General features: G+C 62.4%; 40 protein-coding genes (1 of these 40 running past the window's edge). 12 read left to right on the forward strand and 28 right to left on the reverse strand.

The annotated features are described in order from the left end of the window. From FJ887_RS09630 to FJ887_RS09700, 15 genes are all read right to left on the reverse strand, one after another. A protein-coding gene (locus FJ887_RS09630; RefSeq protein ID WP_101624437.1) for a hypothetical protein crosses the window boundary here: on the reverse strand, positions 1-42 show its 5' end (the start). The gene continues 795 nt to the left of window position 1, outside the view; 42 of the gene's 837 nt are visible here — the first part of the coding sequence; the start codon lies at positions 40-42; the stop codon falls past the left edge of the window. Then, positions 39-1,118, reverse strand: a complete 1,080-nt coding sequence (locus FJ887_RS09635; protein ID WP_140955259.1) for a glycosyltransferase family 2 protein — start codon at positions 1,116-1,118, stop codon at positions 39-41. The genes FJ887_RS09630 and FJ887_RS09635 overlap by 4 nt, the downstream gene beginning before the upstream one ends. A 113-nt stretch (positions 1,119-1,231) precedes the next feature. Further along, positions 1,232-2,173: a class C sortase gene (locus FJ887_RS09640; RefSeq protein WP_140955261.1), complete on the reverse strand. Its 942-nt coding sequence runs from the start codon at positions 2,171-2,173 to the stop codon at positions 1,232-1,234. A gap of 120 nt (positions 2,174-2,293) precedes the next feature. Then, the gene (locus FJ887_RS09645; RefSeq protein ID WP_140955263.1) at positions 2,294-3,682 is read right to left on the reverse strand and encodes a SpaH/EbpB family LPXTG-anchored major pilin; all 1,389 of its coding nucleotides are present in this window, start codon (positions 3,680-3,682) and stop codon (positions 2,294-2,296) included. A 78-nt stretch (positions 3,683-3,760) separates the two neighbouring features. Then, positions 3,761-6,736: a SpaA isopeptide-forming pilin-related protein gene (locus FJ887_RS09650; RefSeq protein WP_140955265.1), complete on the reverse strand. Its 2,976-nt coding sequence runs from the start codon at positions 6,734-6,736 to the stop codon at positions 3,761-3,763. Between the two features lie 361 nt (positions 6,737-7,097). After that, positions 7,098-8,489: a SpaH/EbpB family LPXTG-anchored major pilin gene (locus FJ887_RS09655; RefSeq protein WP_063250002.1), complete on the reverse strand. Its 1,392-nt coding sequence runs from the start codon at positions 8,487-8,489 to the stop codon at positions 7,098-7,100. Positions 8,490-8,599: 110 nt separating this feature from the next. Next, positions 8,600-11,482: a SpaA isopeptide-forming pilin-related protein gene (locus FJ887_RS09660; RefSeq protein WP_232254170.1), complete on the reverse strand. Its 2,883-nt coding sequence runs from the start codon at positions 11,480-11,482 to the stop codon at positions 8,600-8,602. A 659-nt stretch (positions 11,483-12,141) separates the two neighbouring features. Then, complete coding sequence (locus FJ887_RS09665; RefSeq protein ID WP_095375067.1) at positions 12,142-13,326, reverse strand: NAD(P)-dependent malic enzyme; 1,185 nt, start codon at positions 13,324-13,326, stop codon at positions 12,142-12,144. Positions 13,327-13,695: 369 nt separating this feature from the next. Further along, a complete protein-coding gene (locus tag FJ887_RS09670; RefSeq protein ID WP_095375068.1) occupies positions 13,696-14,721 on the reverse strand; it encodes a CNNM domain-containing protein in 1,026 nt (341 codons plus the stop codon). Beyond that, positions 14,718-16,166 (reverse strand): hemolysin family protein, encoded by a 1,449-nt coding sequence (locus FJ887_RS09675; RefSeq protein WP_140955267.1) that lies wholly within the window; start codon positions 16,164-16,166, stop codon positions 14,718-14,720. The genes FJ887_RS09670 and FJ887_RS09675 overlap by 4 nt, the downstream gene beginning before the upstream one ends. Before the next feature lie 202 nt (positions 16,167-16,368). Beyond that, entirely contained in the window at positions 16,369-17,130 is a 762-nt protein-coding gene (locus FJ887_RS09680) for a glycosyltransferase family 2 protein (protein WP_140955269.1), read from the reverse strand. Next, entirely contained in the window at positions 17,130-18,518 is a 1,389-nt protein-coding gene (locus FJ887_RS09685) for a PIG-L family deacetylase (protein WP_250786207.1), read from the reverse strand. The genes FJ887_RS09680 and FJ887_RS09685 overlap by 1 nt, the downstream gene beginning before the upstream one ends. Further along, the gene (locus FJ887_RS09690) at positions 18,515-19,567 is read right to left on the reverse strand and encodes an acyl-CoA dehydrogenase family protein (RefSeq protein WP_140955272.1); all 1,053 of its coding nucleotides are present in this window, start codon (positions 19,565-19,567) and stop codon (positions 18,515-18,517) included. The genes FJ887_RS09685 and FJ887_RS09690 overlap by 4 nt, the downstream gene beginning before the upstream one ends. A 161-nt stretch (positions 19,568-19,728) precedes the next feature. Further along, positions 19,729-20,397: a TetR/AcrR family transcriptional regulator gene (locus FJ887_RS09695; RefSeq protein WP_140955274.1), complete on the reverse strand. Its 669-nt coding sequence runs from the start codon at positions 20,395-20,397 to the stop codon at positions 19,729-19,731. A 189-nt stretch (positions 20,398-20,586) separates the two neighbouring features. Then, positions 20,587-20,859 carry a GlsB/YeaQ/YmgE family stress response membrane protein gene (locus FJ887_RS09700; protein WP_009380367.1) on the reverse strand — a complete coding sequence of 91 codons (273 nt, stop codon included), beginning with the start codon at positions 20,857-20,859 and terminating at the stop codon, positions 20,587-20,589. Between the two features lie 369 nt (positions 20,860-21,228). Here FJ887_RS09700 and FJ887_RS09705 point away from each other — a divergent pair, with 369 nt between their 5' ends. After that, on the forward strand, positions 21,229-22,635 hold the full coding sequence (locus FJ887_RS09705; protein WP_140955276.1) for an alpha,alpha-trehalose-phosphate synthase (UDP-forming): 1,407 nt from the start codon (positions 21,229-21,231) through the stop codon (positions 22,633-22,635). Positions 22,636-22,698: 63 nt separating this feature from the next. On the opposite strand, the gene FJ887_RS09710 is transcribed toward FJ887_RS09705, so the two are convergent. Both FJ887_RS09710 and FJ887_RS09715 read right to left on the reverse strand, forming a co-directional pair. Then, positions 22,699-23,403 (reverse strand): response regulator, encoded by a 705-nt coding sequence (locus tag FJ887_RS09710; RefSeq protein WP_140955277.1) that lies wholly within the window; start codon positions 23,401-23,403, stop codon positions 22,699-22,701. After that, a complete protein-coding gene (locus FJ887_RS09715) occupies positions 23,393-25,129 on the reverse strand; it encodes an ATP-binding protein (RefSeq protein WP_140955279.1) in 1,737 nt (578 codons plus the stop codon). Before FJ887_RS09715 ends, FJ887_RS09710 begins: the two co-directional genes overlap by 11 nt. A 140-nt stretch (positions 25,130-25,269) precedes the next feature. Between FJ887_RS09715 and FJ887_RS09720 the strand changes: the two genes are divergently transcribed. Together FJ887_RS09720 and FJ887_RS09725 are read left to right on the forward strand one after the other, a co-directional pair. Next, complete coding sequence (locus tag FJ887_RS09720) at positions 25,270-26,637, forward strand: cation:dicarboxylate symporter family transporter (protein WP_140955280.1); 1,368 nt, start codon at positions 25,270-25,272, stop codon at positions 26,635-26,637. 284 nt (positions 26,638-26,921) lie between these two features. Then, positions 26,922-27,863, forward strand: a complete 942-nt coding sequence (locus FJ887_RS09725; protein ID WP_140955282.1) for an LCP family protein — start codon at positions 26,922-26,924, stop codon at positions 27,861-27,863. A 27-nt stretch (positions 27,864-27,890) separates the two neighbouring features. On the opposite strand, the gene FJ887_RS09730 is transcribed toward FJ887_RS09725, so the two are convergent. The 8 genes from FJ887_RS09730 to FJ887_RS09765 all read right to left on the reverse strand — a co-directional run bounded on the left by FJ887_RS09730 (position 27,891) and on the right by FJ887_RS09765 (position 38,723). Continuing rightward, positions 27,891-29,327, reverse strand: a complete 1,437-nt coding sequence (locus tag FJ887_RS09730) for a hypothetical protein (protein ID WP_140955284.1) — start codon at positions 29,325-29,327, stop codon at positions 27,891-27,893. Positions 29,328-29,559: 232 nt separating this feature from the next. Continuing rightward, complete coding sequence (locus FJ887_RS09735) at positions 29,560-30,429, reverse strand: DUF6270 domain-containing protein (protein WP_350457224.1); 870 nt, start codon at positions 30,427-30,429, stop codon at positions 29,560-29,562. Further along, positions 30,426-31,814 carry an ABC transporter ATP-binding protein gene (locus FJ887_RS09740; protein ID WP_140955287.1) on the reverse strand — a complete coding sequence of 463 codons (1,389 nt, stop codon included), beginning with the start codon at positions 31,812-31,814 and terminating at the stop codon, positions 30,426-30,428. Before FJ887_RS09740 ends, FJ887_RS09735 begins: the two co-directional genes overlap by 4 nt. Next, on the reverse strand, positions 31,801-32,682 hold the full coding sequence (locus FJ887_RS09745) for an ABC transporter permease (protein WP_140955288.1): 882 nt from the start codon (positions 32,680-32,682) through the stop codon (positions 31,801-31,803). Before FJ887_RS09745 ends, FJ887_RS09740 begins: the two co-directional genes overlap by 14 nt. Beyond that, the gene (locus FJ887_RS09750; protein WP_140955290.1) at positions 32,679-34,421 is read right to left on the reverse strand and encodes a glycosyltransferase family 4 protein; all 1,743 of its coding nucleotides are present in this window, start codon (positions 34,419-34,421) and stop codon (positions 32,679-32,681) included. The genes FJ887_RS09745 and FJ887_RS09750 overlap by 4 nt, the downstream gene beginning before the upstream one ends. Continuing rightward, the gene (locus FJ887_RS09755; RefSeq protein WP_181365638.1) at positions 34,418-35,686 is read right to left on the reverse strand and encodes a glycosyltransferase family 4 protein; all 1,269 of its coding nucleotides are present in this window, start codon (positions 35,684-35,686) and stop codon (positions 34,418-34,420) included. Before FJ887_RS09755 ends, FJ887_RS09750 begins: the two co-directional genes overlap by 4 nt. After that, a complete protein-coding gene (locus tag FJ887_RS09760; RefSeq protein WP_140955293.1) occupies positions 35,683-36,720 on the reverse strand; it encodes an MraY family glycosyltransferase in 1,038 nt (345 codons plus the stop codon). Before FJ887_RS09760 ends, FJ887_RS09755 begins: the two co-directional genes overlap by 4 nt. Beyond that, positions 36,717-38,723, reverse strand: a complete 2,007-nt coding sequence (locus FJ887_RS09765; RefSeq protein ID WP_140955295.1) for a polysaccharide biosynthesis protein — start codon at positions 38,721-38,723, stop codon at positions 36,717-36,719. The genes FJ887_RS09760 and FJ887_RS09765 overlap by 4 nt, the downstream gene beginning before the upstream one ends. 491 nt (positions 38,724-39,214) lie before the next feature. Here FJ887_RS09765 and FJ887_RS09770 point away from each other — a divergent pair, with 491 nt between their 5' ends. Beyond that, positions 39,215-40,915: a glycosyltransferase family protein gene (locus FJ887_RS09770; RefSeq protein WP_250786208.1), complete on the forward strand. Its 1,701-nt coding sequence runs from the start codon at positions 39,215-39,217 to the stop codon at positions 40,913-40,915. A gap of 62 nt (positions 40,916-40,977) precedes the next feature. On the opposite strand, the gene wecB (FJ887_RS09775) is transcribed toward FJ887_RS09770, so the two are convergent. Continuing rightward, positions 40,978-42,081, reverse strand: a complete 1,104-nt coding sequence (wecB, locus tag FJ887_RS09775; RefSeq protein WP_140955451.1) for a non-hydrolyzing UDP-N-acetylglucosamine 2-epimerase — start codon at positions 42,079-42,081, stop codon at positions 40,978-40,980. Between the two features lie 405 nt (positions 42,082-42,486). Between wecB (FJ887_RS09775) and wecC the strand changes: the two genes are divergently transcribed. The 8 genes from wecC (at position 42,487) to wecB (FJ887_RS09815) (ending at position 53,630) form a co-directional block, all read left to right on the forward strand. Further along, positions 42,487-43,746 (forward strand): UDP-N-acetyl-D-mannosamine dehydrogenase, encoded by a 1,260-nt coding sequence (wecC, locus tag FJ887_RS09780; protein WP_140955452.1) that lies wholly within the window; start codon positions 42,487-42,489, stop codon positions 43,744-43,746. A gap of 206 nt (positions 43,747-43,952) precedes the next feature. Beyond that, positions 43,953-44,555: an acyltransferase gene (locus FJ887_RS09785; protein WP_140955297.1), complete on the forward strand. Its 603-nt coding sequence runs from the start codon at positions 43,953-43,955 to the stop codon at positions 44,553-44,555. Further along, positions 44,552-45,664: a DegT/DnrJ/EryC1/StrS family aminotransferase gene (locus FJ887_RS09790; protein ID WP_140955299.1), complete on the forward strand. Its 1,113-nt coding sequence runs from the start codon at positions 44,552-44,554 to the stop codon at positions 45,662-45,664. The genes FJ887_RS09785 and FJ887_RS09790 overlap by 4 nt, the downstream gene beginning before the upstream one ends. Before the next feature lies 1 nt (position 45,665). Continuing rightward, a complete protein-coding gene (locus FJ887_RS09795) occupies positions 45,666-46,685 on the forward strand; it encodes a Gfo/Idh/MocA family protein (RefSeq protein ID WP_140955301.1) in 1,020 nt (339 codons plus the stop codon). After that, positions 46,682-47,998 (forward strand): nucleotide sugar dehydrogenase, encoded by a 1,317-nt coding sequence (locus tag FJ887_RS09800; protein ID WP_140955303.1) that lies wholly within the window; start codon positions 46,682-46,684, stop codon positions 47,996-47,998. The genes FJ887_RS09795 and FJ887_RS09800 overlap by 4 nt, the downstream gene beginning before the upstream one ends. After that, positions 47,941-49,374, forward strand: coding sequence for a glycosyltransferase family 4 protein (locus FJ887_RS09805; RefSeq protein WP_140955305.1), 1,434 nt, complete (start codon positions 47,941-47,943; stop codon positions 49,372-49,374). The genes FJ887_RS09800 and FJ887_RS09805 overlap by 58 nt, the downstream gene beginning before the upstream one ends. A gap of 5 nt (positions 49,375-49,379) precedes the next feature. Beyond that, positions 49,380-51,581 (forward strand): hypothetical protein, encoded by a 2,202-nt coding sequence (locus FJ887_RS09810; protein WP_140955307.1) that lies wholly within the window; start codon positions 49,380-49,382, stop codon positions 51,579-51,581. A gap of 972 nt (positions 51,582-52,553) precedes the next feature. Beyond that, positions 52,554-53,630 carry a non-hydrolyzing UDP-N-acetylglucosamine 2-epimerase gene (gene wecB, locus FJ887_RS09815; RefSeq protein ID WP_350457225.1) on the forward strand — a complete coding sequence of 359 codons (1,077 nt, stop codon included), beginning with the start codon at positions 52,554-52,556 and terminating at the stop codon, positions 53,628-53,630. 25 nt (positions 53,631-53,655) lie between these two features. Here the strand turns inward: wecB (FJ887_RS09815) and FJ887_RS09820 are convergent, their stop codons facing one another. After that, on the reverse strand, positions 53,656-54,891 hold the full coding sequence (locus FJ887_RS09820; protein ID WP_181365639.1) for a glycosyltransferase family 4 protein: 1,236 nt from the start codon (positions 54,889-54,891) through the stop codon (positions 53,656-53,658). Positions 54,892-55,681: 790 nt separating this feature from the next. Beyond that, positions 55,682-56,590 carry a hypothetical protein gene (locus tag FJ887_RS09825; RefSeq protein ID WP_140955313.1) on the reverse strand — a complete coding sequence of 303 codons (909 nt, stop codon included), beginning with the start codon at positions 56,588-56,590 and terminating at the stop codon, positions 55,682-55,684. Positions 56,591-57,671: the final 1,081 nt, after the last annotated feature.

A 57,671-nucleotide genomic window follows, 5' to 3' on the forward strand; every position in this document is an offset into this window, starting at 1 on the left:
CGGCTCCGGCTGTTCGGGCATCGGGATGCGGTCCTCACTCATCGGCTGCCGTCCTTCGTCGATCCGGCGCCGGTGACGAGGCCGCGGAGGAAGCCCGCTCCCCAGCACAGGTGCATCGTCGGGAGGATGAGGCCGAACCAGAACCGTTCGCGGCGTCCGCAGTCCTTCGCGGTTCCCGCGGCGGCGACGATGCCGGCGATATACGTGAGACTGGGGACGTGGACGAGCGAGGTGAAGCGTCGGACGGGCTTCGGCCACCGCTTCGTGCGCCCGGTCAGTTGGAGGAGGGCCTCGATGACGCTCGCGGCCATGCCGAGGACGAGCAGCGGCGGCGCGAAGTACCGCAGGGAGTTCTTCGACCCGTACCGCCGGATGAGCTCGGCACGCCAGATGCCCGTCGCCCAGAACTGTCGGGCGATCTTCGACCACGTGCCCCGCGGCCAGTACGTGACCTCCATGTCCGGGTTGAACCAGATCCGTCCCCCGGCCGAGCGGATGCGCAGGTTGAGCTCCCAGTCCTGTCCGCGTCGGATGTCCTCATCGAACCCGCCGAGGTGGTCGAACACCTCCCGGCGGTAGACGCCGAGGTACGCCGACTCCGACTCCCCCGCCTCGTCGCCGGAGTGGTAGGCGGGTCCGCCGAGTCCGATCGGGGACATGTATGCGCGGGCGACGGCCTTCTGGAAGGCCGACTTCCCGCGGGCGCGCATGAGACCGCCGCAGTTGGCCGACTGCGTCTCCCGCAGAGTCTCGATGGCCTGGCGGGTGTAGTCGGGTTCGAGGCCCGAGTGGGCGTCGACGCGGATGACGATCGGGTGGCGGGTGTGCCGGATCGCGCGGTTGAGTCCGATCGGGGTGGCGCCCTCGGGATTGTCGACGGTCTGGATGCGCGGATCGGCCTGCGCCATGCGCGCGATGATCGCGTCCGTGTCGTCGGTCGAGGGGCCGAGGGCGAGGACGACCTCCTTCTCGCCGTCGTAGTCCTGGGAGAGGACGGTCGTGATCGCCTGCCTGATGTGCTCGGCTTCGTTGAGCACGGGCATGATGTAGGAGACTCCGGGCTTCTCCGCCAGCGGGGGAAGCCCTTCGGGGGTGAGGGGGGTGAGAACGTTCGGCACGCTCTCAATCCTCCCATACCCCCACCTCGGCGGGCGTGCAGGAGGCCCTCAGCCTCGGGGAGGGACTCACCGATTCGCCGAGGCGGTTCTCGCCGAGGCGGATGCCCGGCCGGTCAGTGCGCGGGCTTGCGGGCGGGGCGGGGCTTGGGCTTGACGGGACGGCCGGCGAACCACACGTAGCCGGCACCGGCCACGGCACCGCCTGCCATGATGACGATCCACCAGGGGAAGCCCGGGATGTCCGGCGGTTCGGTCGCGTCCTTGAGGGCGTCCGGCGGAGTGGGGATGACGCGTTCGCCGATGACGAGGATGCGCTGGGTGTTGATGCCCAGCGGGGTGCAGGTGACCAGGGTCGCGAGGTCCTTGCCGGCGACAGGGTCGAGCGTCTCGGTCTGGTCGGGGTCGACGATCTTCGTTTCGATGACCCGGTAGGTGACGACGCGACCGAAGGTGTTGAACGTGAAGTAGTCGCCCTTGCCGATCTTGTCGAGGTTGGTGAACATCTCCGCCTCGGCGAGGCCGCGGTGACCGGTGACGACGGTGTTCATGCCGACACCGCCGACGGGCAGCGCCGTGCCTTCGAGGTGGCCGATGCCGCGCAGCAGGGTCTCGTCCGAGGTGCCGTGGTAGATCGGCAGATCGACGTTGATCTTGGGGATCTGGATCCGCGACATGACGTCGCTGGACGGGGAGTTGAGGATGTCGTTGTAGCCGAGCGTGCCGCTCGGGTCCTTGCCGGCGCTCTGGCCGGGCTGGGGAAGGCGCTGTCCGGCGTTGATCCGCGCGCCTCCGGCCTGCAGCTTCTTGTTGTACTCGTCGGCGAGTCGGAGCTGCTCCGCGTTCTGCGGGGCGTTGGGGTCCTCGGTCGTCGTCGCGTTCTTGAGCACCTCCGACTGGTCGAGCTGGGAGAACCAGGCGGCCATCGACGGGTAGGTCCACACGCATGTGCCGACGAGGAAGAGCACCGCGATGATCACCGCGGGCACCGACAGCTTCCACCGAGGCTTCGGCGGTGTCGGATCCGCTGGTGCGGGATCAGTGAGGGTCGCGGTCATATCTCCAGCATCTCATGGTTTGTGCGGGACGGGGCCGAGAGACGTGATCATCTCTCGGCCCCGGCTCTGCCTCTCGCCGAGGCGGCGGCATCACCACCGCCTCGGCAGGAGACGTTGTCCTCAGGCCTTGCGGGCCCGGGTGTAGCGCATCACGGCGGCGCCGATCGCGAGCAGCAGCAGGGCGATGCCGAGGATGGTCAGCATGAGCTGGCCGTTGGCACCGGTGAACGGAAGCTCACCGCGGTCCTTCTGCTTGTTCGAGATCTGCACGAGCACGGGATCGGAGGACCCGCCGGCCTTGACGGTCACCGTCGTCCAGGGATCCTGCGGCAGCGTGTAGCCGGCCGGAGCTTCGATCTCCTTGAGGTGGTAGTCCTTCGAGGTGACGTCGTTGCTGCCGACCCAGAGGCTGATCGAGGCCTTGCCGTTGGCATCGGTCGTCAGCGTGCCCACGGGCTGTCCGTCGCGCGATTCGTAGATCTCGAACTTCGCACCGGCCAGCGTGGCCGACTTGTCGTTGTCGGCGTACTTGAGGATCTCGAGCGCACCCCAGGTGGTGGTCACGGGGTTGGTCGTGACCTCGGAGCCGTTGGTCGAGACGATCGCCTTGTTCTCGATGACGCCGTTGCCGCCGAGCGAGGTGACGGTGGTGACGACGTTGACCTTGACGTTCTGTCCGGCCTGGAGCTTCGCCAGTCCCGACGAGGTGAAGGTGACCTTCGCGGTCTGACCCGAGCAGTCGACGGTGTAGTCGGCGGCATCGAAGCCTTCGACGGTGACCGACTTGCAGGTCAGTCGCGGATCGAGGTTGTCGGTGACGACGAACGACTTGTACTCGTCGTCGTTGGCGACCTGCGGGATCGGAGCGGTGATCGTCCAGGTGACGTCGTTACCGAGGACCGGAGCCGTGGGGCCCGAGACCTCCTTGGTCGGCTTCGTCTGGTTCGTCTTGTTCTTCGGGTAGACGTTGACGTCATAGAGCCACTTGCCACCGGTCTGCGGAAGCGGAAGGGTGACGAGGAAGGGCTGCGCGGGCGAGATGATGTTGTTGTCGCCCGACCCGGTCTCCTCGACCTTGTAGAGGCCGAAGGGAAGGTCCTGCGTGACCCGTCCGTTGGCGTCGGTGGTCACCGTGATCGGCGTGCCGAAGGTGTAGCCGTTGCCTTCGGTGACGTTGTCGATGGTGGCACCGTCGATGAGGTTCCAGCCGGCGTCGGTCTTGAGGTCGATCGCCTGGCCGTTGCGCTGGGTCACCGGGGTGATGGTGAACTCGACGCCGGCCAGCGGGGTGCCGAGGTTCGAGGGATCCTCGATCTTCGTGCCGTCGCCGCGCGGGCCCTGGTCACCGTCGTACTTGTTGATCGTCAGCGAGGTCGAGCGGTTCGGGTCGATGTTGCCCGAGGCGGCTTCGGCGGCCGGCGCGTTGACGCCGACGCCGACGAGGCTGAGCGCAGCTGCTGCGGCAAGGGCGGGGATCCACCGCATGCGCTTGAACAGAGTCGCTTTCATTCGTGGTTGTTCCTTTCGGTGCTTTCTGTGAAATCTGGGGTCGATGGTCGTGTGGTCGCGAGGGGAATGGAAGGGGTGTCAGCTCCTCCCCTGCACTCGACGTCGGTGCTGCCAGGCAGCGGCCGCCGCACCGGCGAGGAGCAGAGCCGCTCCGCCGATGATGTAGCCGGTCGTTCCGATGCCGCCGGTGAACGGCAGCTGCGGTGACTCGGCCTGCTTGTTGACGATCGGCTCCTCGAAGGCGAAGTCGAGCCGATCGCGGGAAATGGTGAAGGGTCGTTCGGTCTCATCGAGTTCGTACCCGGCGGGAGCCTTGGTCTCGACAAGGGTGTAGTCGCCCCACTTGAGGTCCTCGACGCGGAACTGGCCAGCCTTGGGGTTCCGATCCCGGCCGGAGCATCCCTCCGCCGAGGCGGCGACGCAGTCATCGAGGTCGATCTCGTTGCCGTCGGCATCCCGGATCGTCCATTCCGACCCGTCGAGGAGGTCGCCGGATTCGCTCGTCTTCTCCCAGGACACGGTTCCCGCGGAGTCGGCGTTGGCGACGATGCACTCGGCGTTCTGCCCGGCGGCGATGCTCACCTTCTTCGTCTTCTCGTCGTAGGTGGCCCCGGTGCATCGGATCGAGACCTGCTCGTAGCCGGGCAGGCTGTTCTCGGAGATGAGGTAGGTGCCGCTGGTGACGTACTTCTTCTCTCCGCTGTCGAACGGCACCGCTGATCCGCCGTCGCGGGTCGAGAAGAGGCGCTGGTTCCAGTCAGCGGCGGTGAGCTCACCGCCGTTGTCGTTCTCGACGTCCTTGGTGATCGTCAGCGTCTGGCACTCGACGGTGTTCGTCACTGTGTAGACGTTCGAGGCACCGGGCAGCTTCGTGCTGAACGTGTCCGTGAGCGCCACGGTGCCCGTGATGCCGGGGCCGGAGATGGTCTTCGACTTCACCGAGCAGCCCGGGAACTTCTGGGCGTCGATCGTCGCAGTCTCGCCGATCTTCACGGTGTCGCCGACAGCGAAGCCCGTCCGCTTCTGGCCGAAGGCCGGCTCGCCGGAGCCCTGCCCGGCAGGGTCGAGCAGGAGCTTCGCGCTCATTCCGGACGGCTGGCTGCCGTTGTCTATCGTCTTGCCGTCGATGACCCACTTCTTGTTCACCGTGACATCGGCGGAGGATTTCTTGTTCACGTACCCGCATTCGACCGTGTCGCCGGGACGAATCTGTTCGGACAGCGTCTGTTCCGCCGCGCCGGTGAGGGGGACGTTCGCGGTCGTCCCATCGAACCGCGTGATCCGGCACGTGCCGCTGGCGAACTCGTAGCCGGTCTGCTGCCGTTCGGAGACGGCGAGGCGAGCCGACGAGGTGTTCGATCCGAAGTTGAGCGTCCACTTCGCATTGCCCGAGGCATCGGTGGTCTGCGTGTCGGCGGTCGGCGATTTCGTCACGGTTCCCGACGCCGCGGTCGCCTTGGCGCCGACGGTCCAGCCGGACGCGTTCTGCTCGCTGCCGCCGCTCTGGTCCTGCGTCTTCTTGTTGATCGTCACCTCCGCTGTCGCGGGGGCGTTCGTGATCCGACAGATGATCTCGTCGCCCGTGGCGGGGAAGGTGAACGTTGTTCCGGTGCCGCTGCCGGACGGGCTGATCGGCTTGTCGTCGGCGGTGCAGGAGTACCGGGAGGCGTACCGGCCAAGGTTCGTCGTCCCTGCAGCGGTCTCTCCGAAGGTCAGTGACGTTCCCCGAGCCACGGGGAACGGGCCGATTCGTTCGTCCTGGATTCCGGTCTTGGAGCCGGTGGTCGTGGCGGTGCCGAGATCCAGCTTCGTTCCATCAGTCTGGGTCATGCTGAGGTTGAGCTTGAACTGGTCGCCGGAGTTGACACGGTTGACGACGTCCTTCTCGATGGTGATCGTCGGAGGCGATGAGCATGTCGCGAGGTCGGTGGTGCCGAGCGCCTGGTTGTTGGCAACCTTCCGATTAGTGAACCCCGGCATGTCATACGTGGTGACCGCGTTGATGCGACCGGTGCTGGGAGCTGCCGCGGTTCCGAGGTAGACCTTGCCGTCGGAGTCGAACGCGATTCCGTTGACTCCTCCGACCGTCGGCTGGCCGAACGCCTCCGACGCCGGAATGGCGACATTCCCGTTGGCCGCCTGGAGTGCCTCATTCGTCACGCTGAAGATCTTCGTCTGGGTCTGCGCATTGTTGTTGTTCTCGTTGCGCACGATGAAGAGGTTGCCCTCGTTGTCGAAGACGAGGTCACCGTTCGCGCCGGTACCGTCCCCCTTGGTGTCGATCGTCCCTTTGAGCGATATCTTCCCACTGCTCGGGTCGAAGCTCCAGAGGCGGAACTGCTGGGCGGAATTGAGGAATCCGCCGAAGTAGTAGATGCCGGTGGAGAGGTCGACGCCGCCGGCGATCAGACCGACCTTGGCACCACCATTGGCCGCCGTCGACGAATCGAACTTGACGTTGGTGTTCGTCCAGACCCCGGATGCGGGGCTGAACGTGTAGAACGTGGCCAGATGAGAGATATTCTCAGTGCCGATCTTGTTCGGCGTGCGATCATAGGCGATCGCCGAGGTGCCGCCGGCAGTGATTCCGAGCCCATTGAGCTGGCTGATCGAATTGGCGGGCGATCCCACCGGTGTCATCGTCCCGTCAGGATTGATCTGCTGGAGCTGCCCGGGCTGGGCATTGATCGAATAGACAACACCCGGCCGACAGGAGAGCGTGGCCGCAGCCTGCGCCGCTGCGCGACTCGGCACCGGCGCGGACTCGGTCTTCGAAGATTCGGAGGGAGCAGGCTCGGACTGCGCGGCGTCGCCGCTGTCGCGGAGGCCTGAGCCCGACGACTTCTCGGTCGGCTTCGACGACTCGCTCGACGATGAGGGAGCAGAGTCGACTCCCTTTCCGGCCGCCTCGGCGGGGGTCGGTGCCATGAGGACACCGCTCACCGAGAAGAGGAGCACGAGAACGACGAACGCAGCGAGGAGCCCCCTCAGGGGTGAGCTCTGGTTCGGGCTGCGCCGGGGATTCGCGGGGGATGCGGACCTGAAAAACGCCATGCTGATCCTATTTCGTGGTGGTGCCGGGGATTGAGGGGAGGGGATGTCGGGGGTGCTGCGGGTGCCGAGCTGGGGACACGGCAGACCGTTGTTGCAAGTTCAATGACCAACTTACTAGCCGGAAACTTGAAAATGATTACAAACTCATAACATTCACAACACCTGGTGTGAGATGCGCAACCGGGGGTGACGCGCGTGACTCGGCGCGACAGTGATCGCTGGTCAGGGCACGCACGCGCCGCGGTTCGCGAGGTCGGCAGAGAGCACAGAAGAGGGCCGAGTGACGTGGAAGTCACTCGGCCCTCTCGGGTGTCTCAGCCGACGCGGAGGCTCACCGCCGCCTCGGCAGGAGACGCTGTCCTCAGGCCTTGCGGGCCCGGGTGTAGCGGACCACAGCTGCGCCGATCGCGAGGAGCAGCAGGGCGATGCCGAGGATGGTCAGCATGAGCTGGCCGTTGGCACCGGTGAACGGAAGCTCACCGCGCTCCTTCTGCTGGTTGGAGATCTGCACGACCGTCGGGTTCGACTCGCCGTTGGCCTGGACGGTCACAGTCGTCCACGGATCCGCAGGCAGCGTGTAGCCGGCCGGTGCCGCGACCTCTTTGAGGTAGTAGTCCCGCGAGGTGACATCGTTGCTGCCGACCCACAGGCTGATCGACGCGGTGCCGTCCTCACCGGTGGTGAGTTCGCCGATGGGCTCCGCGGCGTCGCGCGATTCGTAGATCTCGAACCGTGCCCCGCCGAGGGTGGCAGACGTGTCGTCGTCGGCGTACTTGAGGATCTCGAGCGGTCCCCAGTTGGTCTTGGCCGGGTTGGTCGTGACCTCGGAGCCGTTGGTCGAGACGATCGCCTTGTTCTCGATCTGGCCGTTGTCACCGAGCGAGGTGACGGTGGTGACGACGTTCATGACGACGTTCTGACCGCCTTCGAGCTTGCCCAGTCCGGTCGACGTGAACTCGATGTTCGCGGTCTGACCCGAGCAGGTGGCCGTGTAGTCGGTTCCGGCGGTGAAGCCCTCGACCGTGATGCTCTTACACGTCAGTCGCGGATCGAGGGTATCGGTGATGGTGAACGACCGGTACGTGTCGTCGCCGGCCTTGCCCGGAATCGGCGCGGTGATCGTCCAGGTGACGTCGTTGCCGAGCACCGGAGCGGTCGGACCCGAGACCTCCTTGGTCGGGGTCGTCTGGTTCGTCTTGTTCTTCGGGTAGACGTTGACGTCATAGAGCCACTGACCGCCGGTCTGCGGAAGCGGCAGGGTGACGAGGAACGGCTGCGCCGGGGAGACGATGTTGTTCGGACCCGGATCGGTCTCCTCGACGATGTAGAGGCCGTGAGGCAGGGACTGCGTGACCTGTCCGTTGGCGTCGGTGGTCACGGTGATCGGATCGCCGAAGGTGAACCCGTCGCCGGCGAGCACGTCGGCGACGACGACTCCGTCGATGGCGTCCCAGCCTGCCGCGGTGTCGAGGTTGACCTCTTCTCCGTTGGCCGTGAGCACCTGCCGGATCGTGAACTCGACGCCGGCGAGCGGAGTGCCGAGGGACGACGTGTCCTCGATCTCGGTGCCGTCGCCGCGCGGTCCCTGGTCACCGTCGTACTTGTTGATCGTCAGTGACGACGGGGTGTCGGGGTTGATGTTGCCCGCAGCTTCGGCAGTCGGCGCATCGAGGCTGACCCCGACGAGGCTGAGCGCAGCTGCTGCGGCGAGGACAGGGATCCACCTCATCCGCGTGAACAGAGTCGCTTTCATGGTTGGTTGTTCCTTCCGGTGTTCGTATAAATCTGTGAGTCGGTTGTCGTTTGCACGTGACGTGTGTGGAGCATGTCAGTCACACCCCGTGAGGGGAATCGGATAGTGGGTCAGCTCCTCCCGTGCGCTCGACGTCGGTACTGCCAGATCGCGCCGGCCGCACCGCCGAGGAGGAGAACCACCCCGCCGATGATGTAACCGGTCGTTCCGATGCCGCCGGTGAACGGCAGCTCAGGCGAACTGGCCTGCTCGTTGGCGATCGGCTCCTCGAAGGCGAAGTCGAGCCGATCGCGGGAAATGGTGAACGGACGCGGGGTCTCGTCGAGGACGTACCCGGCCGGAGCCTTGGTCTCGACGAGGGTGTAGTCGCCCCAGTCGAGGTCCTCGACGCGGAACTGGCCCGCCTCCGGGTCGACGTCACGGCCGGTGCATCCCTCAGCCGAGGTCGCCACGCAGTCGTCGAGGGGGATCTCATTGCCGGCCGCGTCGCGGATGGTCCACTCCGAGCCCTCAAGAGGAGCTCCGGACTCGTTGACCTTCTCCCACGAGACGGTGCCCGAGGAGTCCGCGTTCGCGACGATGCACTGGGCGTTCTGCCCGGCGGCGATGGTCACCGTCTTCGTCGACTCGTCATAGGTGGCGCCGGTGCACCTGATCGAGACCTGCTCGTAGCCGGGCAGGCTGTTCTCGGAGATGACGTAGGAGCCTGTGGTCACGTACTTCTTCTCACCCGAGTCGTAGGGCACAGCAGGGTTGGTGCCCTGCTTCGCGAAGAGGCGCTGGTTCCAGTCAGCGGCGGTCAGGGTGCCGCCGTTGTCGTTCTCGACGTCCTTCGTGATCGTCAGCGTCTGGCACTCGACGGTGTTCGTCACCGTGTACGTGTTCGAGGCCCCGGGCAGCTTCGTGCTGAAGGTGTCCGTGAGCGCCACGGTGCCGGTGATGCCGGGACCGGAGATCGTCTTCGTCTTCACCGAGCAGCCTGGGAACTTCTGGGAGTCGATCGTCGCGGTCTCGCCGATCTTCACGGTGTCGCCGACGGCGAAACCGGTGCGCTTCTGGCCGAAGGCCGGGTCACCGGCAGGCTGGCCGGCCGGGTCGAGGAGGAGCTTGGCGCTCATACCCGCCGGCTGGCTGCCGTTGGCGACCGTCTTGCCGTCGATCACCCAGTTCTTGTTCACCGTGACGTCGGCTGAGGACTTCTTGTTGACGTACCCGCATTCGACCTTGTCACCCGGTTGGATCTGCTGAGACAGGGTCTGTTCGCTGGCGCTGTTGAGTGTCACGGTGATGGGGCTGCTGCCGGCGCGGGTGATCACGCACGACCCGCTGACGAATTCGTAGCCGGACTGCTGCTGCTCGAGGACAGCAAGGTTGGCGCGCGCCGAGGTGGAGCCGAAGTTGATCGTCCACTTCGCGTTGCCGTCGGTGCCGGTCTGCTGGGTCGCGGCCGTCGGTGACTGGGTGACGGTGCCGGTCGCCGCTGTCGCTCTCGACCCGACCGTCCAGCCGGAGGCGTTCTGCTGGTTGCCGCCGTTCTGATCCTGAGTCTTCTTGTTGATCGTCACGTCGGCGGTGAGGGCACTGTTGACGAAACGACAGACGATCTCCGTCCCGGCTCCGGGCACAGTGATGGTCTTCGACGTGCCGGTACCGGACGACCCGGTCAATGGCTGTCCGTCGATCGTGCAGCTGTAGGTCGACGAGTACTTGCTCATGTCCGTGCCGCTCGCACCAGTCTCACTGAAGGTGATCTGCGCACCGCGGCCGACGACCATCGGGCCGACCTGTTGAGCCTGGACGCCGTTCGTCGTTCCCGATGTCGTGGTGGTGCCCATCAGGTTCGACCCTTGAGCGAGGGTGAGGTTGAACTGATCGCTCGCACTCGCCCTGTTCTGCACGTCCTTCTCAAGCGTGACGGTCGGCGCCGAACCGCACGCGGCGAGGTCGGTGGTCGATCCCAGCTGATTGGTGACGAGCTGTTCATCGCCGAAGCCGGGCATGCTGTAGGAATACACGCTGCTGCCCGCGCCCAGGTAGGCCCTGCCGTCGGAGTCGATCGCGAAACCGTTGACGGACGACGCCGTCGGCTTCGGCTGGGTCGAGGTTGCAGTCATGGTCCCGCCATTGGCGGCAGCGACCTGCTCGTTGGTGACGCTGAAGATCTTCGATTCAGTCCCCGAGTTGCGGAGGATGAACAGGTTGCCTTTGCTGTCGAAGGCGAGATCGCCGTTCGCGTTGACGCCCGAGCCGGGAGTGGCAACCGAACCCTTGTAGGCGAACACGCCTGTGGTGTGGTTGTAGGTCCAGAGCTTGAAGGTCTGACCGCCGGAGACGAATCCGCCGAAGTAGTACCGGTCGGTCGAGAGGTCGACACCGCCGGCGACGAGCGAACCGTTGAATGCGCCGTTGGCCGTCAGCGTCGTGTCGTAGGTTCGGTTGGTGTTCGTCCACGTGTCGGTCGCGTGATTGAAGATGTACATGCGCAGCTTGCCGGTGGCGTTCGCGTCATACCGGTCATAGGCATAGATCGGATCGCCGCCCGAGCCGATGCCGAGGCCGTTGAACTGTGTGGCGATCGTCGCGGGCGCACCGACCGGCGTCACCACCCCGGTGGCGCTGATGCGCTGCATCTGCGCAGACGGCTTGGTGTTCGTGATCGAGTAGACGTTGCCGGGCGTGCAGTACATCGTCGCCTGCGGCTCCACCCGGGTCGGCATAGGAGCCGGTTCCGACTGGCTCGGCGACGGCGACGGGCTCGACGAACCCGACGGTGCGAGCTCGGACTGCGAGGCGCCTCCGCTGTCCTGGAGGCCCGAGCCGGAGGATCCTTCGCTCGGTGACGGTGACGCAGACTCACTCGGCGTCGAAGACTCGCTCGGCGATGACGGCGCTTCGCCGAGTCCGGAACCGCTTGCGGCGGCTGGGGCGGGTGCCATGAGGACGCCGCTGAGACCGAAGAGCAGCACGAGGACGACGAATGCAGAGAGGACCACCCGGGCTCGCGAAGCGATGTCCGAGTTCCGCTGGGAACCAGCGGAGAATATGGAGTGGGTCGACGCCTTACCGTTCCTCAATCGTGATGGTGCGCGTGGGGCTGGAGGATCACTGAGAGCCGGATATGGGGGATGTCGGGGATGTAGGGTTCACCGAGCTGGAGACACGGCAGGCTCTCGTTGCAAGTTCAACGATCAATCTACTATGGGAACCCATGATTTCGGTCACGAATTCATAACTTTCACAAGATTCCCTGTGATTCGCCTGGCTGATTGCCCTCCGTGCACGGTACAGCTCCCCTGTGCGAACGCTGAGATCTCACGGGCAAGACCGCTTCCCACGCCACCGAATCGACTGCGAGATCCACGAAGCCGTTTCGGCGTGTCATACCAGGGCCTCGACCGTTCATCGGCGTCAAGAACGCCTGCCGAGACTCGACTCGAACCCCCGCACCGCGGACATCAGACCTGGGCAGAGACCCCGACGCCCCGCACCGCGCGCTCCCGACGCCGCCCTCGAACGCCGGCGCGTCAAGACATCTTCCTGCTTTCGTTCCACAATTCACGTCTCGATTGTTCAACGAAAAGCGGCCCCGGGAGTCTTCCCGGGGCCGCGACCGTTTCCGGTCACTGATCAGTCATGTGCAGTCATCCCTCGATCACCCGCGCGCGACCGCCTCGACCGCGGCGGCGACTGCGGGGGCCACCCGCTCGTCGAGAGCTCCGGGGACGATGTAGTTCGGCGCGAGGTCGTCGCCGACGAGCGCGGCGATCGCACTCGCCGCGGCAAGCTTCATCTCCTCAGTGATGTACGTGGCGTCGGCGTCGAGGGCTCCGCGGAAGACCCCCGGGAACGCAAGGACGTTGTTGATCTGGTTCGGGAAGTCGCTGCGACCGGTGGCGACGACCGTGGCGTACTGCGCGGCGACGTCGGGGGCGACCTCGGGGTTGGGGTTCGAGAGTGCGAAGATGATCGCGTCGTCGGCCATGGTCGAGAGCAGCTCCGGGTCGATCGTGCCGGAGGAGAGCCCGATGAACACATCGGCTCCGTCAAGGGCTGTCTCCACTCCCCCGCTCATCCCCCGCGGGTTCGAGTCCGCGGCGATCGCCTGCTTCGTCGGGGTGAGGTCGCTGCGCCCGGATTCGACGATGCCCTTCGAGTCGAGGACGACGATGTCGGAGACACCGGCCTCGTGGAGGATCTTCGTCACGGCGACGCCTGCGGCCCCCGAGCCGGAGATGACGACCTTGAGGTCGGTGATGTCCTTGCCGACGACGCGCGCGGCATTCATCAGCGCCGCGAGGACGACGATCGCCGTCCCATGCTGGTCGTCGTGCATGACGGGGATGTCGAGGGCGGCCTTGACCCGGTCCTCGATCTCGAAGCAGCGCGGCGCGGAGATGTCCTCGAGGTTGATCGCCCCGAAGGTCGGGGAGATCCGCACGATCGTGTCGACGATCTCGTCGACGTCGTTGGTGTCGATGACGATGGGGATCGCGTTGAGCCCGGAGAAGCGCTTGAACAGGGCACACTTGCCCTCCATCACCGGCAGGGACGCGCTCGCGCCGATGTCGCCGAGGCCGAGCACGGCCGAGCCGTCGGAGATCACCGCGACGAGGCGCCCGGTCCACGTCAGCTCCTTCGCCCGTTCGGGCTCCTCGGCGATCGCGGTGCATACGCGGGCGACGCCCGGGGTGTAGGCGATCGAGAGATCGCGCTGGGTCTCGAGCGGACGGGTGAGTTCGACGGCGAGCTTGCCGTGGTGGTGTCCTGCGAAGATCTCGTCTTCGGTGATGGCGGCGGCCGGAGCCTGTCCCTTGTCGTCAGCGGTCGGTGTCGTCATCGATGATCCTCGTCGTCAGTGGGGACGGCCCGCCTCGGCGGCCGTCGTCGTGGTCTCACATTGCAGGTCGTACCGGTGAGCCGGTCGGACACTGGCGCAGTCGCAGTCGCCGCAGGGTGGCCGGTGACGCCGCGCGCACCCTGCCGACCGGGGTGGGGGTCGGACGATCGCGCGCTCCACGACCGGCCCGCCTGAGGGGGGCGCGGACCTCCTGGGTCGGTCGTCGTGCCAGCATAACCCATGGATCGGTCACGGAGGTGTCCCAGCTCACCCCGCCGAGGCGGCCGGTCCGCTCCGATCGCACCCGTGCTCTCCGCCCGGCTGACTCCAGCTCTCCGCCCGGCTGGCACCAGGAGGTCCGGCCCGGACTCAGAGCGTGATGCTCGACCCGTCGGGCAGGATCCGCCGGAGCATGTCGGCCATCGTCACCGCCCCGACGATGCGCTCGTCGCGGGTGACGACGGCGAGCTGCTCGGCTTCATCGCGCATGAGGGTGAGCGCCTCGTGGACGGGCAGTTCCGCGTCGAGGACGAGGCAGTCGCGGGTGAAGTCCTCGATCCCGTGGTCGGCGGGCAGGAGGAGCACGTCGCGGACGTGGACGACCCCCGGTGCCGTCCCCGCGCGCTCGACGAGGATGCGCATGTGCCCGGACTCCGCCGCGAGGTCGCGCACCTGCCCGGCCGTCGCCGTCTCCGGCACCGAGGTCAGGGCACGCGTCCCACCGGGCAGCAGGCTGCCCACGCTCATCCGCTGGAGTTCGAAGACGTGGGTGAGCTGGTCGCGGTAGGCGTCGTCGAGTTCGCCGGCGGCCGCCGAATGCTCGACGAGCTGCCGGATCGTATCGATGTCCTGCCCGCCGAGCGCCCGCGATTCCGCGGGGGTGTATCCGCTTGCGGCCACGAGTTTATTGGCGACGCTGTTGACCCAGACGAGCAGGGGCCGCAGCAGCCACGCGAGGGCTCGGGCCGGCAGGGCGATGATCGTTGCCGCGAGCTCGGGGTGGGCGATGGCCCACGACTTCGGCGCCATCTCACCGATGACGAGGTGGAGGAACGTGACGAAGAGGAGGGAGAGGACGAAGGCGGCCGAGTCGGCGAGCCAGAACGGCGCGCCCACTGCGGTGAAGAGCGGAGCCAGCCACGCGTCGACGGCGGGTTTCGTGATCGCACCGAGCGCGAAGGTGCAGATCGTGATCCCGAACTGGGCGACGGCGAGCATGATCGTCAGCTCGTTCATTCCCCGCAGCGCCGCCCGCGCAGGCGCCGACGTCGACGCCTGCTCCTCGAGTCGGTGCCGGCGGGCGGCGAGCAGGGAGAACTCGATGATGACGAAGAACGCGCTGAGCACGATGAGTGCGATCGTGCCGACGATGACGAAGAGCGGAGCGTCGGTCATCGGTCCCTCCCTTCCTCAGCGGCGGACTCATTCGTGTCGCGGCCATCCGCGTCGGGGCCATCCGCACCAGGATCGTCGTCAGCCGAGTCATCGGCGGTGGTCTCGATGAGCGTCACCCGCATCTGCCCGGGCACGTGCCGGTCGACGGTGAGCACTTCGACGTCGAGCTCGCGTTCGACGGGGTCGTCGGCGAGGAGGTCGGACGCCTCGGCGAGGACGGGCACGGTGACCCGGTTGCCCGCCTCGGGGAACCCGCCGCTCGTGGCGATGACGAGCCCCGCGAGGGTCTCGAAGTCGCCCTCGGGCAGGTCGTAGCCGACGATGCGGCGCACCTCGTCGAGCGGCATGCCTCCGTCGGCCATCCAGGTCCGTGGGGCCTCTTCGACCATTGCGGTGGGGCTCTCCTCGTCGTGTTCGTCGGTGATCTCGCCGACGAGCTCCTCGGCGACGTCCTCGGTCGTGAGGATGCCGGCGAGGTCGCCGTACTCGTCGATGACGCAGGCGAGCTGCGAATCGCCGCGGTTCATCTCCGCGAGCGCATCGGGCAGGGCCATGAGGGTGGGGACGACGACGGGCGGACGCATGATCGTCGTCACCGGAGCGTCCATCGGCTCACTCGTGCGCAGGAGGTCGACGAGCTCGACGACGCCGACCGGCGCCTCGGTCTCGTCGAGGACCGGGTAGCGGCTGTGCGCGTGGGCCATGAGCTCGCGCAGCTCCCCGAGGGTGACCTCGTGGTCGACCGTGGCCACACGGGAGCCGGGGATCATCGCGTGCTCGACGTCGGCGTCGGGGAACTCGAGCACTCGGTCGATGAGGAGCGAGAGGTCGGCGGGCAGGTCGCCGGTCTGCCGGGACTCCTCGATGACGCGGCGGAGTTCGTCGGCGGACACGCTCGGGTCGACGTCGTGGACGGGTTCGACGCGCAGCAGCCTGAGGAAGAGGTTCGCGGCGACGTCGAAGATCGCGATGAGCCAGCCGAAGACGGCGAGGTAGATCTGCGTCGACCGGGCGAGGGCGAGCGCGAGGGTCTCGGGGGCGGCGATCGCGAGGTTCTTCGGATAGAGCTCGCCGAAGACCATCTGCACGATCGTCGCGACGAGGAGCACGCCGACGGTCGTCACGGCGACGGTGACCGCCGGCGGGATGTCGAGTCCCCCGAGGAGCGCGCCGAGCGACTGGCCGATCATCGGTTCGGCGACGTAGCCGACGAGCAGACCGGCGACGGTGATGCCCAGCTGCGCGCCGGAGAGCATGAACGATGTGCGTTTGGTGACGGCGAGCGCCCGCTTGGCGGCGGGGTCCCCGGTCTCCGCGCGGGCTGCGAGCCGCGAGCGGTCGACGGACATGTACGCGAATTCCTGGGCGACGAAGTACCCGTTCGCGGCGATGATGATGAGGACGAGGACGCAGCCGATCGCCAGCATCAGGAGTTCGGAGCCCATGGGGCGCTCACCCCCGCCCCGGCCGGCCGATCAGAGGCGCGACGATGCGCGCTCAGTTCACAAATCCAACAGTCGCCGGGGTCGTCGGACGACGACCCCATATCCGCGGTGGTTCCCACGTGCGGCTTCACTCCATTTCGGTTCTTGAAAAGTCAACTCTCCCCAGCGTACCAAGTTCCCCTGACGCGACAGGATTCTCACATCATCCTGCGTGGGACTTCTCAGCATCGATGTCGCCGAGGCGGCCGTCCGTCTCGTCGGCGAGCTCCCGCAGGTAGGTGCTGAATCCTCCGTGGCAGCGACCGAGCATCCGCGCCGAGGTGACGACCCGGCAGTCGTCGGTCCGCCGGATGGTGCCCCCGACCGCGGTCACGGCGTGGACCATCGCGACGTCCTCGCCGAGGCGCAGCGGCGGACATCCGCCGATCCGTACGAAGTGGGAGCCCCGGATCCCGAGGTTCGCTCCGAACACGTGGTCGTGTCCCTCGCCGAGGTGGTGCGCAGCGAACCATGCCTCGATGAGGTCGTCGTTGCCGACGTCGGCCCGGGGTTCGACGGTGCCGACGACACAGTCCGCGTCCTGTCCGGCATGGTCGAGGTGCGCGGTGATCCAGTTCTCGGGCACCCGGGTGTCCGCGTCGGTGAAGACGAGCCACGTGCGCTCGAGCACAGCCTCGTCGGCATCGACCGCGGCGATCACATCGAGTGCCGCCTGTGCCCCGGCGTCGCGGGCGCGGCCGACGTTGCCGAAGGGCACGGTCATAGGAGTGACGATGGGGTGCCTGGCGGCGAAGCGCTCGATGAGGCCGGCGGTGCCGTCGGCGCATCTGTCGGCGACGGCGATGATCTGCACCGAGGACAGGGGGCTCGCGGCCTCGACGGCGGCGACGAGCGCGGTGAGGCAGCCGAGGATCTCCGCTTCCTCGTTGTGGGCGGGCACGACGACGGCGACGTGGTCGATCATCACGCCTCCTCCCCTCCGACGCGCACCGTGCGGGAGACGTGGAGGACGTCGAGCCGGTAGTCGCCGACATGGTGGTGGAGACGAAGAGCGTCCGGCCAGCGGCCGAGGCAGATGGCGTGGACCTGCGCGGCGTCGAGCGGCCAGTCCTCGATCTCCCCGGTCCAGTGGCAGAGGACGAGAATGAAGTCGTCGCGGGTCGACTCCGCGATCTGGTCGAGGGTCTGCTCGAGCTGCACGGGTGTGAGGTAGTAGCCGGTCTCGGCGAGGACGACGGCGTCGAAGCGGCCTGCAGGCCAGTCCTCGGGCAGGGTGCCGTGGACGAAGTCGATGCCGTGCCCGGAGTGCCGGCGACGCGCCTCGGCGAGCGCTGCGGAACTCGCGTCGACCGCGGTGACGTGGTCGGCGACCTCGGCGAGGGCACGGCTGAGCTCGCCGATCGAGCAGCCGATCTCGAGGATGTGGTCGAACCGTCCCTCCGGCAGGGCAGCGATGAGGGCGCGGCGTTTGGCGATCTCGTAGGCCGAGGTGCGCACCTCCCACGGGTCGGGTCGTTCGGTGTGCACGCGATCGAAGACCGCCTCGGCGGTGCGAGCATCGTTCGTCTCCCGCACCTGACCGGTTCCGGTGTGGTCGTCGGCAGATCCGAAGCGGGTGACGGCGAACGTGTCCCCGCCGCGGGCGAAGTGGGCGAGGAACTCTGCCGGGAGGATCGCCTCGTCGCCGGGCCGGTCCGACAGCGGTCGGATCTGCGAGGGATAGTGCGCCCACAGTGCCTGCCGGTCGAGGCCCGCCGGATCGGGGAGGAACTCCCACACCCGCCACGCACGGTCGGCGGGGTCGGCCCAATGCCAGTACCAGATGGGGAACTCGAGCACCGTCGCCGACCGCCGTCGGCCGACCTCGAGGGCCGCCCGCCCGAGGGTCTCGTGGTCGCCGTGGCCGTCACGGCTGTACGGGGCGACGATCGTCACCGGGGCGGGCAGGGCGGAGACGGCGGCGTCCACCTCGGCGAGGATCTCCTCATACCGGGCCGGAAGCCCACCGTCGCCGAGGTCGAGGTACCGCGCCGTGATCGACCCTCCCAGCCCGGTGAGGGCGGAGTCGAACTCGGCGAGGCGGATCTCCCGCAGCTGCGCGGGGGTGTGCGTCGGGGACTGCGGGTGGGAGTTCTCCCCGGCCGTACACAGAAGGACGTCGACCTCACGGCCCTCCGCGCCGAGGCGGGTGAGCAGTCCCGGACAGCCGAGGGCCTCGTCGTCGGGGTGGGCGAGGAGGACGAGGACGGATCCGCCCGGCAGGGTGTCCGGCGCGAGCCGGGGCAGCTCGGCGACCCCGGCMTCGGTCCACGCGTCCTCCGGGGTCGTCTCGTCGAGGTGGGTGAAGGTCATCGTTGTGTCGCGTCGGCGACGATCGCTTCGCCGAGGGAGGCTTCGTCGCGGGGTCCGTGGTGCTGGCTGAGGTAGACGGTGAGGTCGGCGTCGGCCTTCGCGAACTCCCGGTCGCCGGTGAGCGCTGCGGGACCGGCGAGTTCGCGGCTGAGCTCCTGGATGCGCTGGCAGCTGCGGTAGACGATGGTGCGCACGCGCAGGGCCTGGGTCCACGAGTCGTCGTGGGAATCGAGGTCTCCGCTGCCGGCAAGCTGCGCGGCGTGGGCGAGGACAGTGCGGGCGGCCGTGATCTCCGTGTCGATCTGTCCCAGCGTCATCGCCCCCAGGGGTGAGGGCTGGGGCCGGCCGAAGTGGCGCTGGGCTGCGTTGCGGGCGAGTCCGAGCGCCCCGCCGAACCAGCACGCCGCGACGCGGATGCCGCCCCATGCGAACCCGGGCCGCTGCAGATACCACTCGGGCGGGCCGACCGCTGTGGCACGCGCGCCATCGAAGACGATGGGGCCGCTGGGGATCTCGGCGAGCCCGAGGGCCGGCCAGTCCGCCTCGGCGGGGTGGACCCCGGGGCCGGTGAGGTCGACGGCCACCGTCTGTCGGGCCTCGCCGAGGCGGACGGAGACGATGGCGTGGGTGAGCTCGGTCGCGAGCGAGCACCAGGCCTTCTCCCCGTGGAGGACGAGCGTGCCGTCGGCCGCTGGGGTCGCGGTGACGACCCTGCCGGGGATCTCGGCGGCGAAGACGCCCCATGAGGACTCCGGCGCCGGGGTGGGGTGACCCGCCTCGGCGAGGATGCCGAGGGCGTCGATGTGGGGTTCGAGCATGCGGGCGACGGCGACATCAGCGGAGGCGATGGCGGTGAGCGCGTCCCACTGCTTGAGCGCCGAGGAGGTGCCGGTGAGGTTCCAGAACCCCTGGAGTGCTGCGAGCCGCGTGGCCAGCGGTGCGGTGCTCGTGACGAGTTTGAGGAATTCGTCCTCATGGGGCGAATCGGTGCCCGGCCGGTACCAGGGCTTGGTGAGTTCGGTGAGGGCTCCGACGAGCGGTGTGTGCATGGGCGGGACTCATCCCTTCGATCGGTGGGGCGGTTCCGAAGTCGACAGTCGAGGACCCGTCAGGACCTGACCGTCATGATGTGAGGGCGGCGGCGCCTGGCTGCCGTCGGCGGCCCGCGCCGACGTCGGCGCGGTGGTCCGTTCGGTGGGGGCGGCTCGGGTCACGAGTCCTTTGTCGTGCGGATGCGTTCGATGAGGTCGTCGAGGCCGTCATCGAACTCGCGGTCGGAGTGGTCTTCGGCGAGCATGTCCTGGAGGCGGTTGAGCGTCGGGTAGTTCCCGAGGCTCTGACTGCTCTCCCCGCCGTCGGCGTCGTCGTCGATCTCAGAGGCGATGTCGATGCCGAGCGCGGAGACCTCGAGGACGAGGTGACCGAGGAGGAAGCTCGTGAAGGCCTTGTAGGCGTCGACGACACGGTCGTCGGAGAAGCCGTAGTCCTGGAGCGTGGAGAGGAAATAATCGACCCAGCGCACGCTGCGCAGCGGCGGGCGCAGCCACGGCGCCTCCGGCGGTTGGGTGATCATGAGCGGGAACATCCGCGGATGGCTGAGCGCGAGGTCGCGCATTGCGTTCGCGACGAACCGCAGAAACGCCTCCCATGATGCGGGCTGCTCCTGCATCAGCTCGTCGTCGAAGAGATCGTCGATGAGCTCATCGACGGCCAGCGAGACGAGCTCTTCGCGTCCCGAGACATAGTTGTACAGGGCCATTGCCTCCACCTCGAGCGACATCCCCAGTCGGCGCATGGACAGCGATTGCACACCGAACTCATCGATGAAGGCAATCGCCGCCCGGACGATGTCCTCTTGGCGCAAGCGCTGACGGGCCATTACTACTCCTGGAATCACTGATCCCGGTCGGGGAGGCCGATGCCACCCCGACCGCGATCTGTCGCGAGGTCCTCGTTCGTGCCCGAACCGTCGGACCGGCGTCGGCGGCGGGCGCGTTCACTGCCCAGTTTAGTGCACTGAACGCGCCCACCGAGATGACCTGCGACGCTGTGTTCACAGGTCAGCGACTCACGCGTTGGTCGCGCGCGAACGACCGGTGATCAGTCCCCAGATGAGGAGGACGATGATCGAACCGCCGATGGCGCACAGCCACGTCGAGAGCGAGAAGAACGCGTTCATCTCAGCGCCGAAGATCAGGCCACCGAGCCAGCCTCCGACCAGGGCGCCGATGACGCCGAGGATGAGGGTGGCGATCCAGCCGCCGCCCTGCCGACCGGGCAGGATGGCCTTGGCGATGGCACCGGCGATGAGGCCGAGAATGAGATAAGCGATGAAACCCATAAGTAACTTCCTTCAACTGCATAATGGGATCCGGTGGGCCTCTGAGTCCGCCGCGACCGTATCGGTCGCTCGAGCTCACAGGAGTCGCGGATCAGCGGCCTGGCCTTGGTTTCCAGGTCCAGGAGATCAGCGCGGAGACAAGCCGCCTCGCTGCTTTCTTACACTGTAATCCCACTGGGATCGCAATGCCAACAAAAGCCATGAGGCCGCCGCGAGAAGGCGATTCACCGGCAAGTCGACCAGGGTTCATTTTTCCGGCTTTACGACGTAAAGTAGAGGGCGGTATTCTCGTCGCGAACAGGCAGTGCCTCCCGGTGCGCCCGGCCCCGAGAATCGCGGCAGCCGTCCGGCTGCCGCTGAGAGATCATCGTGTCCACAGAATCACAGCGCCACAGGTTCCTTGTCGTCGCCAACCGGCTGCCCTGCCAGCGGGCCGCCGACGCCTGGAGGTCCTCTCCCGGCGGTCTCGTCGCCGCCCTCTCCCCCGTCGCCCAGCGCCACGGCGGCGCGTGGGTCGGCTGGTCCGGCATCGCCGACGACGAGACCGAACCCGAGCAGCAGTCCGACATGGCCCTCATCCCCGTGCGCCTGAGTGCAGACGAGGTCGAATCCCATTACGAGGGGTTCGCCAACAGCACCGTCTGGCCGCTCTATCACGACCATGTCGTCGCTCCGCAGTTCAAGCGGTCATGGTGGGAGGCCCACCAGCGGGTCAACCGTCGCTTCGCCGAGGAGGTCGCCGCCTCGGCGGCAGCCGATGCGCTCGTGTGGGTCCATGACTATCAGCTCCAGCTCGTTCCCGGACTCGTCCGGTCGATGCGGCCCGATGTGCGGCTCGGGTACTTCTCGCACATCCCGTTCCCGCCCGTCGAGCTCTTCGCGCAGCTGCCGTGGCGGACCGAGGTGCTCTCGGGCATCCTCGGCGCCGACGTCATCGGCTTCCAACGGCAGGCCGACGTCGAGAACTTCATCGCCGCGTGCACCCGCATCCTCGGCGTCGACCCGCGCGAGGACGGCACCATCGTCGGCGCCTATCCGGTCTCCGTCGACTCCGAGCACATCGGCACGCTCGCGAAGAGCGCCGTGCGCGACGGGGCACCGTCCCGGATCCGGTCCGAGCTCGGCGATCCGGAGACCGTGCTCCTCGGCATCGACCGACTCGACCACACGAAGGGGATCCTCGAGCGGCTGCTCGCCGTCGAGGAGCTCTTCGACGACGGCACCCTCGACCCGGCGACGACACGGTTTGTCCAGATCGCCGTGCCCTCACGTGAGGCGATCCCGGCCTACCGTCAGCTGCGCGCCGACGTCGAACGGACGGTGGGGCGAATCAACGGGAAGTTCGGCGGCCTCGGCGGGGCGAGCATCCACTACCTTCATCGCGAGTACCCGTTCGACGACGTCGTCAAGTGGTACCTCACCGCCGATGTCCTGCTCGCGACCTCGCTGCGCGACGGGATGGACCTCGTCGCCAAGGAGTACGTCGCCGCCCGGCGCGGCCGCGGCGGGGTGCTCGTCCTCTCGGAGTTCGCCGGTGCCGCCGATGAGCTCACCGAGGCCCTCATCGTCAACCCGCACGACCGCGATGCGCTCAAGGACGCGATCGCCGAGGCGGTGGCGACGGAGGCGGCGAGCGCGCACACGCGCATCGAGGCGATGGCGACGACGGTGGCCGATCACAGTCTCTGCCGGTGGGCCACCCGGTTCCTCGACGACCTCGAGGCCGCGGTCCACGAGACCCCCGGAGCCCTGCCGAGGCTGAGCGCCCTGCAGTGAGGGGCAGGCAGTGACGCGCCGACGGTGACCTGCCGCCGCGCTGCCGGTCCTCTCCGCGCGCCCCTACGCCCAGCGGTACTCGTACTCGGGGCGGCCCGGGGTGCCGTGCCGGGGCTGCTTGACCGCCTGCCGGGTGGTCACAAGGTGTTCGAGGTAGCGGCGCACCGTGACCCGGGAGAGGTCGAGCGCCCGTCCCACTTCGGTCGCCGACACCGGTGCCGGTGCCTCTCGCACCGCCGCCGAGACCGTCTCGAGCGTCTCCTCGATGAGCCCCTTGGGCAGGCGCCCCGGGGCGACCGACCGCAGGGCGCTGAGCGCGCTGTCGACCGACTCCTGTGTCGCGAGCTCGCCTCCCCCGCTCAGACCCCGCCGGAACGCCCGCTGGTTCTCGAGCTTCTCCCGGAACGCGGCGAACGCGAACGGTTTGATGAGGTACTGCGTGATCCCCACCGCGATCGCCGAGCGGATCACCGGCAGATGCCGCACCGCGGTGATCGCGATGATGTCGACCCCGGTGTTCCGACTCGTCATCCGCTTCGCCACCTCCAGCCCGTGGGCGTCGACGAGGTTCATGTCGAGGAGGACGAGGTCGACCGGCCTGCCCTCTGCGGTCAGCGCGTCGAAGCGTTCGAGTGCCGCGGTCCCGCCGAGGCTGATCCCGGCCACCGTGAACCCGGGGATCCGCCGGACGAAGTCCGCGTGGGCCTCTGCCGTCATCGGGTCGTCCTCGACGATGAGGACCCGCAGGTCGTTGTTCTCAGAGGCCATCGGTGCGCTCCCGCCCCTTCCCAGTCACTGTCTCTGTCTCCGTCGTCGTCTCCTCTCCCCCGCCGAGGCGGTCGTTGCCTGCCGCCGGATCGTCGGCCGGCGTCACGGGCAGCGTCACCGTGACGATCGCCCCTCCGTCGGATTCGACCGCGAGCTGTCCGCCGAGGCGAGCGACCGCCTGCCGGACGAGCGCGAGGCCGAACCCGCGCCCGCCGGGGTGCGCTGCCTCGGCTTTGCCGGTGGCGCCGAGGCGGAGCATCGCGTCGATCTCCGTCTCGTCGATGCCGGCACCGGAGTCGGCGATGGTGATGATGAGCTCGCCGTCGGCGGCGACGAAGTCCGCCCACACGTGCCGTTCCGCCGAGTCCGCGGCGGCGTCGAGGGCGTTGTCGATGAGGTTGCCGGCGATCGTGACGAGATCGCGGGCGTCGAGGCTGCCCGGAGGCAGCTCCCCGGTCGCGGAGACGGTGAGTTCGATGCCGCGTTCGTGGGCCTGGGCGGCCTTTCCGACCATGAGCGCGGTGATGAAGGGTTCGTCGAGGGAGCCGACGAAGGTGTCGGTGAGCCGCTGGGACTCCTGTTCGTCGCGGACGGCGAAGTCGACCGCCTCGGCGCTGCGCCCGAGCTCGATGAGCGTCGAGACGGTGTGCATGCGGTTGGCGTGCTCATGGGTCTGTGCGCGCAGCGCCTCGGAGAGGGTCCGCATCGTCTCGAGCTCACCGGTGAGTTCGGTGAGGTCCGTGCGGTCGCGCAGGGTGACGACGGTGCCGCTCGCCGCAGAATCCTCCCCCTGCCGGGAGGCGCGATCGTGGGGCTGTGTGGCCCGCTTCTGGTTGAGGACGAGGACGCGATCGGCGGTGAGGTGGGTTTCGTCGACGGCGATCCGACCGGAGTCGAGGAGGTCACGGATCGAGGTCGGCAGCGCCACCTCGGCGAGGGGAACCGGCTCATCGTCGGTGGGACGGGGAAGGTCGAGGAGGGCGGCGGCCTCATCGTTGTAGAGGACGAGCTGTCCGCGGTCGTCGACGAGGATGAGGCCCTCACGGAGCGAATGGAGCGCGGAGTCGTAGAACGCGAAGAGCCGTCTGAGCTCCTCGGGCCCGTAGCCGAGGGTGACACGGTGGAGGTAGCGGCTGAGGATCCACGCGCCGAGCCCGCCGAGGGCGATGGCGACGGCGGCGATGATGAGGATCTGCGGCAGCGCCGCGGCGTGGGTGAGCGAGATCGTCTCGAGGGTGACGCCGACGGCGACCATCGCGGTGACCGCACCGGTGTCGTCGACGATGGGGACGATCGCCCGCACCGAGGGACCGAGCGTGCCGACGTACTCCTCGGTCTCGGCCCGCCCGGTCAGGGCGGTGTCGATGCTGCCGATGTAGGGGCGGCCGATCTCGTCGGGATCCGGATGGGTGTAGCGGGTGCGGTCGCGGTCCATGATCGTCACGAAGTCGACGTCGGCGGTGTCGACGACGGTCTGCGCGTACGGCTGGAGCCGGGCGGAGGGGTCGGGGCCGGTCACCGCCTCGGCGACGAAGGGGTCGTTGGCCAGGGTCTCGGCGATGCTGAGGACCCGGTCCGCGGTCGCATCCCGCGCGGAGTCACGGGCGGTGAGGTAGCTGGTGACGCTGAGGACCGCGCACACGGCGACGATGAGGACGAGCTGGAGGACGAAGAGCCGCCGCGCCAAGGGCACCGACCGGCGCCCGGACGTGCGTGATGTCGCCATCGTCTCTCCTTCCCACCGAGACAAGCTTCGCACGCCCGCCCGGCCATGAACACTATGAACGCAACCGTGACAGGCGTCACGACCCTTGCCACTCTGGGTGAGCGAAAAACCCATCGATCACTCAATGAGGAGACAAGGCAATGCCGCCTGAGAACACGACCCCCGCGCCCACAGCGCAGACTCCTGCGAAGAAGCGGGACCGCACCCACTGGCTCTACATCATGGTCATCGTCGCCGTGGTCTCGGGCGCCGCGATCGGCCTCATCGCCCCGGAGGTCGGCATCGCGCTCAAGCCGCTGGGCACGGCGTTCATCGCGCTCATCAAGATGATCATCGCACCGATCATCTTCTGCACGATCGTCCTCGGCGTCGGATCGGTCGCGAAGGCCGCGACCGTCGGCAAGGTCGGGGGCCTGGCGATGATCTACTTCCTCTGCATGGCCACCCTGGCGCTCATCATCGGCCTCGTCGTCGGCAATCTCATCCACCCCGGCACCGGACTCCAGCTCAAGCCCTACGAGGATGCCGCCGGCGGGGAGGAGAACGCCACCGTCGTCTTCCTCCTCGGCCTCATCCCCGGGGACATCCCGGTGCTGCCGACCCTCGTCCTCGCGCTCCTCGTCGGGTTCGCCCTGCAGTCGATGGGCAAGGCGGGCGAACCGGTCATCACCGGCATCCGCCACATCCAGGCCGTCGTCTTCAAGCTCATGATGATGATCATGTGGGCAGCCCCCGTCGGCGCGTTCGGTGCGATCGCCGCGGTCGTCGGCGCCACCGGGTGGGCGGCGATCGGGTCGATGGCCGTGCTCATGGGTGCCTTCTACCTCACGTGCGCCCTCTTCATCGTCATCGTCCTCGGCGGTCTGCTCAAGATCGTCACCGGGCTCAACATCTTCCTCCTCATGAAGTACCTCGCCCGCGAGTACCTGCTCATCTTCTCGACCTCGTCCTCGGAGTCGGCGCTGCCGCGGCTGCTCGCGAAGATGGAGCATGCCGGGGTCTCGAAGCCGGTCGTCGGCATCACCGTGCCCACCGGGTACTCGTTCAACCTCGACGGGACCGCGATCTATCTGACGATGGCCGCGCTCTTCGTCTCGAGTGCGATGGGCATGCCGATGGATCTTGGGCAGCAGATCTCGCTCCTCGTCTTCATGATCATCGCCTCGAAGGGTGCGGCCGGCGTCACCGGTGCCGGGCTCGCCACGCTCGCCGCCGGTCTCCAGGCGCACCGGCCCGAGCTGCTCGACGGCATGGGCGTCATCGTCGGCATCGACAAGTTCATGTCCGAGGCCCGCGCGCTGACGAACTTCACCGGCAACGCCGTGGCCACCCTGCTCATCGGCCGGTGGACGAAGGAGCTCGATCTCAACCAGGCGCGGGCGGCGCTCGACGGGTCGAGTCCCTTCGACGAGCTCAGCCTCGCCCCGGAGAACCACGGCGGGACCGTCGAATCACCGGAGGCTGAGGCGCCGGCGTCCGAGGCACCGGCCACGCTGTCGCGGACGTGAGGCTCTCGCGGACGTGAGCGCGAGGTGACGGCGGACTGAACAGTTGCCCATCCGATGGGGCGGAGGCGCGATTGCGTCTCCGCCCCCGTCGTGTTCGCTCCCTTTGCCCTGCCGGTGGCGATAGAGTTTGAGGTGCGTCAGTGAGCCTCTCACCTCCCCTTCCACCAGGATCTCGTCCGTGGGCGGCGATGAGGCTGCGAGCCCGGGCGGAGCCGATTGTCGTCGGCATCCCGGGTCGGGTTCACCGGCCGGAGGAATCGAGAGGTGCTGAGAGGGGAACGGCGATGGTCAGGCTCAAGACGGTGGCATCGGCCCTGGGGTCGCTCGGCGACATCAACAACGCCCGGGCGGAGTTCGACGACTCCTCCCGCAAGCTCGCCGACGAGCAGGCGTTCCCGCCCGCCGACATCCGCCCCACGGCCAGTGACGCGCGGACGATCGCTCTACGCGTCACCACCCCGACCGTGCCCGGCGAGGCGACTGGGGCCGTGCCCGGCGCGGCGGCGGACTCCAGTGTCAACGACCTCTTCGCCCTCGTCCATGTGCCCGCGACCGGTGACACGGCAGGGTTCCTCGTCCTCAACCCGTCCGTCGAGATCGAATCCGGACGCAGCCTCGCCTCCCTCGTCGACGAGGGCGGGTGGCCGGTCTTCGTCGCCATCGCCGAGGAGGTCTTCGGTGTCCGCGTCGACCATGTCGTCGAGCTCTCCGCCGAGGCGCTCGGCAACGTCATCGACGTCATCGGTCCCGTGGCCGTCTACGGCCGCACCCCGTTCGAAGCCGGCGGCACGTCGTTCGTCGAGGGGACGAACTCTCTCAACGGTGCGTCAGCGGTGACGTTCGCTTCGGCGGCCGCCGTCGACGATGCCGGGCAGACGCGCACCCGCAATCAGCGGGCCTTGCTGCGCGCCCTCGTCCAGGCGCTGCGACAGGGCGGGCTGACGAAGGATCCGGCGAAGCTCACCGCGGTGCTCAGTGCGGTCTCGTCCGGGGTGCGCACCGATCGGGGGCTCACGACGATCGAGTTGGGGAAGTTCGCCAATGTCATCCGGCAGATCCCGCAGGACGACGTCGTCGCCGTCACGGTGCCGGCGACTTCGGAGCGCCTCGAGGACGGCACGGTGCGGGTGTCCTTCGACGCCGAGGCGCTGCCGGCTCTGCGGCAGGCGCTCGGCGGGCATGACCTCAAGGAGTTCCTCCGCTATGTCGCGTCGCTCGGGTACTGAGGCGAAGCCGCGAGAGTGCGAGCCGACTCAGTCCCTACTCATGATGAAGACAGTCGCTGAGCTGGCGGCGAGGTCGATGCGCAGGTCGTTGTCGTCTGCGGGGCTCGCCGTCGGGGTCGGCCCGCTGTAGGGAACACTGTCCGGCAGCGGGTTCGCGGGGATGACCTGGGTGGCGTTCTTCGCTTCGTTCGAAGGCCCGTAGATCTGGGAGGCCCGGTCGACGGAGAAGCCGTCGGGGATCTCCAGCGTGACGGGGTTGCCGCCGATGTCAGCGGCGTCGTTGGCGTTGATGACCGTGGTGACGAGGCTTTGGCCGTCGTTCTTGGTCACGGTGTAGGCGCTCATGTTCCCGCCGCCTTTGATGTCAGTCTTCGTGAAGGTGCCGCCGATGCTCGGGACGAGGAGCCGCATCGCCGCGAAGTGCGGACGACCCTGGAGCGTAGCTGAGGCGGTGCCGTGGTCGGCGGGGTCGCAGACGAGCGACATCGGTGCGCCGCCGTTGCAGGCGCCGAGCATCGAGTGCATGGCGAGGCGGTCGACGCCGAGGGAGGCGGCGTAGAGCGTAAAGTCGGCGGCCCACAGGGACATCGCGTTGGTCAGGGAGGTGTCGTTCGTGCCGCCGCAGCTCGTCGGGCCGGTCTCTTCGAGCCAGAGCGGGAGGCCGGCGGCGTCGGCCTTGGCCAAGCCGATCTCGAGGTTCTCCTTCGCCGCTGCCTTCGCGGACGGGGCGACGAGATTCTCAGCTTGGGGGCCACGACCGGGCACCTGCGTGGAGTCGCATTCGTAGAGCTGGTACCAGTGCTGGGCGATGGCGTTCGTGTTGTCGACGTCGGCTCCGACGAAGGCGTCCATCCAGGCGCCGTCGTAGGCGTCGGGGCCGATGATGGGGGCATCGGGGCGCTTCGCATGGATGGCGTCGGCGTATGCTTCGAGCTGCTTGACGTACTCGCTGCGGTTCCAGCCGTCCCCGCGGACGGCCCCGTTGGGCACGTCTTTGACGGTGTAGCCGTTGGGTTCGTTGCCGATCGCCAGCCCGACGAGGGAATCGCCGAGGATGTCGACGGCGTTGACCGCCATGTCGGCTCCACGTTCGGGATCGTAGGTGCCGAGCGGGATCCCGATCGTCACGGTCGAGCCGGTCGCGTCGACGAGTCTCTTGAGGTTCCTCAGGTTGTCCGGCGTGACCGCCACCTGCTCGGGTCTCGGCGGGGTCTCCCCTGTCGATGTCCAGAAGGTCCGTCGGTCGAGCCCGTTGCCGCCGAATCGCAGCGCCGGACTGCCGAGGGATGTGAGCAGATCGTCGAGATTGGAGGCAGCCGGGTCGAGTCGCGGATCGGCGAGGTCGGTCGCTTCGAACGAGATGCCGATATTGGACGCGCCGAAGTCCTCGCCTGCGCTGTCTTCGGTGATGGCGATCGTCCCGGCGTCGCCGGTCGGTCCGGACCCAAGGTTCTGGGTAAACACCGTCGGAGTCGGGCTGGGTGTCGAGGTAGCCGTATCCGTCGCGGAGTCCCGCGTCGGAGAGCCGATCGTGCATCCGGCGATCACCAGCGCTGACGCCAGAGCGCCACCGACCTGCAGCGTTCGCTTCACGTTTCACCACCCCGGCAGACTCTTCGGCATCGACACCCGACAGCCTGCATGAGCCGTCGATCCCTATCGTAGGGGACGCCCAGGACAGGCCGAAGTCGAGTCGTCACTTCCGGTCGGCGACGAGTTCACGGATGCTCTCGACCAGGGACCGGTAGTCCTCATCGCGGTAGTGGAAGGGCTGAGGGCCCCATTTGTGCTCTCGGCTGATCCGCACCTCACTGCTCGACCGAACGATTCCCGTGCCCAGCAGAGAATGCGCGGTTTCACGGTAGCGCATGAACTTCTCGTTGGCTTCGGCAGCGCGATCGGCGAACTCTTCGGCTTCAGTCGGTTTGATCTCGGAGAAGCGACGCCACGCCTCCGTCACCGAAGCACCGGTGGACAGTCTGCGGCCCGCTTCCCGTGCTCCTCGACGCAACCGCCGGCCATGACGGCTGAGTACGCTAACAACATCGCCCCGCGGGTGTGGCGACCCTTCGATCGCTGCGGCCCACTCAACGTCGACGAACACGGTCTTCTCGAGGAGACCTGCTCGACGAAGTTCAGCGACGAGGAACTCGAAGCCTTCTCTCCACGCTGAGAAGTGCTCATCGGTTCCGAATTCCACCAAGCGCGCGCCTTCACGTCGTGCGGCTCTCGCAGCCCCCGAGAGTTCGACCTCGATCGAGTTGGTCATGGACGAACCGTCCTCGTAGAGCCAATATCCACGACGCTCGTCGACAAGATCGACGAGAACGACGTCGAGGTCGTCGGCAATCTCGGTGATGCGGCGAGCGCCGTTGCCTTCGAGGTCTCCGACGACCATCCGCTCCTGGAACGGTGATGTCAGGTCGCTCAGGTCGACACCGTCCGTTCCATGGGGGTTCTGCAGACTCCTCACCGACTGTCGGGCGACATACGCACGAACCGCACCATCGGTCATGAACTCACACGTGTCGCGACTGACACACGAGCCGAAGATCGCGATGTTCACGGCCGAGCGTCCTCTGTGGTGTGCGAACGACGCCGAGGCACCGAGGAATCGTCAGCCTCTGCTTCTGGAGCATGCGGAGCTTCACCCGACGCCCGTCGCTTGCGCATCCGATCGGCGTACCGCTGGTCCGCGATCAAGCGCACCTTCGAGGCAAGTCTCTGTCCGGTCAGGTCGCCGGAAGCCGCCACCGACGACGCCCTGTCGTTCGGGTCGGCGGCGCGGAGGATCACCCTCTTGTCACCTGGGTGGAGCCGCAACGGCGGAGGCTCATCGTTCCAGTGCTGTGAGCCGACCGCTTCGACCGCCGGCTTGGGCAACACAGGGAACGTCGCGGTCGAGGTGGGTGCAGTGATCTCCTCAGGCCACGCGTGAGGTTCAGCAGCCGCGAGTTGGGGTATCGAATCTTCCTCGACCTCACGTCGTTCGTCTCGCCGTCTCACGTGACGCGCAGCAATGCCCTTCTTCTTCGTCGGCCGCGCAGCATGGCGCGGAATGGGGTTGCGAACCATCTCCGGTTCGAGGACGTTGATCTCTTCCTGCCGCGCGTTGCTCATCACGTCCGCAAGGAGTTTGTCGGCAATGTCCTCTTCACCCTTGGCGACGTTCCACGCCCACCAACGGTATTTCTCAGCGACCGCCTCAGCCGGACCGTCCATGAGTATCTCGCCCTTGTGCATCCACACGGCGCGGGTGCACAGTTCCTGGATCACCTTCGCTGCGTGGTTGACGAGAAGCACGGTACCGGCCTCGGCAAGGAGCTCATCCATCGCTCGTTCGCTGCGCTCGGCGAATGTCGCATCACCTGTCGAAAGCGCCTCGTCGATGAGCAGGATCTTCGGCCTGGCCGCAAGCGCGATCGCAAACCGCAGACGCGCCCCCATCCCGGATGAATATGTACCCATGGGACGATGGATCGCCGACCCCAGTGCAGAAAGATCGACGACGTAGTCATAAGCATCTGAAGCTTCGTCCGGGGTCAGACCCATCGCCAGGCAGCCGAGGCGGACATTCTCGCCTCCGGAGAGTGTCGGCTGCAGAGCCGCGCTGACGCCGAGCAGGAGCGGCTGAAAGCGCACGAGGACCCGTCCTCGGTCCGGCTGCTCAACGCCGGCGATATTGCGCAGAAGTGTTGACTTGCCTGACCCGTTCGCCCCGACGATTCCGACCATCTCGCCTTCGCGAGCCACGAGGTTGACTCCGCGCAGTGCACGCACAGTCGTCGTACCGTTGCGTCCAGAGATGGCATTCGCAACGCGCCTGATCCCTTTGGATCCCTTCGAAGGGTCGTTAGTAGGCACGGTGTATCGGACCTGCACGTTTTCAGCCACAATGTTCGGCTCGGATGTCGCCAGGGCCGGCCCCATGGCGGTCTTAGAGTCGGCCATAGTTCTCCTCCCCTCGCCAGAAGAACAGGAATCCCACGACCAGAAGGCCACAAGACCAGAGCACGGCGGAAACCCACATCCACGTCGGTGAAGCGACCCCGTAAAGCAGTGAGTCCCTGGTCAAGGTAAGGAACGCGTGCATCGGATTGAATTGCATCGCGGCTAACAGAACCGGGTGGTCGGCAAGGCGCTGTTCGATGGAGAAGAACACACCGGAGCCATAGAGCCAGAATCGGCTGATGATGGCCATGAGATTCGAGGTGTCTGGAAACTTATGTCCTACCCGGGCGAGGAAGCATGCCAGCCCGACATTGAACATCGTCTGAAGGACAACAATGGGAACGACGAGGATGATGCGCCAGGTGAGTACCTCTGCAGGCGGGAGAACCGCGAGGACCACGGCCATCACTGCCAGGCTCGGGATGAAGTCGAGGAAGTTGCGTACTACAACCGAGATCGGCAGTGCCGCGCGGGGGAACTGGAAGCCCTTGATCATCGACGCACCACCGCGAATGGCGCCGGTGCCGCCTGTCATGGACTTCCCGGTGTAGCCGAAGAAGAACACTCCGATGACGAGGTAGCCCAAGAAGTTCTCGATACCACGGGCAGATTGGAGGATGAATCCGAAGATGAACCAGAACGCGAGCACCGAGAGCAATGGGTTGATGAAGAGCCAGGCATAGCCGAGGATGTTCTTCCGAGTGGAACCGCTGACCTTCGCGCGGGATTCCGCGACGATGAAATATCGTCGTTCCCACAGGCTCGACAGATAGCTTCGCAGACTTGTTCGTTTGCCGACCGGAACGAGACCCTCACTGGACACCGAAGGTATCGACGTCAGGCCCAGCGGATTCATGGTGTCACTCACTTCGATTCCGCTCCCAATAGTTGGGCATAGACCTCACCATAACGTTGACCGATGTCCTTCCATCGCCTCGACGACAATACATACTCCCGACCATTATTTCCGAAGCGTTCTCTCGCCGTTGCATCCAGAGCGAGGTCGGCCAGCACGGCGGCTAGTCGGTGCGGGTTCTCCGGTTCTGTCCACAGGCCGGCGTCTGCCGGTACCAATTCTCTCAGAGCGGGCAAGTCAGAGATGACCACGGGTCTGGCCAATCCCATTGCCTCGACAGGTTTGATCGGTGTGACGAGACGACACACTGGCTCGTCTTTCCGCGGTACGACGATGGCATCGAGCGCAAGCTGATATTCGATCGCGGCGGGTTGTGAGACTCGCCCGGTGAACACCGCATTGTCTCCGAGCACCACCGCTCGCTCGCGCAACTCAGGAAGTGCCACACCGTCCCCGGCGACGAGGAGCCGGAGATCGACTCCCTTACTCCGGGCGATCGCAACTGCATCGACGAGGTCGTCCAGACCTTCGTACCCGACAATCGACGCCGCAGTCCCTACCCATATGCCGTCTCTGGGCAAGCCGAGTTCGGCTCTGACTTCCGCTGGGGACCGTGTGGCCTCGGCATTGACCACGGCTTCTGACACCGAGTTGGGGATCAGGGTGATCGTGTCTGCGGGGACCCCACTGTCGATGAGATGCTCCCGCATCGTCTCCCCCAGGGTGATGACGGCGTCAGCGGCTCGAGCGACCTCGATTTCCTTCTCCCGCATCATGGCGAAACGCTGGCTGGCTCGACGGGCCGCGCGCGCCGCGACTCCACCGCCGGCCGCGGCCCAAGTCTCCTCCAGCACTCCCCGGACTTCATAGACCCAAGGAACTCCGGTCGCACGCGCTGCGGCACCGGTAGCCAGCCCGTTGACGTAATGCGTAGTGGTATGCAGAATATCGACCTCTCGCCGGGAGACTTGGTCGGCTATCCAACTCGCCTGCTCATTCAGGCGCGCCGTGGGTGTGCTGGTCGGCAGCAGCGGGACATAGCGGAGATAATCGACTCCGTCCACGGATTCGACAGGGGTCGGACTCAGCCTGCCGATCGTCATCGGGTAGGAAGGGCGGGTCGCGGCAATGACTGTATGGCCGGCATCCCGCAGGGTCTTGAGAATGAGGTGGCTGCGATAGGCGTAGCCCGAGCGCGTATGCGGGAGGGAGTTCGTCAGCACATGCAGAGACGCTGGGTGTGCCGAACCAGGTTCGGTCAGCACGCGGTCCTGCGATGAGACTCCGGAGACCTCCGGCCACCATCCGGGTTCAAGCGACCGCTTCTCAGCGACGAGACGCCGGCGCCTGCCGCCGCCGTCGAGTGCGACGATGGCGTCATCGATGCGTCCATCGCTCCAGAGAATTCTCGAGCGCAACGACGAGCCGGTGGTGATTCTGTCGGCGATCCGCGCTGCCGACTGCAGCTGACCGAGGTTGAGCGCAATCTCACCGAGAAGACGCGAGGGCCGCGCTGCTTCGTACCTGCCGACCAGCTCGCGCGCGAGAGATTCCTGTCCGAGCAGCCATGCCGCCGCCGTTCGGGTCGCGGGGCCGGGGAGAGGCTTGAGGAGCCGACCGACCGTTCGCGATGCCGAGGAGGGAAGGCGTCTGGCGAGCTGCATGCCTAAGAAGACCCTGTCCTCACGCACGTGTGCCGCTGTCGTGGCGATCACGTTGACCATCTGCCGACACAAGAAGAGCGGATTCACCGGCACACCTCCTCCAATAGGGCGTCGTAGGAACTGCCCATGACCTCCACCGAGGCATGGTCGATCGCCCACTGCCGCGCACGGAGACTCGGTTCGACGACTGAACTGGAGAAGAGCCTCATCGCCTCGGCGATCGAAGCGATGTCTCCTGGATGTGCCACGGTTCCTGCACCGTTCATTGTGATGATCTCTGCAGCCTCCCCCGCGACGATGCCCAATACGGGCACGCGTCGTACCATGAGCGAATACACCTTCGACGGAACCGTGCGAGTGTGTGCGGGAACATCGCCCAGGCTGACGAGGCCGGCGTCTGCCCAGTCCCAATGCGACGCCAGGTCGGTGCCTGTCGATTGCGGGTAGAAGTCGGCGGGCGCGGCGAGCTTCTCCGCCAATGCGACAAGGGCGGCTTTGTCCGCTCCGTCTCCGACGATGCGCAGGCGGACGCCCGGCACCAGCGCCGCGGCGCGGATGGCGTTCCCCAGGTCCTGTGACCGGCCGACCGTGCCGACGTAGAGCAGGTTCACTCCGTCTCGAGCCCGCGACTGATCACCGGCGTCGAAGGTGTCCGATTCGATCTCCGCGCGGCTCACCCCGCTTCGCACCACAGTCGCGTTGATTCCTCGATCCTGCAGACGGTGGGCAAAGCTTTCCGTGGTCACGACGACTGCTGCCGCGCGCTGCTGTGCCCGCGTGAGAAATCCGGGCAGCACAGAGTCCTCAAGTCTTCCGGCCAGCGTCGTCGGGAAGAAGCGTCCCGTTGCATTCGTCACCAGGGACAGTTCGTGGATGAGATCCGGCCAAGCATCGCGCACCTCTGCGATATGGGGCACACGCAGAAGCCGAGACACGAAGTCGCCAGCCAGCAGCGTCGGAAGCGCAGGTGTCGTGGAGATGATGACGTCAGGGCGGTGCGCGCCTCGCAAGGTGCGCAACGAAGTGATGATCGCCCCGGCCGCTGCAACGGTCTGGTCGAGCATCTGCCGAGTCATCGACGATCCGCTGTGAAGGTAGGGTACGCGGATGATCCGTTCGCCGAGCTCACCGGTGTCCCAGCTTCCTCCCAGGCGTGCTCGGACGCGAGTTCGCTGGCGCCCGACTCGCGACCCGAAGAATTCGTCACGCCGGGTGTACGGATAATGAGGATGCGGTGCTGCGACCACGATCTCATGACCCTTTGCGATCAGATGGCCGACCATGGTGCTCCAGCGACGTTGCGGCGCTCCGATTTCCGGCCAGTAGTAGTGCGAGAGCAGAAGGATCCTCACGGCGCCATCACCCGTGTCGAGTCTCGTCGTTGCAGCCACAGCGGAACGAACGCATAGAGCGCAATCAACCCCACCCAGAACACATGAGCCGGATAGGTCGAGGCAGTGTTTCCCGAGATGAGGGTCGGAACGGCAAGCACACATGCCAGTACCGTGAGCGCAGCGTGGAAGAGCGACACCGACCCGTGAGACCATCCGGCCTGCTGGATGCGCTGATAGATGTGCTTACGGTGAGCGAGGAGGATGTTCTCTCCTTGGAAGAGCCGCCACACGATCGTGCACCCGACGTCGAAGAGAACGAGCACGAGCGGGGCGATGACAACGACGATGGGTACCCCTGAGACGAAGAGCCACACAGCGAGAGCGAAGACGGCGGCGCCGATGCCGTAGCTGCCGGTGTCGCCCAGGAACGCCCTGGCCCTGCCCACGTTGAACGGAAGGAAGCCGCACGCGGATCCTGTCAGCGCCAGCGCGAGCAGCATGACGTCGTCCTGCCCGGTCCATGAAGCGACGAAAGCGTACCAAGAGCCGGTGACGATCGCCCAGCCGGTGACATAGCCGTTGAGTCCGTCGACGAAGTTCACCGCATTGACAAGGGTCACGCCGATGACCGCGAAAACGAGTACCTGAGAGATTCCGTGGTCCGACACAAGCGTGATGCATCCACTGAAGATGAGCGCCAGCGCTGCCTGCCCGATCAGACGTGCGACGGGCTGAAGCGAATCAAGATCATCGCTCATTCCTATCACCGAATAGCACCAGGTGAGGACAAGGAACCCGACGGACATGAGGATGCCTCCGAGACCGAAAGCGCCGTTCTCAAGTATGTTCCATACGGTGGCGACGATCGTCGCGATGGTGACACCGCAACCGATCGCGATTCCGCCGCCGCGCACTGTGACCTCGGTGTGTGAGGACCGGTGCGACGGGACATCCACGACGCCCGCGCGGCGGAGCAGAGGGAAGACCGCTAGCGCAGTGCCGATCGTCGTTGTTGCCGCGACGAGTAAGACAACAACGGGCAGCACAGTCATCTGCGCGAGTTCTCCACGTCGGCACCGTCGTCGGGAGTGGTATCCACTGGTGTGCCTGAGAACGGTTTCGATGCAGCGACCGGATCCGAGCTCTCGACCATGAGAACGCGGCCGTCCTCGACGTCAGCGCCGGCGAGGACAATCTCGAGTTCGGATGCCAGATCGTCGCGCCGCTCATAGGCACTGGCGTCACGGGCGTGTGCCACCAGGTCGCGCAGGGCGGAGATCTCAATTGGGACAATCCTGACCTGCGTGATCAGCGGGTGCACAGGCCGGACGTCTTCCTCGCCTGGTGACAGAAGCGACTCGGAAAGTTTCTCTCCCGGGCGCAGGCCGGTGTAGACGATCTGAGCATCCGAGCGTCCACTCAATGCGATCACTCGACGAGCGAGGTCATCGATCTTGATGGGCACTCCCATGTCGAGAACCAGTGTTTCGCCCGGATGGCCGATCGCCGCGGCTTGCAGCACCAGTTCGCAAGCTTCGTCTGCTGTCATGAAGTAACGAGTAACGTCGGGATCGGTCACTGTGACCGGGTCGCCGGCAGCCACCTGAGCGACAAACGTCTCGAGGACCGACCCTCGAGAACCAAGCACATTGCCGAAACGCACCGACATATAGCGACGCCCCGATTCGGCTGCCACCGAGGCAATGGCACGTTCGATGGAGAACTTCGTCCGGCCGAGCACCGACATCGCGTTCGCAGCTTTGTCTGTCGAGATGTGGACGAACGATTCGACATCATTGACTAGCGAGGCGTTGAGCAGATCCAGGCTTGCGCCGATGTTGGTGCGAATGGCCTCCTCAGGGAACCGCTCGAGGAAGGTGAGGTGCTTCAATGCCGCGGCGTGGAAGATGATTTCGGGTTTGACGTCTGCGATGAGAGCGTTGACGAACGCGGTGTCTCTCAGATCTCCAAGCACGAGGTCATCGCTGGTCAGCAGGGCCGATCCTTCGAGACCGAGCTGAGTCGCGTGCAGACCGGACTCGTCACGGTCGGTCATCACAAGTCTTGCAGGGGCGAATCGTGCGACTTGTCGGCACAGCTGTGAGCCGATCGAACCACCAGCTCCGGTGACGAGGACAACGCGACCGCTGATCGCGGTTGAGATGTCATCGATATTCGTTGAGATCGGCTTTCGTCCGATGAGGTCTTCGAGGCTGATGTCACGAAAGTTTCGCGTTCGCAGGTCCGATACCGCAGGGACGTGCGTTTCCTGACGGCCAAGGTCGGACTCGGCAATTGTCGGGAGGATCTTGATCTCAACGGGCCTCCCGTCGAGGCTCGAGGCGATGCGCTGAAGCATCTCTGGAGGAATATCCGCAATTGCGATGACGACGACCGTGGCCCCGGTTCGATCGACCTGGTTGGCAAGGTCAGAGACTTGTCCGACCACTCGAATGCCGTTGTAGCGCAGATGGCGTTTGTGGGGATCGTCATCGAGAAGTCCCACTGCCGCATACTCACGGCTGCGATCTTCCGCGATCATGTCCAGTGCTCGCATGCCCTGAGTCCCCGCGCCGATGATGAGCGCGGGCTTGGAGGATCGAGAACCTGACCGAAGTCGCTGCCGATAGTTTCGCCGGACCCAATTCTCCAGGCTCTTCACTACAAGCATCATTGCGCCCGCGGCGATGGGAACACTGGTCGGAATCAGCAGTTGAGAGGCGAACGCGAATTCGGCCACCCACATCAGGCCCACTGCAAGAGCGACTGTGCCGGCAATTGCAGCGAATTGATCCGGCGAGCCCTCATGATAGCGCCCACGATAAATCGCAAGTGGACCGCACACGAGGAAGATGACGACGCCTATACCCGCTGCGACGAGCATCCCGCTGAGACTGAGCGATGTGAGATGGAAATCGAAGCGAAAGAGCACCATCGCACAGACGATGAGTGCGAAGACGAGGCCATCCGCCAAGGACCGGGCAGTGGCCAGAAGATCTTTGGCAAAACGGGCATGTGAGGCTTCGGGTCTAGTCCTGCTTCCCACAATCCTCATTTCACTCCGCAAGAGAGCTCGGTCCCCCGCCTACTTCCCGTGCACCCTGGGCTCTCGAGGCGCTGGCCAGCGGCGATCAACTCAACGATTGTACTATTGATCCAGACATGGCAGATACACAGGTCGCGCCTGAGACGAAATTGATAGGACTCAAACACGGTACCGCTCCCTCAGAAATGGGTAACCGGACGTTCATGCCGATCGCGAAGTCACTCCCAGCACGGAGATTTCACGTCTCGTTCATGTATTCATCCACCTGCGATCAAATTGAACTTGCCTACTCAGAAGGGACATGAACATTGGTTGCGACGAAGTTACGCACTTTCAGGACCGCGTTGTGGCACCTAAGGCACGGTGGTATTCGCCAACTGAGGACTTGGAGACGGAGGCAACGAATCTGGCAACCAAGCGCGGACGTTGCGCCGACGATCCAAGCCTCTAAATTGCGGCCCACAACTCTGACCGAACTTTTTCCGGAGCAGCCGAAATCGTTGCGGTCCCCAGTCTTCGGAGATGTACGTGTAGGGGTCATCCTCGATGAGTTCTCGGCCGAAAGCTTCGGCTATGAATGGACACTCGTCCCGCTCAGGCGCGCCGATTGGAGCCAACAACTCGACGACCTGGACTTCGTGTTCATCGAATCTGCGTGGAACGGGAACGGGGGAGAATGGAAGTACCAACTCACCGGGGACTCCGGCGTCAAGCCTGACGTCATTGCCTTGCTGGAAGAATGCGAGCGACGTGGAATCACGAGCGTGTTCTGGAACAAGGAGGATCCACCCCACTACAACGACTTCCTTCCACTGGCGAAGCATTGTGATGTCATCTTCACCAGCGACGTTCGTCTGATTCCGAAGTATCGCGTTGAGCTGGGGCATGATCGGGTGGACGTACTGCCGTTCGCCGCACAGCCGGCGATACATTCGCCGGCGCGACCGGCTCGCGGCTTCGCAGTCCGTGACATAGCTTTCGCGGGAATGTACTTCGCCCACAAATTTCCTGAGCGTCGGGAGCAAATGGATCTCCTGCTGGGTGCAGCAGACGCTGTCTCGAATCGGATGGACTATGGTCTGGAGATCTTCTCTAGGTTCCTTGGTGACGATCAGCGATACCAGTTTCCCGGCAGACTCGCCGATCGGGTCGTCGGGTCGTTGCCTTATCGCAATCTCCTCACTGCGTACAAGCACTATAAGGTATTCCTCAACGTCAATTCCGTCGTGGATTCGCCCAGCATGTGCGCGCGAAGGATCTTCGAGATCTCCGCATCCGGGACTCCAGTAGTGACGACGCCGAGCGCCGCGACAAAGGAGTTCTTCGAGCAGGACGAAGTGCCCCAGCCGCAAACGGAAGAGGATGCGGAATGGACTCTCCGAGCCCTTGTCCGCAGCCGAGAGCTGCGCAGTCGAATCGTGCACAAAGCACAGCGCCGGATATGGAACGAGCACACCTACAGCCACAGAGCGATGACCGTCATGGACTCCGTCGGAGTCGATTTCGACGATCCCTTGCGGACTACAGTTTCAGCGGTCGTTTCGACGAATCGTCCAGAGCAACTTCTAGGCATCCTCGAGACCCACGCCTCGCAGAGCTTCTCAGAGAAACAGTTGGTCCTAGTCGCGCACGGCTTCGTCGTTCCGAAAAGCATATTCGCGCAGGCGCGGGATATAGGGATCGAGCAATTTGAGGTCGTACACATCGACGCCGCCGAAACGTTGGGGGCTTGCCTCAATCGAGGCATCCAAGCCGCTGACGGGCTGAACATCGCCAAGATGGATGACGACGACATTTACGGCCGACACTACCTGTCGGATCAATTGGCCGCTTTGCGATACTCCGGAGCGGATCTAGTAGGCAAGCAAGCACACTACTTACACCTGCGCAGCCGAAACATCGTCATGTGCCGGTTCCCTGAACGAGAGCACAGATTCACAGATCTCGTCATGGGTCCAACGCTTGTCGGTTGCCGAACTCTATTCACGGAGAATCCGTTCGCCGAGAAATCTCTCGGTGAGGATACAGATCTTCAACGTCGGCTGGTCTCCGCGGGGGCGAGAATCTATTCAGCAGACCGCTTCAACTTCGTCCAGGTCAGGGGCAGCCACACGCATACGTGGAGCGTAGCGGACGACCTTCTGCTGGCCAACAGTGAGGTGCACGCGTTCGGGTACTCTCCCGACCATTACCTATTCTGAGTAGCGACTTCTGCGACACCAGCGTCGACAACAGAGCGCAGCACCTCTGATTTCCAAACGCCCTACTCACCAAGAAGATCTTTAAGGATAGCTATACAACGATGAGCGGATTTGCCGTCGCCGTAGGGGTTCACTGCATTCGCCATTTCTTTGTAGGAAAATCCATCATTTAGAAGGCGAGCCACTTCGTCGAAAATTCTGTCTGAATCGGTGCCAACCAGTTTGACCGTGCCCGCACTAACTGCCTCCGGTCGCTCGGTATTCTCCCGAAGAACTAGAACTGGCTTTCCGAGGCTTGGCGCCTCTTCTTGGAGACCGCCAGAGTCAGTCAAAACAATGTCCGAGCGGGCGACCAGATGAGCGAACCCCGCGTACTCCATTGGCTCGATCGAAATAACGTTGTCAAGTCCTTCTATTTGGGGAGCAATAGACGCGCGAACTTTCGGATTCTTATGTGCCGGCCACACTATAAGGAGGCCGGGGTATTCTAACGCCAGTCGACGCATCGCCTTGCCTATATTGACCATCTTGTCACCCAGGTTCTCCCGCCTGTGGGTGGTCACTAGGAGAACTTTCCGATTATCAGAACCGTCACCGTCGAGTTCTGGAACCGGAACAGCCGCTTCCAACCCTACAGCCCAATGCAAAGCGTCGACCACTGTATTGCCGACCACGTGGATAATAGCGTCGGGTACTCCATCCGCGAGAAGATTGGCGCGCGAAACCTCGGTCGGGGCCAAATGAACTTTGGCAATCTGCGATACAATCTTCCGATTTGCTTCTTCCGGGAACGGTGACGCAAGATCACCACTTCGAAGCCCAGCCTCGAGGTGCACAACAGGGATCTCTCGGTTGAACGCAGCGATTGCGGCACCCATAACGGTCGTTGTATCGCCCTGAACGACTACCGCATCCGGGCTATGGGCTTCGAGAACTTGATCAATTTTCGTTATCACCATCCCAGCAATACCGTTCAATGTTTGCCCATGTGTCATCAAGTTGAGGTCGACGTTCGGAATGATGCCAAAGACTTCGTTGACCTGATCAAGCATTTCGCGATGCTGGGCCGTGACGACAACGACCGGCGTCAGGGTAGGCTCTCGTTCCAAGGCCTTAATCAGCGGCGCAACCTTGATCGCCTCTGGCCGAGTGCCATAGATGATCATCACTTTCGATGAACCTGATCCTCGTCCAGTCGTGATCACAGCTACTCCTACATAATTGATACGCGAGAAAATCGCTGCCTGAGCCGATTCCCGATCAACGCAGCCACAAAGACCAGTCGCAAGGTGAGGCTGACAAGGCGCCAACGAGAACCCATCTGTGTGCAACCAAGCGTAATATAGCACCCCCGCCCAGCCTGGAAGAACCGGCCTCGATGCCCGGAAGACGCAATGACTCCGAACTGCTTCGTGTCATTGATATACTAGGGTCAACCGCAACGCCTCTCGATACTTTGACCGTGTGCGCTTACCGAATTAGCTTTGCCCAACCGGGTGCTCAAACTCGTGTCGTTCTGCTCGAGTAATTCGAGCCACACGGGCCGCCCCTACAAATTGGAGCTATCACTAATGAACGCACCGTTAGATCGGCCCCGTCCGTCCGTGGCTGTGGTCGGCCTGGGCTATATTGGACTACCAACCGCGGCCATGCTTGCAAGCAACGGTGCTGACGTAGTAGGCGTTGACATCAACCAGGCAAACGTCGATGTCATCAACGCGGGCCGCGTGCCTTTCGTGGAACCGGATTTGGCCACCACTGTAGCCGGCGTAGTGTCACAGGGATTCCTCACGGCAACAACCAGCACTCCCCACGCCGACAACTACATTGTTTCGGTCCCGACCCCTTTTAAGCACGATTACAACCCTGACCTATCGTTCATCGAAATGGCGGGTAAACAGATCGCCCCCCAGCTCACTGGGAATGAACTAGTCATACTCGAATCCACCTCTCCACCAGGAGCAACCGAGTTCTTGGCACAAACGGTGATCGCAGCTCGGCCAGACCTCACGCTCGATCCTGGAACCCCTCATTCAGTCTACTTCGCGCATTGCCCTGAGCGTGTACTCCCTGGCAGAATCATGATCGAGTTACGCACCAACGACCGCATCATTGGTTCGCTCAACGGCAACGCTGGCGAACGTTCGCGAGATCTCTACCAGCTCTTCTGCGAGGGAGAGTTCCTCATGACTGATGCACGGACAGCGGAATTGTCGAAATTGGCAGAGAACGCATATCGCGACGTGAACATTGCCTTTGCCAATGAACTGTCAATGATAGCTGACCAGTTGGATATTGATGTCTGGGAATTAATCGAGCTGTCCAACCACCATCCTCGCGTGAACATACTCCAGCCGGGACCTGGCGTAGGCGGGCATTGTATTGCCGTGGACCCGTGGTTTATAGTCGCAACTGCCCCGAATCTATCGCCTCTAATCAAAACAGCTCGGGAAGTTAACGACTCAAAGCCGCAGTTCGTGCTTGACAAAATCCTTCCGTGGACTAGAGAACTACAAGACGTGACAATCGCAGCACTGGGTCTCGCTTTCAAACCAAACATCGACGATTTGCGCGAGAGTCCAGCGCGCGGAATCGTCAACGATCTGGCAGGCAGGCTTCCGAATGCAAGAATTATCGCCGTAGAACCGAACATCAGTGAACTACCAGGTGAACTCATTGCCCGCAACAATGTCACCCTCGGCGATGTCGACACCGCTGTCGACGAGGCCGACATCGTATTGCTGTTGGTCGATCATTCCGAGTTTGCGCGCATAGATCGATCACGACTAGCAAAAAAGCTCGTCTACGACACCCGTGGAATCTGGCGCTGATCTTGGGACCAACATCACGAGATCGACTGTCAGTTCGCGGTCTTGGCCACGCCTTAGTGACCGCAGCTGAGGAAGCAAGCACTTGGAGCGAAGCCTGCTCTTGTACAACCTACGCCCCCGCCGCAGAGCTGCTTCTCCGCGAGCACCGGGCTTCCACTTGAGTGATATCCTCAACCTGTCGCAACCTAAAACCCCGGAGTGAATCCATGAGCCCAACTGTCCACGACAGCGCCGATATCGCAGGTTCCGCTAAGATAGGGTCCGGCTCGAAAATCTGGCACCACGCGCAGGTGAGAGAAAACGCGTCGATAGGCGAGAACGTGATAGTGGGACGCGGCGCATATATCGGCACTGGTGTCGAAATCGGGCCGAACTCCAAAATTCAAAACTACTCCCTGATCTACGAACCGGCGCATCTAGGCGATGGCGTGTTCATCGGCCCCGCTGTAGTGCTCACAAACGACACGTATCCCCGAGCCGTCAACCCCGACATGACAGCTAAATCGGCGAGCGATTGGACCCCGGTTGGAGTCGCAATCAAATCAGGCGCTGCGATCGGTGCTCGGGCCGTATGCATAGCCCCAGTTACGATTGGCGAATGGGCAACGGTCGCCGCAGGAGCTGTAGTCACCAGGGACGTGAAAAACTACGCGCTTGTAGCGGGAGTACCCGCCCGTCAGATTGGGTGGGTCGGAAAATCTGGGCATCGACTTCATGAAATAGACGATAAGCTGTGGAAAGATACCGTCACCGGCGATATTTATGCAGAAGTAGATGGTCATCTCAAGATGACGGAAGGCACAAATTGACTGATTCAACTTTCATACCGCCGGCGCGCCCAGAAATTGGGGAGGAAGAAGTCGAAGCCGTAAGTCGGGTGATGCGCACAGGGTTCATCGCGCAGGGACCGGAAACGGAAGCATTCGAACAAGAATTCTCTAATGCCCTTGGCAGCTCAGTCATCTCAATTGCGGTGAATTCGGGCACTTCCGCTCTCCACCTCGGCTTGTTGTCGCTCGGGCTCCAGCCAGAGGATGAAGTGATTATCCCATCCTTCACATTTGCAGCTACTGGCAATGCCGTCGTCCTCGCCGGAGCAAAACCCGTATTTGCGGACATCGATCCTGCGACATTCACGTTGTCGCCAGAGGCAGTAGAAGCTTCCATCACCCCCAGGACTAAGGCCATCATGCCGGTTCACCTTTATGGCTTACCAGCCGACATGAGTGCTTTAAAGGCAATCGCCGATAAGCACAAACTGGATCTCGTAGAGGATGCCGCGCAGGCTCATCTTGCCAGCCACGAAAGTTCTCCAGTCGGCACTTTCGGAAGCTTCGGCGCATTCTCCTTTTACCCGACCAAGAACATGACGTCGGGCGAAGGTGGAATGATCACGACAACTTCCGAAAAGCGCGCGAATCTTATTCAGCTATACCGTAATCAGGGAATGAAACACCGGTATCACAATGAAGTCGTTGGATTAAACAATCGGTTAACTGACGTGCACGCCGCTATCGGGCGCGTGCAACTAGGTAAATTGCCGGGTTGGACCAGCCGCAGGCAAGAGATCGCAAAACATTATAACTCGACCCTGTCCGGCGTGATCACGCCATTTTTACCCCCAGAGCGCACCCACGTTTATCATCAATACACTATACGTCTCGACGGAGCCAGTTCGGAAGACCGAAACGACTTCGCAGAGGCATTAAAACGCGAATATGGTATCGGGACCGGAGTGTATTATCCAGTCCCCATCCACGAGCTTCCTTCTCTGAAAGAATTTCATGCAGTAGGACCTCTGCCACAAACACAGAAGGCGGCGGACGAATGTCTTTCAATACCGGTCTATCCTTCACTCACAGAATCGGATATAGACAGAGTCGTAACCGCAGTTAATCGGCTAGCAAGCGGGAGTTGATATGACCGTTCTACGTGCCGGGCTCGTCGGTCTTGGAATGATGGGTCGGCATCATCTACGAAACTTGCGTGCCCTTGAAGGTACAGTGGTCGTCGGTGTCGCAGATCCGTTAGGAGATCCACAAGGTATTGCGTCTGGCCTCGCCGTGTATACCGACGTAGACAGCCTCCTTGAACAGAACCTCGATTACTGTGTGGTCGCAGTTCCCACTGATCACCACCTCACGGTCGGCACTAAACTCGCAGCTGCGGGGGTGCACGCCCTAATTGAGAAACCCGTCGCGGCAGACTCACAGTCGGCTGAAACTTTGGTTCGGGCTTTCGCTGACCGATCGCTCATCGGAGCTGTTGGTCACATCGAGCGCTTCAACCCAGCCCTATTAGCGCTTAAACAGAGATTGGACGCTAACGAATTGGGAGATATCTACCAGGTCGCCACCCGCCGACAAGGACCATTTCCCGCCCGAATCGCTGACGTCGGCGTCACCAAGGATCTTGCTTCACATGACATCGACTTGACCTCATGGCTAACAGGGAAGAACTACGTGCGCGTGGCAGCTAACACAGCCCTTAAGTCTGGACGCGCACACGAGGACATGGTCGCATCGACGTGCATGCTGTCCAACGGGGTTATGACGAGCCACGTCGTGAACTGGTTAACACCCTTCAAGGAACGAAGCATCGCAGTCACTGGCGAGAACGGAACGTTTGTAGCAGATACTCTTACCGCCGATCTCATTTATTATGAGAACGCCTCTGCTCTAACCGAGTGGGACGATATTTCCCATTTCCGTGGAGTAGCCGAAGGCAATGTGACACGCTACGCTCTCACAAAATCCGAGCCGCTTCGCACGGAACACCAGCAATTCCAGAATGCCGTTAACGGAGATAGGGAGGCTACGATAGTCACCCTCGAGCAGGGCAAACGTGTAGTCGCTGTTTGTGAAGCTATGCTTGAATCATCGCTAACGGGGTCATCAGTCGAACTATCCATTAATTATGATGAGGTAAACCGAACATGAACATTGCCGTTATTGGGCTCGGGAAAATAGGCCTACCTTTGGCCGTGCAGTTTGCCGATAAGGGGCACAACGTCATCGGTATAGACGTCCAGGAACGTGTAGTCGAATCGGTCAATTCGGCGAATGAGCCATTTCCTGGCGAAGCAGGGCTCAAGGATAAGCTCGCTGCTACTGTTAGTTCTGGAAGGTTAAGAGCCAGTACTGACTACAGCGAAGGAATTCCCAACGCTGACGCAGTCGTCATTGTTGTCCCCTTGTTCGTTGATGATTCGACTTGGGAGCCTGACTTCCGTTGGATGGACCAAGCAACTCAGTCTCTCGCAGAGCACCTCAGCGCTAATACGCTGATCAGCTACGAAACAACTCTACCCGTCGGAACCACACGAAACCGTTGGAAGCCCATGCTGGAAGCCGGGTCCGGCCTTCGCGAAGGATCCGATTTTCACCTTGTCTTCTCCCCGGAGCGGGTCCTGACCGGTCGGGTATTTGCAGATCTAAGAAAGTACCCTAAGCTCGTCGGAGCGCTGTCTGACGACGGTCGTGACGCAGCGGTCGAGTTCTATGAGAACGTTCTTGATTTCGATTCTCGCCCAGACCTAGCGCCACGCACCAACGGCGTTTGGGACCTAGGCAGTGCGGAAGCAGCTGAAATGGCAAAATTGGCCGAGACAACCTACAGAGACGTTAACATTGCTCTCGCCAATGAGTTCTCCAGGTTTGCCGAAACAACTGGCATCGACGTGCATAAGGTGATCGAAGCTTCCAACTCGCAACCTTATAGCCACATTCATCGGCCCGGCATCGCTGTCGGCGGTCACTGCATACCCGTATATCCCCGCCTCTACCTTCACTCAGACCCCGAAGCCACGACCGTCAGGACCGCTCGACTGACAAATATGGCTATGCCGGAAAGAGTTGTGAAAGCTACTCTTGCTCGGATTCCTGACAGTGTCTCAAACCCGCACGTCGTCGTCCTAGGCGCCGCATATAGAGGCGGAGTGAAGGAAACGGCGTTCTCGGGCGTATTCTCTACTGTCGACGCGCTAACTTCACGTGGAGCCACGGTATCGGTCCACGATCCCTTGTACTCTTCCGGGGAACTTCGTGACCTCGGCTTCACTCCGTACATTCTCGGACAGTCGGCCGATGCCGTTATCATTCAGGCTGACCATCACGATTATCAAACCATTGGTTCCGACGACATCCCCGGTGTACGTGTGGTTTTTGACGGTCGCAACATATCTAGCGCCGACCAATGGCCGAACGCCGAGGTATTGATTATCGGCGACGGCGAAACACGATCCTTCGAATAATTCTGGAGCGAACTTTGGGCTTGCCGCTGATACCCAAGGAGTTCTTCGGCTCACATTGGAGTCAGGAAGAGTTGTTGACCGCACTCTACTTAGAGAACGTCCATCTCCGGAAGAACACTATCGACAACACTCCGCTCGTTGCGCTCAAACCGCCATCAGTCGCCCAGGTCAGCGACGAACCCGAGTACCAAATCGTTCGAGAATTCCTTAAACATCACTCTCGTCGCACCGGTGCCAATCGTCATTTGGTTCTCACCAATGATTATCCCGATTATGGCAAGGAATACGGAAACGGTTTCGTTCATCGTCGAATTCGAGCGTATATGGATGCCGGGCTGACGATTGACGTAATGCTGTTCAACAAACGTGCAGCTCGGCGGGTTTACGAATTCGACCGCGTTCGGGTACTCAGCGGGGGTGCCCACGAGCTTAATGGTCTCCTGGCAGCTCAAGCCTATAATTCTATTTCTGCTCACTTCTTTAATCGGGAAATGTGGAATACGCTGTACCATCACCGCCGAAGTTGCTTGACGCCGCTGCACGTTTACGTTCACGGCTATGACGCTCGCCATTGGATGAGGCGACGACATGATATTCAGTCGCACGGAGATTTGCGCAACGCCATTGAGCGCAGTAATTCATTGCGCGAGTTCTGGACGGAGCTGGCGACTTCTATTTACCGCCCTGACTCATTCATTTTCGTCTCGCAGTACTGGCGTGAACTGATGCAGCAGGACATGGACATCGACATACCGCATGGTCACGGCCGCGTAATTCACAATTTCATCGACGGAGACTTGTTCAAATACCAGAAAAAGGAACCGCAACAGAGGTTCCGAATCCTATGGGCGCGAAGCGCTACGTCGCGACATTACGGAGCCGACATCGGTGTAGACGTACTGAGGAAGTTGCTGGACTCGCGCCACGGACCTCGAGTCGAGGCCACGGTTGTTGGAGACGGACAGTATTTCGATCTATTTGAGGCCGCGTTTAAGGATGATCCAAGAGTTTCAATCAGCCGGGGGTTTGTCACTCAGGACCGAGTCGCCGACTTGCACAAGTCGCATGGGTTCTTTCTCGTGCCAACACGACTAGACACGCAGGGGGTCTCGCGTGACGAAGCCATGTCCTCTGGCTTAGTGCCAATCACCAACGCGGTCGCCGCGGTCCCTGAGTTCGTTGACAATGAGTGCGGTGTCGTTGCACCGTCAGAAGATGCATCCTCCATGGCGGAACGAACATTGAAATTGATGGACGATCCTGACCAATTTAGCGCCAAGTCGTTGGCAGCATCACTGAGAGTACGCAGTCAGAGCGGTAGGACGTTCACCATCGATCGTGAAATCGCCATGATGGAAGGAGCCTCTGTCGAATGATACCGATGGTATTCGTTTCTGAGACTGGAGCTCTGGAAGGGAGCCTTGTGACCGCGGTACGCGAGTATTGCAAGTCGGCTCCCGTATTCCACATTCGCTATCCTTCGGAAGGGTTTTTCGAAACGCCGCCAACACCTGCGTGGGTTGAACCGATGGGAACTAAGACCCCATTAACACGACTCTCTCGCAGCTTTTTTAAAGCCTTGGCCGAAAACCGCCAAGTTTCTCATGTCATCGCGGTAGGAACGCAAGCCATTATTCGAGCCAGTTCGATTGGCCTAGATTTACCATTAATCGGTATTGTTCCTCGGGGAAGCGTCGATTTCTCTCGCCGCAGGAAACAGTTACAACTAGATTTTCAGGTTGCGTCAGAGTCATGTGACTTGTTGCTTTTCGACAGCTTTCATGAGATGGACAAGGCTACGAGCCATAACTCACAGGCTCCGCATTTTCTTCTTCCACTGTTTAGCGCTAGCTCAAACTTTCTAACAGGAAGTATCAAGTCTCCTCACGTCAGTATCGTCGTACCCGACGATTGTAATGAGGAGCGTCGAAATGAGCTCGCTAAAGGTCTCAAAGATTCTAGAATTGGCTCAACTGTCCAATACTCTATAGTGGAATCTGGATCTCTCTATTCCGAGACGGACTTCACTTCTGCTCGCGGATTCCCAGGTACGCTTCGTTATCGCTTCCCGAAAGCTACCACTCACGTCTTGATAGCAGGGAATTCGCGTAATCATGCTGCTCTCGTCGCCGCGCTCGAGTTCAATCATCCTGATCGGTATGTTCTAGACGCTACGATCTCCAATCGGGAGTTGGCTGTGCGATACGGAATCGATCCGGCCAAGTACGGTCAGGGCGCTGCACTCTTTCAACGTCTCTCTGATCTAGTGACGTCTGACACCCCATCAAAATCAACCGACGGACAGCATAGTGAAGCCCATTCTGGAGTGCTTTCCGGAGTGGAGCTGCTGGCGCATTTGACAGATGTCGCCGGACGGGAAGTCGCTTGGTGGTTTGAGGAAGGTATCTGCGAGCCAGTAGTAGGACCGTTTGACGTGTTCTTTTCCGTTGCAGCTGTCGAGGATCGGGCGGATGGCGCCCGCCCGATGCGCATACGAGCAGTGTCTGAGAGTTTTGGTTCCGGCGATGTAATGACTGTCCGCTTGAGTGCCAGTGACAATATTTTCAAGCGGCGTTCACTCGCGATCCTAAATATTCTCGATGCCGGTGGCCGGCCTCGGTACTTTTACGGCGAAAGCAGTACGGCTCCGATGCATCCCCAGGTGGTGGACAGCCTGAGCCGACTCCTTCGTCGGCTTGTTGGCGACGGTCTACGGGTAGCATGGTTCCTTCGCGACCTACATTGGCTCTCCCGGGATGCAGACTTTTCCGCAAACACTGACCTTGAAGAACAGGCCCGGGTTGAACGCGGGCTCCATGAAGTTCGGTCTTTAATTCCGCTCGCCGACATTCTTTATGCACCAAGCTCCAGGTCGGCCGTCATGTTTCAGGAACTGCTCTCTGAATACAACATCTTTGACAGTCAATGGTCGCCCTTGCCGCCCGCAGTTTCAGATTATCGATCTCTATCCAGCTCCGATCTCTCACTTCATGGTTCTCCGAAGTTTGTGTATTCGGGGGGTTACGGTGACGTCTATCAAATGGACGATCTTATTTCTGCGTTTGGAGCTCACGATTCGCCCGTTGACATGAGATGGTACATCCGACCATCCGATAGTGGCCGCCTCATGAGCGACCTCGCGAAATCACGAAGCGCATACGAAAATGATCTCCGCCCTGATGCTACCGATAGTGCGAGCATCGACGGCTTGCTACCGCATGGTCATTCAATAGATCATACCGAGTTTTCACAATTTTCCCCTGGTGACGGCCGCTATATCGGGTTGGTGCTTCTTGATAGCGACTACGCGAAAGACAGCTTCCCGTACAAGGTGATGAGTTATCTCGAGAAGCGGATTCCGGTAGCCGTGTTCGACGACATGGGAGTATCTGAGTTCATTGAGGAGCACGGACTTGGCGTAGCAATTCGACGAGAAGGCTTCAGCCTGCGAAGCCTAATTCAACAAATCGAGATATTTTATGAGCGTCAAACAGAATGGTCCGAAGTCCATCGCCTGCATTCGTGGAAGGCTCGTATGGATGAAGTCAGAAGAGCGCTCTCTGCATTGGACCGACTGTCATAGAGACCTAGCAAGTACGAATGTTCAAGTGTATCTTCTTTTCACTCACTTGTACTTTTTGGCGCCTCATCGTCGAAGAGAGCGTAGGCTGGCCTAAAGCCGCTCGGCTCTAGGGTTCTCCTCGCTATGCAATGCCTGAGGTTGCGGAACTTCAGCACCGACTCCCGCAAATGATGGAGCCCGCCGCCGATCTACTACCTGAGATCGTTGGAGCTGCCTGGTCAGTTGTGCAACGCGAGTTATCTCGTCGCTTCACGTTTCAATATTCGTCTCGACGTCAAGTGTCAACGACTCCTGAAGATCGGCCCCTACGTGGCGGGTGGAAATTGCCCCGTTATATTCTTTTGCAAGCAGTCGCCAGGGCCTCCGCTTCGTAGAAGACCGGTATGCGTAAGTACAGTTTTCCTCACCTGGTAAGACGGATCCTTCGAACTGTCATCAAGACGAGAGGGCCTCGGTTGGATACGACGACGAACATCATCGAGACCATGATCGGCAAGTCTCACGACGGGGACTGGGTCCGTGACAGCTACAGCATCAGACAGTCCCTCGAAACTTTCAGAACTGTTCTCTAACTGTGCTGCTCGGCTCACGTGCGGCGAGTTTAATGGCGTGATCATGCTCCAAGGCACCGCATATGGTCCGGCACTCTTGGCCTCAGACTATAACTAGCCGAAGTTTCGCTCAAAGGTATGAACTACCTCCAAAGGGGATTCGAGCGCTCGCCTACCGTGGTTCATCTCCCGAGGCTTTTGTTCAATCCTCTGGACCACGCTTTAATCGGCGATTACACGTCACAATCGGTCGTGCCGGTGCCGGAATCGCATAACTACCCATCAGGTGAGTCACGAGATCGGCTGGTCGCGCCTCCATCCAAGATCGTCTTAGGCCCCACGTGCACCAGAGGTGCGACGTCGCCTGATCTCAACGGTCAACAGATAGACTTAGTGTGGATTATTCTTAAGAAAACCTCCAATGATAGGACCCTGCAACTTGCGCGTAGTCAGTATCGTCGGCGCCCGCCCTCAATTCGTGAAACTTGCTCCCATGGCAAAAACTTTTAGAGAGTTGGGGGTGGAACACAAGATTATCCACACTGGCCAACACTACGATGTCGACATGTCAGATTCCTTCTTTAAGGCCCTTGGCATCCCGGACCCTGACGTTCATCTCGGAATCGGGTCAGGCACGCACGGAGCGCAGACTGGAGGGATGCAGGCGCAGATGGATCAGGTACTTCTTGACTTCCATCCGGATTGGGTTCTCGTCTATGGGGATACAAATTCGACTATCGCCGGTGCACTGTCGGCAGTAAAGCTTCATATTCCCCTGGCGCACCTCGAAGCCGGTCTCCGCTCACACAATCGTGCGATGGCCGAAGAACACAACCGGGTTCTAACAGATCATGCGGCAGACATTTGCTTCGCACCTTCTGCAGCGGCAGTTGATAGTCTCATCCAAGAAGGTTTGGGCGAACGAGCCCTACTAGTGGGCGACGTAATGGTTGATGTCTGTTACTTCACGCGGGACGCAGTCAAAACAAGCTCCGCTCCCCTTCCCGGCGCTGAAGGGGGAGAACGATTCGTGCTTTGCACAGTTCACCGTGCGGAGAACACCGATGACCCCACTCGTCTCAGGAAGATTCTCGATGCGCTCGCGGAGCTTCCGTTGCCAGTCGTATTACCGGCCCATCCGCGCCTGATCGCAAAGACCGCAGAATTTGACATTTCGCTTGGAGGGGGATCATTGAGAATCGTCAAACCACTTGGCTATCCCGAAATGGTGAAGGCCATCACCGGGGCCGACGGAGTCATAACAGATTCCGGCGGTGTACAGAAGGAAGCGTATCTTCTGGGAACACCCTGCACGACATTGCGTACTGAAACCGAGTGGGTAGAAACTCAGCAGGGAGGTTGGAACCTGCTTGACCCCGACCTTTCTCGATTAGCCGAGATCAGCCTTCGACCGGTGCCAAGAACTAAACGTAGCAATCCCTATGGTGACGGCACGGCAGCGTACGCGGTGGCAAAAGCCCTGATTGATCGCAGCTAGGGAGGTCAAACCCATCGCCTTTCAGTCAGCGACGCCGACCGAATAGACGAAAGAACTTGGAAAAAACCATTCGCCCCCGAGAATACTTTTCGTATAGATCTATAAGTTTCGGTTCATAGTGCGCCCAGCTGTCTCGCTGGATGAATTCCACCGCACCTGCTCTGAATATCCGCAGATCTTCGTCAGTCAGATTATTGATTGAATTTGCAATGCTGTGAGCCACCGTTCGTGGGGACACAACCAGACCCATGCCGGCCTCGCGAATGCGCCAGGCCATTTCTGGAAGATCGCTTGCAAAAATCGGCACACCGGAGGCTGGAAACTCCCAAAGCTTATTGGGTGTACAGAAGCGGTGATTGAGGCCTATATCTTCATACGGAATTGCACCTAGAGTTGCCCCAGCGGTCCACATAGGGAGCTCCGAATGCGCGGCGCCAGGGACGGCAGAAATCCTAGCCTTAGTCGATGGCCGATCCCCGAGCTCTGACGCTCGTTCTTTGATCGACGCCTCGAGTTCACCCCAGCCCATAAATACCACTGACCACGTATCATCCAGCTCCTTCGCAACATCCAGTAGAGTACCGATTCCGCGATGGTCTGCGAAGCTACCTTGGAACAGCAAAATCCGCTGAGATCGATCAAGTCCCGCCGCGTGATGCAGCCGACCGTCATACGAGAACACTGTGGAAAACCGGGCAGCATTGGGAATTAGAGTTGCGCTTGGAAGCTCAGGGTAACGCTCTGCGTAAACCCGGGCAATACTCTCGTTGAGAGTGATAAATGCGGACACGAAAGGAGCATTATCGCGAATGATTCGCGGGTTGACCTTGCGACGAACATCTTCGAGGCCGGCCAGCTCTTCGTAGATCTCGTGTGCGTCCCAGACAATTGGTACCCCGAACTCCTCTTTGTACAGCGTGGCTGCAGTCAGACTAACGTGATCGTGAATGTGGACAGCGTCAGGGCGCATGATCTGACGCACAGCTTCAAATATCAAGCGTCCCTGTTCGCTGAACGACGCCCATACCTTGTTCTCCCGGGTAGGCTCAAGCCCTCGCTCTGATAGGAAAGAAGCGACGCCTCTGAGATCACGATGTGTAAGACGTACCGGAATGTTGCCGTCTATCAAGAAATCTTCATCTTGCTCGGTGGTCAAACCGAACACTCTCACTTCGTGACCCGCCTCGACGAGAGTTTGAGCCTGTTTTATCACGCGCGCGTCATGACGAACTGCGTTGTGGACGGTGACTGCAATTTTCAATCTGATGAAACCTCTGCTGTGCTGAGTCCTCGAACTGCAATAGGTGAGGAGCCGCTCAATCCATACGAATAATCGAAACAAACCTTTGCGTCAAACCCGATACTCCTACACTTATTGATTATGTTGGCCAATGGATCCAAGTGGACCTCCCTGATAGATTCTGAAATAGATGCTTTCACAAGCTTCAATGAAATAGAGACGCCAATTCGTAAAGCAGTCGAGTGACTTTTATCAGGGAGGATCTCCGAAAGCCCCGGCACTTTCTGATACATTTTCGGCGGACTGGCTATGTTCAACCTACCCCAGAACAACTCATTCCGCATACGCTTAACCCGAGCGGGCCAGTATAACGCCACGCGAGCCTGAGCCGGTACCGGAGAACTTAAATTTCTCATACAGAACTTTTGGAGTACCATTAAAGTTATGATTCTTCGCTCTAAGAAGCGAAGAAAACCGCCTGAATGGGATTGCCTAAAGCGAAGATTCAGCGGAACGTTAGCCCAACATGCAGGCCGGCCGGAGCTTGACAAAAAATTCAAACGAGAATGAAGGGTAGCGGCGCTTGGCGCCGCACTCGAATCCTCGATCAATGTTCGCCGGCTGTGATAGGCCACCACAAACTGGCTGCTCGGCACGAGTGTTCCTCACAAATCTCTAATCACTGGTCGATGCGCACCAAATCGATCGTTCTTCCAGGCCGTTGTTGTGTTTCGTCAAGCTCGCAGGAGGTGCAACCCGGTTCAATTATACCGAACATTCCTTCTACATTCTGAGCTCGTACAACCTCGCCTCAATCGTAACTAGCGTTTGTCGGCAGTTCAGCGTTCATCGCGACTATCTCGGCTGCCGATAGGACTGTCGCCCCAAACACCCGTTGCGGGGGATGACTATAGGCCATCAGGTTGATGCGACGCTTCATCCGCGGATCCCATCGATGGAGCGCGCCCCAGGCACCGGAGTAGGTATCTGCATGGCCGAGACGTGCCTTATCTGAACGATCGTTAGGGGCGGCCGGCAACCAACGCAAGGTCGCGAGGCCACTTTTGCTCGTCATGTAGTTCTTTCGGAATGCCAAGGCCACCAACTTCAAAGTTTTCCCGCCAACGAGCTGAGGATCGATAGCCTGCCATTCCAAAAGAGCACGGACTCTCATTATCGCGTGAGAGCTGTCTTCTCCCCGTTGCACTCCCGTCACTTCCCGCTCTGACACGGGCGAGTCACGCACGACGCCTTTAAAACTATCGCTTCCAAATGGATAGTAATACCACGGGTGCGGCAGATCCCCTCGTTCTAACATTGCTAGTTCATGAAGCCACGGTCGAGTCAGCGATACACCGAGAGAGCCCAATCGGATGTCGCGAAATTTTCTGCCGAGAATGATGAAAGAGGTCGCCGCATCGACTACATGGTTGTGTGGGACTTCCAGGCCGAGGCGTCGACTGGGGAAATCTGCGGGAGTAATATACCAATATTGACCCGCACGCGCGAGAATTTCATCGTCGTGCACCATCAGAGCCCGTCGTGCTGCTTCGTACAACTCGATTGGACTTACATCTGAATCGTTGGCCCTATTCCCTGCGGCTTCAAGTGCCTCGGCTGCACAGATTAGCGACCTCGCGATCATCCCCGTGTGGACAAAATGCGCGGCAAATTGCTGCACCAACGAGAATTCGCGCGAAGCGAGAAAACGGAGATCCATTGGCGAATTGAGTCCACGCAGGAGCACTGCGTGGACGGAACTTCGCCGAGCGAGGAGATCAGGAAGATAATCAGGACTATCCGAAAGCAAAGAGCCCTCAAGCGAACTCCACTCCTCGCCACCTTTTCTAATAGAACGAATTATGGCCGTGTTCGGAGTGGGGCGCTCTATAATGACACGTTCGGATGCGGCTTGCAGCTGTATCGGAGTGCCCTCTACTCTACCCACCGTAACCGTGCCCGCAGTATAACGGGATCCCGCTGACCAAGCGGGGTTGCTATCCTTTCGCCAATCAACGCGCCCAATCTTGTCGTCCGTACGCTCAATCATATGTTGTGCCCAACGACACGCTCTCTTAAGATGCTCAGAGTCGCGACTGACTCGCCAAGCAATACATGCAGCCCGGATTAAATACGATATGTCCCAAGCAAAATGTCCATCCTTATTCGAACTGTATTGGTTTTCTTTTGCAATCCGCTCGTCCATGATGTTCAGTCCACGGATAGTCAGTGCTTCGTAGGCCAGTCGCACATCCTCGACCCGGTAGCTAACCGGGCCGGGAAGGTCGAACTCTACCGAATCGTGGTCCATTTTTCCTCTAGCGCTGGGGAATGATGAAGGAGGAGGTTATGAAGGCTTGGTTGGCTCCAGGAGTCTGTGCCGCTAGGGCGACGCCGTTGCGGTAAACCTGTTCGTAGGCAGTCGCGGTCAGTTTACCCAAACGACGATCTGAACGCGTCCAGTGACGTGTCCGCCAGAACACGTGCAGAATCGCCGTGCGCAGCTCCAGCTGAGCCTTCCGCCGGCACCTGTCGGAGGCGTTTCTCTGAATCAGACCGAAGAACGACTCCATCACCGGACTACGCGGTGCGCTAGCCAACCCAGAGTAACTGCTCGAACGTGGACACGGCGTCGTGATCGGGGAAGAAGGCAAGCACCGCCCAGTCCGGGTGATATGCGAGAATTTCGTGAGTGGACGTGCCACAGCCGTGGTGTATTGACGTCGTACGCGGCCGTACTCAACTCATTTGAAACGGCGTACGCGAATATCAAGCGGTTTCAGTCGATGGCCTAACGGCGC

The organism is Brevibacterium sp. XM4083, assembly GCF_006489205.2.
In the GTDB taxonomy this organism is placed as follows: Bacteria; Actinomycetota; Actinomycetes; order Actinomycetales; family Brevibacteriaceae; genus Brevibacterium.

What these genes read in the sequence shown, in the direction of transcription:
- FJ887_RS09640 (WP_140955261.1), bottom strand. Translation starts at nt 2,173, where the DNA reads ATGACCGCGACCCTCACTGATCCCGCACCAGCGGATCCGACACCGCCG.
- FJ887_RS09645 (WP_140955263.1), bottom strand. Translation starts at nt 3,682, where the DNA reads ATGAAAGCGACTCTGTTCAAGCGCATGCGGTGGATCCCCGCCCTTGCC.
- FJ887_RS09650 (WP_140955265.1), bottom strand. Translation starts at nt 6,736, where the DNA reads ATGGCGTTTTTCAGGTCCGCATCCCCCGCGAATCCCCGGCGCAGCCCG.
- FJ887_RS09655 (WP_063250002.1), bottom strand. Translation starts at nt 8,489, where the DNA reads ATGAAAGCGACTCTGTTCACGCGGATGAGGTGGATCCCTGTCCTCGCC.
- FJ887_RS09665 (WP_095375067.1), bottom strand. Translation starts at nt 13,326, where the DNA reads ATGACGACACCGACCGCTGACGACAAGGGACAGGCTCCGGCCGCCGCC.
- FJ887_RS09670 (WP_095375068.1), bottom strand. Translation starts at nt 14,721, where the DNA reads ATGACCGACGCTCCGCTCTTCGTCATCGTCGGCACGATCGCACTCATC.
- FJ887_RS09675 (WP_140955267.1), bottom strand. Translation starts at nt 16,166, where the DNA reads ATGGGCTCCGAACTCCTGATGCTGGCGATCGGCTGCGTCCTCGTCCTC.
- FJ887_RS09680 (WP_140955269.1), bottom strand. Translation starts at nt 17,130, where the DNA reads ATGATCGACCACGTCGCCGTCGTCGTGCCCGCCCACAACGAGGAAGCG.
- FJ887_RS09690 (WP_140955272.1), bottom strand. Translation starts at nt 19,567, where the DNA reads ATGCACACACCGCTCGTCGGAGCCCTCACCGAACTCACCAAGCCCTGG.
- FJ887_RS09695 (WP_140955274.1), bottom strand. Translation starts at nt 20,397, where the DNA reads ATGGCCCGTCAGCGCTTGCGCCAAGAGGACATCGTCCGGGCGGCGATT.
- FJ887_RS09700 (WP_009380367.1), bottom strand. Translation starts at nt 20,859, where the DNA reads ATGGGTTTCATCGCTTATCTCATTCTCGGCCTCATCGCCGGTGCCATC.
- FJ887_RS09710 (WP_140955277.1), bottom strand. Translation starts at nt 23,403, where the DNA reads ATGGCCTCTGAGAACAACGACCTGCGGGTCCTCATCGTCGAGGACGAC.
- FJ887_RS09715 (WP_140955279.1), bottom strand. Translation starts at nt 25,129, where the DNA reads ATGGCGACATCACGCACGTCCGGGCGCCGGTCGGTGCCCTTGGCGCGG.
- FJ887_RS09720 (WP_140955280.1), top strand. Translation starts at nt 25,270, where the DNA reads ATGCCGCCTGAGAACACGACCCCCGCGCCCACAGCGCAGACTCCTGCG.
- FJ887_RS09725 (WP_140955282.1), top strand. Translation starts at nt 26,922, where the DNA reads ATGGTCAGGCTCAAGACGGTGGCATCGGCCCTGGGGTCGCTCGGCGAC.
- FJ887_RS09740 (WP_140955287.1), bottom strand. Translation starts at nt 31,814, where the DNA reads ATGGCCGACTCTAAGACCGCCATGGGGCCGGCCCTGGCGACATCCGAG.
- FJ887_RS09760 (WP_140955293.1), bottom strand. Translation starts at nt 36,720, where the DNA reads ATGACTGTGCTGCCCGTTGTTGTCTTACTCGTCGCGGCAACAACGACG.
- FJ887_RS09765 (WP_140955295.1), bottom strand. Translation starts at nt 38,723, where the DNA reads ATGAGGATTGTGGGAAGCAGGACTAGACCCGAAGCCTCACATGCCCGT.
- wecB (WP_140955451.1), bottom strand. Translation starts at nt 42,081, where the DNA reads ATGATCATCTATGGCACTCGGCCAGAGGCGATCAAGGTTGCGCCGCTG.
- wecC (WP_140955452.1), top strand. Translation starts at nt 42,487, where the DNA reads ATGAACGCACCGTTAGATCGGCCCCGTCCGTCCGTGGCTGTGGTCGGC.
- FJ887_RS09785 (WP_140955297.1), top strand. Translation starts at nt 43,953, where the DNA reads ATGAGCCCAACTGTCCACGACAGCGCCGATATCGCAGGTTCCGCTAAG.
- FJ887_RS09795 (WP_140955301.1), top strand. Translation starts at nt 45,666, where the DNA reads ATGACCGTTCTACGTGCCGGGCTCGTCGGTCTTGGAATGATGGGTCGG.
- FJ887_RS09800 (WP_140955303.1), top strand. Translation starts at nt 46,682, where the DNA reads ATGAACATTGCCGTTATTGGGCTCGGGAAAATAGGCCTACCTTTGGCC.
- FJ887_RS09805 (WP_140955305.1), top strand. Translation starts at nt 47,941, where the DNA reads ATGGCCGAACGCCGAGGTATTGATTATCGGCGACGGCGAAACACGATC.
- FJ887_RS09810 (WP_140955307.1), top strand. Translation starts at nt 49,380, where the DNA reads ATGGTATTCGTTTCTGAGACTGGAGCTCTGGAAGGGAGCCTTGTGACC.
- wecB (WP_350457225.1), top strand. Translation starts at nt 52,554, where the DNA reads ATGATAGGACCCTGCAACTTGCGCGTAGTCAGTATCGTCGGCGCCCGC.
- FJ887_RS09825 (WP_140955313.1), bottom strand. Translation starts at nt 56,590, where the DNA reads ATGGATCTCCGTTTTCTCGCTTCGCGCGAATTCTCGTTGGTGCAGCAA.